The organism is Variovorax sp. FG153 (assembly GCF_057809595.1).
This window is the reverse complement of sequence record NZ_JBMDKG010000029.1, coordinates 1-54,898: the sequence shown is the minus strand read 5'-3', so window position 1 is coordinate 54,898 and position 54,898 is coordinate 1. Positions and strand designations below refer to the sequence as shown.

Here is a 54,898-nt window from a genome sequence, read left to right as displayed (position 1 = left end):
AACTCACGCTGCAGGTGGCGCGCGACACCAACGGCTTCGTGTGGGACGAGGAGACGCGCGAGCTCTTCACGCCCGACGAATGGCAGAAGCAGCGCGTCGACTCCTGGGCCGGTGGCATTCCCGACATCGCCTCGCAGATCGTGATCCATGCCTACCAGGCCGACAACAAGCTCGCGCGCGCCATCACGCTGGGCATGGGCAAGTTCGGCCTGCCCGACGTGGTGGTGAGTCAGTTCTCGTGGTCGATGAACCGCCCGATGGGAACGCTGGTCAACGGCTTCGCACAGGCGATGGTGGAGGGCGCGCAGATTGCGCGGCCCGGCCAGTTCGACCTGGACCTGCGCACGCTCAAGCAGGGCGGCCTGCGCGACCCGAAGGACAAGGAGGCCAAGGGCACCACGCCCGCCAGGCTCTCGCTGGTGGCGGGCACTTGGGAGAGCGGCGATCCGCGCAACCGCCTCTACGAGATCGGCTTCGACCGCTACCCGGGCCCGGATCGCTCGGCGCAGCAGGTGGCGCTGCTCAAGAGCACTTTCGGCGCCGCCGACGATTCGGTGTCGCGCATCAAGCACAACGAGGAGATCCTCGCGGCCAGCAAGCTCGCCCGGGCGCAACTGTCCGCGCTGCGCGACGCGTTCGCCAAGGGCCTCGCGCCCGGTGAATACATCCTCGTGAAGGCGCCCTTCATCACCCGCAGCGGCGGCAACGAGTGGATGTGGGTCGAGGTCACGGGCTGGAAGGGCGACGCGATCGACGGCATGCTGAAGAACGAGCCGGTGGAAGTGGCGGGCCTGCACGCGGGGCAGATGGTGAAGGTGTCGCAGGCGAAGGTGTTCGACTACGTGCGGCGGTATGCGGATGGACGGGAGGAGGGGAACGAGACGGGGAAGGTGATCGAGCGTGGGGGAGCGGGGAAGCGATGAGTGCTGGCTCGCCCTACACCCGCCCCGCTTTGAACGCCTGCAACCGCTCCCTCCGCTCCGCATCGAACGACCCGCTGAGCCGCGCCGACAGCTCCTCCCGACGCATCTCCTTCCCGCACGACTGACAGGCTGGCCCCAGCCTGGGGTCCTGCCCGCAGGGGATGTAACTGCTTTGATGCGGCGCGGTCCCGTGCGAACCATCGCGCGGGACTGCCGGTGCGAGCGCGCTACTTGCCGTCCGCCGCGCCGAGATGGGGGCGCAACTCCTTGACCCTGGCATCGAGGTTGGCTGGCGTGACCTGCCAGCGCCGGGGATCCTCGTACTCGAAATCGGCGCGAACCCGGCGCGTCTGCCGGTTGAACTGAAAGAGCATCTTGATGATGCCCTTGTCGCCTTTGCGGCCCTTGTGCAGCAGCCAGTCGCGATAGGCCTTCACCTCGCGCTCGATCGGGTCCTCGAGGAAGGCGGCCGCATGGGCCTGGCCCCGGGCGTCGTAGACATAGCCGTAGCTGCCATTGACGTCGCCATCCGCATCGATCGAGAAGATCGCGGAGACCTCGACCCAGTCGACCCCTTGCGGCTCGCCGCTGTTCACGATCTCGCGGGCGATGGCGCCCATCAGTTCCATGTTCTGCGAGACGGGCAGGGCGGGCGCCGGCGCGACCATGCCGGCTGCGGTGATCGCCGCCGTGAGGAATCTGGAGAAGAGGAATTTCATTGCGTCGGTGTTCGTTGGGTGGCGCGGTCAGGCGCTGTGGGGAGGCCTTGTTTCGTGCTGGGGCAACGCATCGGTGATCTCGAACCACGGCGCCTTCGACCCCACGTACACATGACACAGCGGCCGCACGCCCGGGTCGCCATCGAGCACGCCGAGCGCGACACCGTACACGGCGGGCTTCGCGTCGAGCTTGCTGATCAGGCTCGAGCCGCACACCGAGCAGAACCCGCGGTGGTCACCCGGCGACGATTCGTAGAATCGCACCAACTCCTCACCCCTGGTCCAGCGAAAGTCCTTCGCCAGGATCTTGCCGCGCGCGCGAAAGGCGGTGCCGTGCGCCTTCTGGCACATCGAGCAGTGGCAGTACAGCGGGTCCTTGATCGTGCCGTCGATCTCGAACGCTACGCCTTGGCAGAGGCAGCTTCCTTTGAGCACGGGTCATCTCCTTCGGTGTCCCCCGGGAGCATGGGGCAGCCTGGGACAAGCGAGTATTTCATGCATCCGATCGGGGCGGTGGTGGCAATGGACGTGTCCGGTAAAGCCGTTTCGAAATCGAAGGCATGGGCAGTCCGCTCGCGGAGGTGTCCCCGCATGGAGCGCGGCAGAATGGCGCAATGTTGTCGACATTCATCCGGATTGCCGTCCCGTTTTTGATCAATCTCGTCGGCACCTACCTGTCGGGGGTCTATCTGTACGCCTTGGCAAGTCACATCAAGTGGTTCGTGGCCATTCCTTTCTGGCTGTCGGGCGCGGGCATCGGCTTTGGCTGCGGAGTGCTTTTGACGCAAGGTTGCGTTCGGGCCTTGCGGTGGGGAGGCTTGATCGGCGCCGCCGGGCTGGTGCTGCCACTCGCCGCAGCTAGCGCAGGCTTCGCGATGGTCGTTCTCGCACCGTTCGTCGTGGTCTACGTTTTCATTCAGGGTGTCGCGGCACGTTTCGGCGCGAAGTACGGACTGCGGCTCAGGCACCGGTGAGGCCCTGGACTTCAGTCCGGGGCAGACACGGTTTTCCGAGATCTCGCTGTCGGTCCGAAGGGCGCGTCCAGGCCGCTATCAAGAAGGCGGCCTGAGATTACTTGCCGCTCACTTGCACGGCAGGGTGCCTCGGCCAGCATGCGCGCAGCGCGCAGGAACGCCACCGGCCCGACCCAGCTCGGATTCCAGTCGTCTCCCACCGGCACCTGCCGCTTGTGCGCGATGACCATCTCGCGTTTCGGAACGACCAGGATGTACTGCCCGTGCACCCCCCACGCCATGTAGGCGCCATGCAGTGGCGAGTCGGGCGGCTCCTCGAGCAGCCACCACAGGTAGCCATAGCCGAAGCCGCGTCGCGCCGTGTGCGGTGGATGCATCTGGGTGGAGGGCGTCGCTTCGCGCGTGATCTGCCCGATCCAGTCGGCCGGCACCAGTTGCTGCCCGCGCCAGTTGCCCTGGCGCAGCATCAGGTAGCCCAGACGCGCCATGTCGCGCGTGGACAGGTAGAAGGGATAGGCGAGGTGTCGGGACCGCTTCGCATTGCCGGTGCGCGCGTGGCGAGCCATATCGAAGTCCTCGAGTTGCAGCGGCGCCGCCAGGTCTTGCGCGAAGGCCTGATAGATGCCCTGGCCGGTCAGGCGTTCGAATGCCGTGCCGGCGGCGTTGAAGTCCCAGTTGTTGTAGAGGAAGTAGCTGCCGGGCGCCTGCGAGCCGCGAGGCGGCGCGGCGGCCGTATCGTCTCCGCCATTGGCGGCTGCGTGGTAGACCCCCGAACGGGCGGCGAGCAGGTCGCGCAGCCTGGCCTGCCGTTCGATGGGCAGCAGGCCCCCGATGTCATCGATGCCCAGTTCGGCCAGCGTGCGATCGAGGTCGATGGCGCCGTTGGCGACGTACTTGCCGTACATCATCGACAGCACGCTCTTGCGCACCGAGAACACGATGCTCACAGCCTGGACCGGCCCTTCGCTGAACAGCACGCGACCGTCCTGCACGGCCATGAGCGCGGTCGTGTCGAGCGTGCGCACGTAGGTGCGGGTCGCGTCGAGGCTGCGGCGGCAGGCGCTGGCCGATGCGGGTTCGGGGGCGGTGGCCCAGGAGGCTTCGGGGAAGGTTGGCGATGCCGCGGGCGGGGCGGTCGTGCAGGCGCTGGCGAGCAGCAGGGCAAGGCCGCATGCGCACCAAGAGGTCAATCGGCGTTTGGTGTCGCTATCGGACTGCATGCGATTCGAGTCTACCGAGGTGCGATGATCGTCCTCATCCGGATGGAACACGACTGTCCGGGCGCTTGGTCTCTTGGAGACACGCATTGCCTCTTGTCCTGGCTATCTGCTTGCCACCCCACTCGATGAACATGACGGGCCTTCCCTCACTGCCGCTCGAACTTCTGGAGCGCGTGCTTCCCGGCGCGAAGCTCCTGCCGGACTCGATCCTGCAAGCTGCAGATCGCCGCGAGATCGCCTACGAATTCGTCTTGGTCACGGATTGGCCTGACCTCGATGCACCGGATGCCAAGCTCCAACTCTTCGATCTGGTGTTTGCGGGGAAGTCTTTCCCCGAGGGAGATGTTGTCGTCGTGACCGATGAGAGCTTTCGCAGTGGGCAACCGATTCAATGCCAGGGAGGCGAACTGCGTAGAACGTTGGATCGCTCACCGCAGTTCGTTTTCGACGGAGACGTCATTTTTCTCTGGCGAGAGATCGCTGCTCTGAGCGTCTTCCATCATGAGGGTGGATTCGCGCACATCGGGTGGTGAGGTGGCTTGCCTCCTTCTGTGAGGATAGGTTGGCCGGGTGAATTCCGTCCCGGCATGCGGCAGTCTCCGCCGCCTGGTCGAGGTGGATTCCTAGAAAGCGGATGGTGCCCGCCTACAAGCCCGCATGGTGCGCATAACTAGAAAGGCTGAAGACAAGAAAGGTCTCCAGCCATGACCCTCGAACAAACCATCGACAAGTTCAAGCAGGTCGACGCCGCGCGCGCCGACTACCCCGGCGAGCACCTGATCGTGCTCGGCGCCGGCGTGTTGCTGCTGCTGGCCGCCGGCCGCAGCCGTTCCTTCCTCACGCGCATCGTCGCCGGGGCGGCGGGCGGTGCGTTGATCGGCCGGGCCGCGAGCGGCACCGGCGGCATCGCGAAGCTGGCGGGTGCATTGCAGTCCGGAGGCCTGGCATGGCCGCGCCGTTGATGGAATCGCTGCGCGCCGTCCGCGCGCCCAGGTACTGGGCCCTGGGGCTGGGCGTCGCCGTGCTCGCGGTGTTCCTGTTCTACCTCGCGCTCAGCAGCCTGGTGCATGAGAGCGCCGGGCGCGCGCCGCGCTTGCCGCCATCGATCATGCCGGAGCACGTGAAGGCGCCCAGGTCCACCATCGACAGCACCCAGCCGGCCGAATCGGCCCGCGCACCGGTCGCGCCATCGATCGCCAAGCTGGACACCACGATGGCCAGCGCCGCAGCGACCACGAACAAGACGGTCCCGGCCTTCATCGAGGTCCAGAAGTGCGTGATGCCCGAGGGCGATGCGATCTACTCCGATGCGCCATGCCCGCAAGATGCCGAGGCCAGCACGCTGCGCCTGCCGAGCCATCCGAACGCCGCCGCACGCCTCTGAGTCGCAGCACCGATGGGGCTCAGGTCGCGGCGGGCACGCTTTCGCGCTCGATCGGCAACCACAGCGTGAACCGCGTCCCCGCGCTCCCCGACTGCCACCCGACCGATCCGCCGATGGCCTTCGCGCGCTGCTGCTGATTGCGCAATCCGCGCCCGCCGTGCTGCAGCGCCTCGGCCACGTCGAAGCCCGCGCCGTTGTCCTCGATGGTCACGCACACCAGATCGTCGGTGGCCGCGGTGCTCACGCGCAGCGTGGTGGCGCGCGTGTGGCGCATCACGTTGGCGATGCACTCCTGCATGATGCGCAGGATGTGCAGCGCGCTGCCCGGGTCGAGCCAGGGCAGGGACGGCACGGGCTGCACCTCCCAGCGCAGCGAGATGCCGGCGCTCTCGATGCGTGGCGCCAGCCTGAAGCGCAGGGTCGCGAGCAGCAGCAGCAGGTCGGGGTCGACGATCTCCATGGAGTCGATGGCGAGCTTGAGGTCGTCCATGCAGGCCTTGAGCATGTCGGCGATCTCGGTCTCGCTCATGCTGCCTTGCTCCACCGAGCGTATGGCGCCGATCAGCGAGGAGCCGAGGCCGTCGTGCATGTCCTGCATGAGGCGGCGGCGCTCGGCGTTGAGCATCTGCTCGTTCTCCACCACGCGCAGCCGTTCGTAGCTCTGCTTGAGCTCGTCCTCGCGCTCGCGCAGCCGGTGCGCCAGGCCCTTGTTGAGCCGCGCGACCTCGGCGAAGGCGCCGGTGTAGCGCAGGAACATGATGTACGAGAAGACGAAGAACAGGCCGATGATGGCGTAGGGCGAGGTGTAGACGCTCTCGGGGCCCAGGAGGTTGTTCTGCAGCAGGGCGTCGTAGCAGGTGAACGGGACGGCGATCATGGTCCAGGCCGCGACCAGCCGGCCTTCGGGCAGTTGCACGCGGTAGGCCTTGCGCAGGTTCACCGAGAAGATCAGCACGGCCACGGGCAGCACGACGAGGTTGAGCAGCGGGGTGAACAGGTACAGGCTGACGATCGAGCGCGAGACGTGCGGCACGGTGGCGAGGTTGCAGGCCAGCACGAGGCCGACCGTCAGCCGCGTGAGCCAGGGCGAGGGCTGGCCGTGCAGGCGCTCGAGGAACAGGTGGATGAGCAGGATCAGCCACAACAGGCTGGCCACGGTCATCCACTCGAACCACTCGTCCGACATCGGGATGTAGCTGCCGCCCACGTAGTAATGGAGCATGCGCAGGAAGGCCGCCGCCGAGATGGCGAAGAACAGCAGGTAGAGCGGCTCGCGGCGCTTGCCCAGCCACACGGCGAAGGCGAAGGCGCCGACCGCGAGGAAGGCGGCGCTGCCCATGAACGGCAGCTGCACCTGCAGCATCTGGCGCGCCTGGTAGCGCCAGGACAGGTCGTCCTCGTGGCCCACCCACACGGTCGAGAGGCCGCTGCCGCTGTTGCGCAGCCGGTCGACGCGGATCAGCACCGAGGCCGGCGTGGGTGCCTGCGCCGCGAGGTTGAGCGGCAGCAGCAGCGGATGGTTGTAGCCGTTGTGGATCGGGCTGCCGTGCGATTGGTAGATGAGCACGCCGTCGCCATACACGGCGATGTGGCCCAGCGTCTTCCAGCGCGGCAGGTAGAGCAGCCGCGGCTGGGTCGAGGGCGGCAGCGCGCCGAGGTCGAGGCGGTACCAGTCGGTGACGGTGCGCACGCCACTGGAAGCGGTGGGCACGAGTTCGCGCTCGGCGGTGTAGGGCAGGCCGACCGGCTTCCAGCCGCCGCGCGGCAGTTCGGCGTCGACCGACAGCAGCGGCGGGGCCGTGAAGCCGGTGCCGTTGACCGACTGCAGCTCGGCCTCGGTGATGTGGATCGGGTGGTCGCCCGGCAGCACGGGCGCCGCGGCGGGGGCACGCGCGCAGCACAGCAGCAACAGCACGATCAGCGGCAGCGCGCGCCAGAAGGCCGCGATCCCCCGACCGGCTTGCTCGCCGTCGTTGTTGCCCTGTCTCATCGAACGCTTGCGCCCTGGAGCTCGCTGTCGGCTCGCGGCGTGCGCCGGACGGACGCCGGCCTTTGCAGCGAGCGGCGCGCCCGCGGGCCGCCGGTTTCTCCCCGATCGAACGGCCGCGCGCACTGGCAGCCCGTTCGTTGTCCCGTCTTCGCGGGTCGACGGCAATTATCGGCGCGCCATCGCCCCCGCGGCCCTTGCCCTCACATAGAACGCGGGCCAAAGGTGTGCGCGCGCCACATTGGAATCCGGGTGCAGCCTGCCGAGACTAGCGGATGGCCATCGGTCCTCGGGCCGGCGGCCATCACCACTGGAAAAAACAGGAGACTTCATGACGATTCGCCATCTGCGCGCCGGTGCCGCCTGCGCCGTTCTCGCCCTGCTGCAACTCACGGCCTGCGGCGGCGGTGGAGGCGGCAGTGCCGGCTTCGTGGCCTTGCCCCCGCCCACGACGAGCAACCCGCCGCCCGACACGCCACCACCCGCGCAGTCCCCGGTGCTGCGCACCACGGCCTACGGACCCGTGCAGGGCAACGACGACTCCGCGACCAACGGCACCTACAGCTGGAAGGGCGTGCCCTTCGCCAAGCCGCCGGTCGGCGCGCTGCGCTGGAAGGCGCCGGTCGACCCCGAGCCGTGGACCGCGACGAAGACCACGCAGAAGCTCGGCAACGCCTGCGCGCAGACCGGCCGGCTCTACGGCCCGGGCCAGAACAACCGCTACGACGAGACCATCGGCAGCTCGATCGGCAAGACCACGGGTTCCGAGGACTGCCTCTACCTCAACATCTGGACGCCCTCGACCGCGGCCGCGACCGACAAACTGCCCGTCATCGTGTTCGTCTACGGCGGCAGCAACATCACGGGCTACACCGGCGACCCGGTCTACGACGGCGCGGCGCTCGCGAAGGCGGCCAACGCGGTGGTGGTGTCGATCAACTACCGGCTCGGCATCCTCGGCTTCCTGGCCTCGCCGCAGCTCAAGGCCGGCGTGGACGCGAACGACGACTCGGGCAACTACGCGATCCTCGACCTGATCAAGGGCATGAAGTTCGTCAACGCGAACATCGCGCGCTTCGGCGGCGACCCGGGCAACGTCACGCTGATGGGCCAGTCGGCCGGCGCGGTCAACGTCTATGCGCTGATGGTCTCGCCGCTGGTGGTCAACACCAAGCCCGCGCTGTTCCAGCGCCTGGTGCCGCTGAGCGGCGGTGTCGCCACCGCGACCACGGTGCCGAACCAGAACAACGCGCTGCTGGCGGCGCTGCTGGTGGCCGACGGCACGGTGAAGGACACGGCGGCGGCCACCGCCTACATCGCGTCGCAGAGCAATGCCGACCTCGCGGCCTACCTGCGCTCGAAGAGCGCCGACACGCTGCTGCAGACGGTGCTCAACAAGCTGGCGCCGCAGGGGCTGTCGGCCTCGAATCCGCTCAACGACGGCGTGGTGGTGCCGACCAACCCGATCGCGGCGATCAACGCGGGCGAGTTCCTCAAGGTGCCGGTGCTGGCCGGCTACACGCGCGACGAGACCAAGCTGTTCCCGCAGAACCTCGCGACCTCGCCCGCCTTCGGCGGCATCAGCGGCCGGCTGCTCGACGACCCGACGGTGTTCTCGATGGCCTACAACTACGACCCGAACGCGGCCCCGACGACCTCGCTCGAGCAGTGGATCCCGGGCCAGTACCTGCCGGTGACGACGCCGGTGACCGGCTTCAACGCGCGCACCGACCTCTACAACCAGTACTTCTTCATCGCGCTGCGCAAGCAGATCTTTCCGGTGCTCGCGGCGCAGAAGGTGCCGCTGTGGTGGTACCAGTTCAACTGGGACAAGTCGCCGGCGCCGTTCAACGACATCTTCGGCGCGGCCCACACCTTCGATCTTCCGTTCGTGTTCGGCAACTTCGGGCCCTCGCTCTATTCGAAGTTCGCCAATTCGAAGGCCAACGAGCCGGGGCGGCTGCAGCTGTCGGACGCGATGATGAAGAGCCTGGCGGCGTTCGCGCGCGGCGGCGATCCGAACAACGCGGCGCTGGGCGTGAACTGGCCGCAGTACCCGGCGATGCTGAACTTCGATGCCTCGCTGACGGCGAAGGCGATCACGGTGCAGCAGTAAGGCGCGTAGCGCGCGAGCGCCCGAGCCGCCCGGGGCCGGATATGCCGGCCCCGGGCGGCTTTTTTTCCTTTCAGAGGATCGGCATGCTCGCTTCCTTCAGCACCCGCAGCACGAAGTGCGACTTGCTGTGCCGGATGCCGGGGATCTTGTAGAGCTTCTCGCGCAGCAGCCGTTCGTAGTCGCGCGTGTCGCGCACCGCGATGCGGATGTAGTAGTCGTAGTCGCCCGAGACCAGGTAGGCCTCCTGGATCTCGGGGATGGTCGCGAGGGTGCGGCCGAAGTCGTAGAGCGTCTCGTCGGTGTGGCTCTCGAGCGTGACCTGCACGATCACCGAGTCCTGGTAGCCGAGCTTGGCCGGATCGATGTCGACCGTGTAGCGCTTGATCACGCCCTGCGCCTCGAGCTTCTTGATGCGCGTCCAGCAGCTGGTGGGCGAGAGGCCGACCTCGGCGCTGATGTCCTGCAGGGTCTTGCGCGAATCGAGCAGCAGCACCCGGAGGATCGCCATGTCGATCTTGTCGAAAAGTCCTTCGTCATCTTGCGAAGATTTGCGATTGATTTTCATGTTCGAGGCCTGAATATCCAAAAATCAGAAGCAAATTCTGCCTCAAACACGGAAGAATTGACGGCATGAGACTGCTCGACCTCCCCACCGACCTCGCTTCGACGCTGAATTCCGAAAATTCTTCGGACATCGGCGCGGCCACCGACCTGCCCCTCGATGCCGCGCTCGCCATCGACACCGCGCCGCGCGTGCGCAACGGCGCCGAGGCGCTGCTCGACACGCTGGTGGCCTGCGGTGTCGACACCATCTTCGGCTACCCCGGCGGCGCCGCGCTGCCGCTGTACGACGCGCTGCACGGCGAGCCGCGGCTGCGCCACGTGCTGGTGCGCCACGAGCAGGCGGCCGTGCACGCGGCCGAGGGCTATGCGCGCACCACCGGCCGCGTGGGCGTGGTGCTGGTCACCTCGGGGCCGGGCGTGGGCAACACCATCTCGGGCCTGCTCGACGCGATCAGCGATTCGGTGCCGCTCTTGTGCATCAGCGGCCAGGTGTCGACCGCGGTGATCGGCACGCAGGCCTTCCAGGAAAGCGATGCGCTGGGCATGTCGCGCCCGGTGACCAAGTGGAACCACCAGGTGCGCAGGCCCGACGAGGTGCCGACGATGGTGCGGCGCGCGCTCGAGGTCGCTACCTCGGGCCGCCCCGGCCCGGTGCTGCTCGACGTGCCGAAGGACGTGCAGCTCGCGCTGCCGGGGCAGGGCGCGCCGGTGCCCGAGCCGCGGCCGTTGCGCACGCATCGCTCGCCGGTGCCGCCGCGCGCCTGCATGCAGCGCGCGGCCGACCTGATCTCGACCGCGCGCCGGCCGGTGCTCTATGGCGGTGGCGGCCTCATCAACGCCGGCCCCGCGGCCTGCGAGGCCTTCACGCAGCTGGTGCGGCGGCTGCATGCGCCGTGCACGCTCACGTTGATGGGGCTGGGCGCGTTCCCGGCCTCCGACCCGGCCTTCCTCGGCATGCTCGGCATGCACGGCACGCTCGAGGCCAACCTCGCGATGCACGAGGCCGACCTCGTGGTCTGCGTGGGCGCGCGCTTCGACGACCGCGTGACCGGCAAGCTCGACCGCTTCTGCCCGCATGCGCGCAAGATCCACATCGACATCGACCCGAGCAGCATCAACAAGGTGGTGCAGGTCGACGTGCCGATGGTGGGCGACTGCACCGCCGTGCTCGAGGCGCTGCTCGCGCTGCTGCCCGAGCGTTTCGAGGCCGCGCGGCTCGCGCCCTGGTGGCAGCGCATCGAGCGCTGGCGCGCCGAGGACTGCCTGGGCTTCGCGCCGCGCACCGACGCGATCCTGCCGCAACGGCTCATGGCCTCGCTGCAGCAGGCGATCGCCGACACGGGGCGCGACACCATCGTCTCGACCGACGTGGGCCAGCACCAGATGTGGGCCGCGCAGTACCTGCGCTTCGACCGGCCGCGCCGCTGGCTCACCTCGGGCGGCGCCGGCACCATGGGCTACGGCCTGCCGGCCGCGATCGGCGCGCAGGTGGCGCATCCCGAGGCGCTGGCCGTGTGCGTGAGCGGCGACGCCTCGGTGCTGATGAACATCCAGGAGCTCTCGACCGCGGTGCAGCACCGCGCGGCGGTCAAGCTGGTGCTGTGCAACAACGGCTACATGGGCATGGTGCGCCAGTGGCAGGAGCTCAACCACGGCAACCGCCTGAGCCACAGCTGGAACGAGGCGCTGCCCGATTTCGTGGCGCTGGCCAAGGCCTTCGGCTGGGGCGCGCGGCGCGTGAGCGACCCAGCCGAGCTGCCGGCGGCGCTGGCCGAATGCCTGGCGAGCGATGGGCCGTTCTTCCTCGACGTGCAGGTGGCGGCGCAGGAGAACTGCTTTCCGATGATGCCGGCCGGCGCGGCGCACAACGAGCTGATGCTGGCCAAGGACCGCTGGTACCAGCCGAAGGAGGCCTGAACCCACGATCCTCCGCGCTGCGCTATCTTCCCCAGCGCGCGCCGCTTACCCGCGGCGCGTGTTCCGCCCGCAGGCCGCTTACCGGTGGCCGAACGGGCATCTCTCGCGACTCTTACCGGAGCCTTCTCTCATGTCCCACGATCTCGCCAGCGTCTCGCTGGACGACAAGTACACATCCACGTCCGGCCGCGTCTACCTGAGCGGCATCCAGGCGCTGGTGCGCCTCATGCTCGTGCAGCGATGGCGCGACCAGGCCAACGGCCTCGATACCGCCGGCTTCGTCTCCGGCTACCGCGGCTCGCCGCTCGGCGGGCTCGACGAGGCGCTGTGGAAGGCGCAGCCGCACCTCGATGCCAACCACGTCAAGTTCCTGCCCGGCGTGAACGAGGAACTGGCGGCCACCGCCGTCTGGGGCACGCAGCAGGTGCACCTGACCGGCGAGAGCGCGGTCGATGGCGTGTTCGCCATGTGGTACGGCAAGGCGCCGGGCGTGGACCGCTGCGGCGACGTCTTCAAGCACATGAGCCATGCGGGCACCTCGCCCCATGGCGGCGTGCTGCTGGTGGCGGGCGACGACCACGGCGCCTATTCGTCGACCCTGCCGAACCAGAGCGACCACCTGTTCGCGGCCTCGATGATCCCGATGCTCTATCCGCAGAGCGTGGAGGAGTACATCGAGCTGGGCCTGCACGGCTTCGCGATGTCGCGCTTCGCCGGGCTGCCCGTGGGCTTCAAGGCGCTGGCCGACACGGTGGAATCGTCGGGCTCGATCCCGGCCGACGCGCAGAACGTGCGCACCCTGCTGCCCGAAGACTTCGTTCCGCCCGCGGGCGGCATGCATGCGCGGCTGTCGACCGACACGCTGGGCGTGCAGGCGCGCAAGCAGGAGGCGCTGATGCAGGACGCGAAGATCTACGCGGCCATCGCCTATGCGCGCGCCAACCGGCTCAACCGCGTGACCATCGACGCGCCCTCGGCGCGCCTGGGCATCGTGGCCTCGGGCAAGTCGTACCGCGATGCGCTGGAGGCGCTCGAGGAGCTGGGCATCGACGCGGCCGAGGCGGCGCGCATCGGCATCCGCGTGTTCAAGGTGGCGATGCCCTGGCCGCTGGAACCCGACTCGATCCGCGAGTTCGCAGACGGGCTCGACGAGATCCTGGTGATCGAGGAGAAGCGCCAGATCGTCGAGTACCAGCTCAAGGAGCATCTCTACAACTGGCGCGAGGACGTGCGCCCGCGCGTGATCGGCAAGTTCGACGAGCGCGGCGAATGGGGCGCGCATCCGCGCGGACAGTGGCTGCTGCCGGCCACGGCCGACTTCTCGGTGGCGCAGATCGCGCGCGTGATCGCCGCGCGGGTGGCGCGCTTCCACACCAGCGACATGATCCGCACGCGGCTGGCGATCCTCGACGCCAAGGACGTGGTGCTCGGCAAGGCCGTGGCCACCCCGGCGCGGCCGGCCTGGTATTGCTCGGGCTGCCCGCACAACACCTCGACCAAGGTGCCCGAGGGCAGCCTGGCGCTGGCCGGCATCGGCTGCCACGTGATGGCGACCGCGATCTATCCCGAGCACAACCGCACGACCACCCACATGGGCGGCGAGGGCGCGCCCTGGCTCGGCCAGGCCTGGTTCTCGAAGCGCCACCACGTGTTCGCCAACCTCGGCGACGGTACCTACTACCACTCGGGCTCGATGGCGATCCGCGCCGCCGTGGCCGCGGGCGTGAACATCACCTACAAGATCCTCTACAACGACGCGGTGGCGATGACCGGCGGCCAGCCGGTCGACGGCCCCGTGAGCGTGCCGCGCATCGCACACCAGGTGGCGGCCGAGGGCGTGCGCCGCATCGCGCTGGTGGCCGAGGACCCGACGCGCTGGCGCGACCGCTCGCCGCTGCCGGCCGATGGCGGCGGCTTCGTCCTCACCATCCACCACCGCGACGAGATGGACGCGGTGCAGCGCACGCTGCGCGACTACGAAGGCGTGTCGGTGCTGATCTACGACCAGGTCTGCGCGGCCGAGAAGCGGCGGCGCCGCAAGAAGGGCGAGTTCCCGCAGGCTTCGCACCGCGTGTTCATCAACGAGGCCGTGTGCGAGGGCTGCGGCGACTGCGGCGAACAGTCGAACTGCACCTCGCTGCTGCCGCAGCCCACGCCCCATGGCCTCAAGCGCCGCGTCGACCAGAGCGCGTGCAATGCCGACTACTCGTGCGTCAAGGGCTTCTGCCCGAGCTTCGTGAGCGTGGAAGGCGTGAAGCCGCGGCGCATCAAGCCCGTGGCCGCGCGCGGCGCCGAGGCCGACGCGGCGCTGTCCGAGCCGCCCGTGCATGCGATCGAGGGCATGCACAACATCCTTATCACCGGCATCGGCGGCACCGGCGTCATCACCATCGGCGCGCTGATCGGCATGGCCGCGCATCTCGAGGGCCAGGCCGCGAGCGTGCTCGACATGACGGGCATGTCGCAGAAGAACGGCTCGGTGACCTCGCACGTGCGGCTGGCGCGCGACGCGGCGCAGCTCAAGGCGCAGCGCATTCCCACCGGCGAGGCCGACCTGGTGCTGGGCTGCGACATGCTGACCGCGGGCGCGCCCGACGCCATCGCCAAGATGCGCCCGGGCCGCAGCTATGCGCTGGTGAACACCTTCGAGCAGCCCACCGGCCATTTCGCGCAGGACCCCGACTGGACCTTCCCGGCCGGCCAGGTGCGTGCGCTGATCGAGGAATCGGTGGCCGGCAAGGCCGACTTCATCGACGCCACCGGCCTCGCGACCCGGCTCATGGGCGATGCCATCGCGGCCAACCTGTTCCTCTTGGGCTTCGCGTTCCAGAAGGGCTATGTGCCGCTGAGTTCGGCCGCGCTGCTGCGCGCGATCGAGATCAACGGCGTGGCCGTGAAGGCCAACCAGCAGGCCTTCCACTGGGGCCGGCGCGCCGCGCTCGACCTCGCGGCCGTGGCGCGCGAGGCCTCGCCCGCGCGGCCGGTGGCGCTGCAGCTGCCGCAGGGGCTCGACGCCTCGCTCGCGGACCGCACCGCCTTCCTCACGGCCTACCAGGACGCGGCCTATGCGCGGCGCTTCTCGGACTTCGTGGCGCGGGTGCGCGGCGTGGAGCAGGCGCGCGGCCGCGGCGACCGCTTCACGCGCGCGGTGGCGGCCAACCTGTTCAAGCTGATGGCCTACAAGGACGAGTACGAGGTCGCGCGCCTGTACACCGACGGCGACTTCATGAAGAAACTGCAACAGGAATTCGAGGGCACGCCCAAGCTGCGCTTCCACCTCGCGCCGCCGATCCTCGGGCAGCGCGATGCGCAGGGCCGGCCGGTCAAGCGCGCCTTCGGGCCGTGGATGCTGCAGGGCTTCCGCGTGCTGGCCGCGCTGCGGCGGCTGCGCGGCACGGCCTTCGATCCCTTCGGCCGCACCGAGGAACGCCGGACGGAGCGCCGCCTGATCGAGGAGTACCGCGCGGACATCGAGGACATCCTCGCGCGCTGGGACGAGGTCGACGCCGAGACGGCGCTGGCGCTCGCGAAGCTGCCCGAGCAGATCCGCGGCTACGGCCATGTGAAGGAGGCGAGCATCGCCGCCGCGCAGGTGCGTCGCGATGCGCTGCGCGCGCGGCTCGTGGCGCCGCGCGCCGAGGCGGGCGCGGTGGCGCGCGAGGCGGTGCCGGCCTGAGGGGGGAGGGCGAGGGCGATTCCGGAATCACCTGTTTTGGACAAGGTGATCCGGAATCGATAGACTCGCCCGCCATGGCCCGACCCAAAGCCTTCGACCGCAACGCCGCCCTGCAGGGCGCGATCGCCGTGTTCTGCGACCACGGCTACGACGGCACCTCGACCGAGATGCTGCTCGCCGCCATGGGCATCAGCCGCCAGAGCATGTACGACACCTTCGGCGACAAGCGCAGGCTCTACCTCGAGGCGCTGCAGCAGTACGCCGTGGGCCATGTGTCGCAGCACATCCGCGCGCTGCATGGCGCCGCCTCGCCGCGCGCGGGGCTCGAGGCCATGCTCGACGGCATGGCGACCCATTTCGGCGCGCACGGACAGCCGGGCTGCATGGGCATCGGCGCCGTCTGCGAGTTCGGCCGCGGGGATGCCGAGGTCAGCCTGCTGACCGACACCGCGGGCCGCATGCTGCAGTCGGCCATCGAGGGCCGCATCGGCGAGGCCCAGGCCGCGGGCGAGATCGATGCCGCGCTCGCGCCGCGCGCGGCCGCGCAGTTCCTGATGGCCACGCTGTCGGGGCTCAAGATCTCGGGACGCGGCGGCGCCTCGGCCGAGGACCTGCGCGACGTCGCGCGGATGGCCATGCGAAGTCTGCGTTGAGTTCGTGCGCGCACCCGGACTCGGGTGCGCTTTTTTTTGCTCTATTTTGGATCGATCGATCCGTTAAAAAGGAAGTCGACATGACGAAATCCCTCTCCGGCAAGGCCGCCCTCGTGACCGGCGGCTCGCGCGGCATCGGCGCGGCCATCGTGCGGCGGCTCGCGAACGACGGCGCGGCCGTGGCCTTCACCTATGCGTCGTCGGACGCGGCGGCGCGAGCGCTCGTGGCCGAGATCGAAGGGCAGGGCGGCCGCGCGCTCGCGCTGCGCGCCGACAGTGCCGATGCACAGGCCGTGCGGCAGGCGGTCGACGCCGCGGCCGAGGCCTTCGGCGGGCTGCATCTGCTGGTGAACAACGCCGGCATCCTCGTCGGCGGCCTGGTCGAGGACTACGCGCTCGCCGACTTCGACCGCATGTTCGCGGTCAACGTGCGCTCGGCCTTCGTGGCGGTGCAGGCGGCGCTCAAGCACATGGAGCGTGGCGCGCGCATCGTCATCACGGGCAGCGTGGTGGCCGATCGCGTGGGCTTCGCGGGTTCGTCGGTCTATGCGATGACCAAGGGCGCGGTGGCCTCGATGGCGCGCGGCCTCGCGCGCGACCTCGGGCCGCGTGGCATCACGGTGAACGTGGTGCAGCCCGGGCCGACCGATACCGACATGGCGCCGAAGTCGGCCTACGGCGAGCGGCTGGAGCCGCTGATGGCGCTGGGCCGCATGGGGCACGACAGCGAGATCGCGGGCATGGTGGCCTACCTCGCGGGGCCCGACGCCAGCTTCGTCACCGGCGCGGCGCTGACGGTGGACGGCGGCTACCTGGCCTGATCAGGCCGGCGGGCGGGTCGCGCGGTAGCCGCCCGGCGTGGTGCCGAAGCGGTCGCGGAAGGCGCGGCTGAAATGGCTGGGGTCGTTGAAGCCGTTGCGGAACGCGATCTCGGTCACGCTGAGCTGCGCCAGCCGCTCGTTGGCCAGTTCCTCGGCCGCGCGCTCGAGGCGGCGCTCGCGCAGGTAGGCGCCGTACTGCGTCTGCTGCGTGGCGAACAGGCGGTGCACCAGCCGCTTGGAGATGCACAGCTCGCGCGCGATCGCCTCGACCGAGAGCTCGGGGTCGCAGAGGTTGGCCTCGACATAGGCCGCGAGCCGCTGCCAGCGGTCGCGTTCGTGGCGTTTGGCCGCGCCCGCATCGCCGGCCTGCGGCGCGCCGGCCACCGCTTCGCAGTAGATGGCCGCGAGCAGCGAGACGAAGGATTGCTCCGAGAAATAGGCCAGCGCCGGATGCGGCTGCGCCTGCACCGCGAACAGGCGGTCGAGCTGCTGGCGCGCCGATTCGGCCAGCGTGGAGTCGGCCTGGGCCAGCGAAGGTTCGAAGTTGTCGCGCAGGTCGGCATAGATGCCGAAGAAGCGCCCGGCCGGCAGCCGCAGCTGCACCAGCCGGCCCGATTCGTCGAGCGCGCAGGTCGAGGGCAGACGCGTGGTGCGGAACACGATGTCGCCCTTGCGGAAGGGCAGCCGGCGGCCGGCCTGCTCGATCGTGCCCTGGCCGTCGACCGCGATCATCGCGAGCACCTCGCCCGCGCCGTCGTGGCCGGACTGGCCCGCCGCATGGCGCACCTGCATCGGCGTGGAATCGAAGCTGACCGCGATGCCGCCGCCCACGAGCCGGCAGGCCTCGAGGTTCATGCGCGGATGGCTGTGCTGCACGCTGAGTTCGCCAGGGTAGACCAGCGCGTCGAGCGTGGTCGAGTAGCCGCGCAGGTCGCCCGGGTAGAAGGGGCGCAGGTGCGGCGCGAAGCTCAGGTGCGGGGTCGGGTCGTGGTGCATGGTGGGGTGGGAGCCGGGCCGCGTGCATGGTTCGTGCCAAGGGCGGTCCGCGCCCGCAGTCTGGAGGGGGCGCCGCGGCCGCACATCGAGACTTTCCACTAGCGGGCGGGATCGGGGTCCCATCGCGTTGGCGCGCTGGATCAATGCGCGTGCGCGCAGGCGCAAGGCCCGGCGCGGCATCGCTTCCTACATTGGCGGCCATCGACCACCGATGAAGGAAAACCGCGTGAACCCCACCGTCACAGACGCCCCCTCCGCCGACGCGCCCCTGAAGCTCGACGGCCTCACCGTCGGCCACTGGAGCGATGCCGAGAAGCTCGCGCTGAGCTGCCGCATCCTCGCGAAGGAGGGCCATTCCGAAACCCTGGCCGGTCAGATCACGGTGCGCCAGCCCGACGGCAGCTTCCTCACCACGCCGCTGGCGCATGCGTTCGGCGAGATCCGCGCGGGCTCGGTGATGCGCATCGACGATTCGCTGCGCGTGCTCGAGGGCCGCGGCGTGCCCAACCCGGCCGTGCGCTTCCACCTCTGGGTGTACCGGCGCCGGCCCGACGTCCACTGCGTGATCCACACCCATCCGCCCTATGTGTCGGCGCTGTCGATGACCGGCGAGCCGCTGCAGGTCGCGCACATGGATGCAACGCCCTTCTTCGACGACTGCGCCTTCCTCGCCGAATGGCCGGGTCTGCCGATCGCCGACGTGGAGGGCGAGATCATCTCGGCCGCGCTCGGCGCCAAGCGCTGCGTGCTGCTGGCCAACCATGGCTTCCTGGCCGCCACGTCGAGCGTGGAGGAGTCGCTCTACCTCTCGGTGCTGATCGAGCGCGCCGCGCGCAACCAGCTGATCGCGCAGAGCGCCTACGGCCGGCTCAAGCTGGTCGATCCGGCGCTGGCACGCGAATCGCACGACTTCCTGCTGCAGCCCAGCATCGTGAAAGCCAGCTTCGCGATGTTCGCGCGGCAGGTCGAGGAGCACAAGGCATGAACACCATCGCCACCCAGGTGGGCGCCGCCGCGCCCGCGGCCGCCAAGCCGCAGAGCGTCTGGAAGGTCGGCGCCGCCACCATGGCCGGCACCGCGATCGAGGGCTTCGACTTCCTGGCCTACGGCACGGCGGCCGCGCTGGTCTTCAACAAGCTGTTCTTTCCGAACTTCGATCCGGTGACCGGCACGCTCGCGGCCTTCGGCACCTTCGCGAGCGGCATGCTCGCGCGGCCGATCGGCGGCATCGTGTTCGGCCACTACGGCGACCGGCTGGGCCGCAAGGCCATGCTCACGCTGAGCCTCTTGATGATGGGCATCTGCACGGTGCTGATCGGCGTGCTGCCGACCTACGAGTCGATCGGCCTCTGGGCCGCGGTGCTGCTCGTGCTGCTGCGCATCGGCCAGGGCTTGTCCTTCGGCGGCGAGCTCGGCGGGGCGATGCTGATGGCGGTGGAGCATGCGCCGCCGCGCTGGCGCTCGCTCGTGGGCAGCATGCCGCAGATGGGCGCGCCGATCGGCGTGCTGCTGTCGTCGGGTGCCTTCGCGCTGGTTACGCAGCTGCCCGAGGACGCCTTCCTGCACTGGGGCTGGCGGCTGCCGTTCCTGGCCAGCGCGCTGCTGATCGCGGTGGGCATCTTCATCCGCACGCGCATCGACGAGTCGCCCGAGTTCGAGGCCGTGAAGGCGCACCGCAAGACCGCCGCGCTGCCCGCGCGCGAAGTGGTGCTGGCGCACTGGCGGCCGCTGCTCCTGACCATCGGCGGCAAGCTGGCCGAGGTCACGCTGATCTACACCATCCTGGTGTTCTCGATCTCCTATGCGGTCACGCGGCTGGGCTTCTCGCGCGGCGATGCGCTGCATGCGCTGGTGCTCGGTTCGTCGCTGATGGTGCTGACCATCCCGCTGTTCGGCTGGCTGGCCGACCGTGTCGGCGCGCGCCGGCTCTACGTGTTCGGCGGCGTGCTGCTGGCCTTGATGGCGCTGCCGCTGTTCCAGGCCATCGGCAGCGGTTCGCTCATGGCCTACACGGTGGCGATGGTGGTGGCGCTCGCGCTCAACTACCCGCTGATGTTCGCGCCGCAGTCGAATCTCTACGCGGCGCAGTTCCCGGCCGAGCTGCGCTACTCGGGCATCTCCATCGGCATCCAGATGGCGGCCGCGCTCGGCGGCGGGCTGGCGCCGATCATCGCGGCGACGCTGGTGGCGAAGTACGGCAGCATCGTGCCGGTGGGGGCGTATGTGGCGGTGCTGGGGGCGGTGGCGGCGCTGTCGGCTTGGAAGATGCGGCCGGCGGCGAACGAGGGGTGACTCCTTCCCCAACTCCTTCCCCCCTCTGGGGGAAGGTCGGGATGGGGGCGCCGGGCGGCCGATGTTCGCGGGGCGATGGATGCGCCCGGTGCCCCCACCCCGGCCCTCCCCCAGCGGGGGAGGGTGAAAGTCAGGAGTGGCCGTCCACGCGCATCTGGAACAGGAAGTAGGGCGGGATGCAGGCGCCGCGGCCCTCGGGCTGCCCTTCGGCCTGCGCGCAGATGTAGTCGTCGCGGCAGGGCGCGGTGGCCGAGCAGCTGCGCAGGTTGCCGGGCCGCGTGTGCTTCGCGAGGCATTCGCTGAACGGGCGCTTCGCCGCCAGGCACTGGTTGAAGTCGCTGAGGATCGCGATGTCGCCGCACGTGCCGTTCGGGTCCTTGGGATCGCAGGGGCCCGAGCACATGCCGCCGGGGAAGCCGACCGAGGTCTTCTCGCAGACCGAGGCGGCGCCCTCGCAGGCGGTGCGCGGCAGCTTCTCGGCACGATCGAGCCAGGGGTTGGCCGAGGCCGTGATGCGCGTGGGCTCGCAGCGCGCGCCGACGATCGCCGGCTCGGGTCGAGTGTTCGCATCGAGCGGCTCCGCGAGCGGCCGGAAGGGATCGGGCTTCTGCGTGGTCAGCGCGGCCTGCAGGTAGCGCGCGCGCCGCGCGAGCTCGTCCTGCAGATGCGGCGAGTGCGGCACCGCGAGCGCATTGCCGGGCGTGAAGCTGCGCGAGGCGTCGCGGCGATCGAGGCCCAGCAGGTGGAAGCCCGCGACCGCGCGGCTCTGGTGGCAGCCCATGCAACTGAGGTCGTCGAGCCGGCGCAGCAGGGCCCGCGGCGACTGCAGCGTGCGGCTGCCGGGCACGGCCTGCCATTCGCTCTCGGCGAAGAGCTGCGCGAACGGGCGGTTGGCAAGGCGCTCGAGACCGCGCGGCGCGACCGAGATGGCCTCGGTGGCGAGGAAGCGCTCGGGGATCCTGAGCGTGGCTTCGTCGAGCGCGCGCAGGTTCCCGGGTTGGCGAAGCCATTGCTTGAGTTCCTGGCGCAGCGGCGCGCTGGCCTTGAGCTTCGCGACGTCGGGCGTGTTCTCGAGCGGGCCCACGTCGTAGCGCTTCGTGCCGGCATTCCAGCGAAAGGCGCGCAGCATGTATTCGGCATGGCCGCCGAGGTCGGGCCGCACGGCCGAGGGCCAGCGCACGCTCTGCAGGTTCACCGTGAGTTGCGAGATGCGCGCGGGCGCGAGCCGTTGCGGCGCGAGCGGGCCGTCGGTCGACACCAGCCAGCGGCCCAGCGCCTCGTCGGCCATCGCGGCCTGCGGCGGCTGCCAGCGCTTCGCGGCCGAGGCGCAGCCGCCGTCGGCATCGGGCGCGTCGCCGCGCAGCTCGACGTTGACGGTCATCGGCAGCCGCGACTGCATGGCAGGGGTGCGGTAAGCGAGGCGGTACACGAGCCGGGTCTCGCCGCAGGCACCGTCCTGGAACGGGCGGCGGTCCATGCGGTTGGCCACGCCGACCAGTTCGAAGAAGGCATCGGGGCTCGCGAGCCAGCGCGCGTCGAACAGGCGGTGCGGGTACTTCGCGATGCCGACGCCGGCCTGTTTGTCGCGGCGCTGGATGGCCGCGAGGCTGGCGCCGAGGGGCTCGGCGATGGAGCGCCAGGCCTTCGAGCGCATCAGCACCTCGTTGCTCGCGATGCCGTCGGCGGCCGGCGTTTCGGCCAGCCAGTGGGCGAAGTCGGCACCGGACTTCTCGGCCGCCTGCAGCGCGGCGGGCGCGGTGACGAGCAGCAGCGGCTCGGCCGCGTGGGCGGTGGCGAAGAGGGAGGCCAGCGCGAGGCCGGCGAACAGGCGGTGGGGAAGCGGCACGCGGACCATTGTGCCGCGACGGTTCACGCGCTCGTGGCGGTCTCCAGCCGCTCGCGCATCATCCGCGCCACGGCCACGCCCTGCGGCTCGCCGAGCCGTTCGAGCGCGGCGATCACGCCGCGCCGGTCTTCCTCCGAGCGGTCCTGGTTGAGCTTGAACTTGCCCTCGAGCGATTGCACGGGAATCTCCACCGCCGCGATCATGTCGAGCCGCGGCGCGACGAAGTCGAAGGGCATGGCGTCGAAGTCCCAGCTGCCCGCGCATTCGGCGCGCAGCGGCGTGTCGTAGACCGCGACGGTGCGGCGCAGCACGGCGTGGATCGCCATGCGTTCCTCGATCACGCGCGGCGTGCCGCGCGCATGGATCGCCGTGTAGTTCCAGGTCGGGAAGGTGCTCTGTTTGACGTACCAGCTCGGCGTGATGAAGGCATGCGGGCCCTGGAAGATCACCAGCGCCTCGCGGCCCGCGCGCAGGTCCTCGAGCTGCGGGTTCTTCCGCGCGAGATGGGTGGTGAGCAGGCCCGGCTCGCCGTCTCGCGCATCGAGCAGGAAGGGCAGGTGGGTGGCACTGGCGCCGGCCGGGCCGACCGTGACCAGCGTGGCGAAGCTCCAGGCGCGCATGCCTTCGTGCAGCGTCGCGAGCTCGGCCTCCGCATAGGGCTTGGGCGTGTACATGCGGCGGCTCAGCGCGTGGCGAGGTCGCGCAGCCAGCGCACCGAATCGTCGAAGGCGCGGCCGGCCACGTCGGCGACCGAGACCGCCTCGAGGAAGCCGTGGATGGTGCCGGGGTAGAGCGTCTCGCTGACAGCCACGCCGGCCTCGCGCAGCCGCGCGGCCATCAGCCGGTTGTCGTCGTACAGCGGATCGCATTCGGTGACCACCATGCAGGCCGGCGGCAGGCCCTCGAGCCGGGCCGAGAGGCTGTGCAGGCGCGGGTCGGCGAAGTCGGCCGGCCCGCGCGCATAGAGGCCATAGAACCACAGCATCATGTGCAGCGACAGGCCGTACTCGCCCGCGCCGTAGCGCACCACCGAGTCGCGGTAGAGCTCGGTGCTGTAGGCACCGTAGTTCAGCAGCATGCCCAGCGGCAGCGCATCGCCCTCGTCGCGCAGCACCAGGCAGGCGCCGACCGAGAGGTTGGCGCCGGCCGAGTCGCCGCCGATGAAGAGCTGCGCGGGATCGATGTCGAGCGTGCCCGCATGGGCGGCCAGCCAGCGCATCACGTCCACGCATTCGTCGTGCGGCTGCGGAAAGCGCGCTTCGGGCGCGCGCGTGTAGTCGATGCCGATCACAGCGATGCCGGCGCGGCCCGCGTACTCGCGCATCACGCGGTCGTGGGTGTCGAGGCTGAACAGCACGAAGCCGCCACCGTGGATGTAGACCAGTGCACCCTGCAGCGCGCGCTGCGCGGGGTAGTGCACGCGGATGCGCACCTCGCCGTGGCGCGTGGGCACGCGGTGGTCGACGCTGCGCGCCATCTCGGGCCCGCCCCGCGTCCACGGCGCGCGCACCTTCTCGGCATTGGCGCGGCCCTCGGCGATGGGAATGGTGTGGCGCTTCGGATAGCGCGCGCCCTCGGCGCCCATCAGGCGCATGAACTCGACGATCTGCGGATCGAGCGGCGGCGGGGCGCTGGGATGCTGCCAGCTGTAGGGCAAGGGGGAGGTCACGCGAAGGCTTTCTCGGGAACGGGTTGGATGTCGATGGCGGGCTCGGCCAGCTCGTGCAGCGGCCGCGGCGTGGCCGCCAGCAGTGCCTGGGTGTAGGCATGGCGCGGCCGGTCGAACACCGCGTCGCGCGCGCCTTGCTCCACGATGCGGCCGCGCTCCATCACGATCACGCGGTCGGCGATCTGCTCGACGGCCGCGAGATCGTGGCTGATGAACAGGCAGGCGAAGCCATGGTGCTGCTGCAGGCTCTGGAACAGCCGCAGCACCTGGGCCTGGATCGTCATGTCGAGCGCGGACACGGGCTCGTCGGCCACCACGAAGGCGGGCCGGCGCACCAGCGCGCGCGCGATCGCCACGCGCTGGCGCTGGCCGCCCGAGAGCTCGTGTGGGTAGCGCGCGCCCAGGCCGTCGAGGCCGACCTCGTCGAGCGTCTCGGCCACGCGCCGCAGGCGCGCCGCGGCATCGAGCTCGGGCAGGTGGCGCAGCGGCTCGGCCACGATCTCCTGCACGCGCATGCGCGGGTCGAGCGAGGAGAAGGGGTCCTGGAACACGAGCTGGCAGGCCAGCCGGAAGCGGTGCAGCGCTGCGCGGCCGGCGGTGCGCACGTCCTCGCCGCGGAACAGGATCTGCCCGGCGTTCGAGGGCGCGAGCCGCAGGATGGCGCGGCCCAGCGTGGTCTTGCCCGAGCCGCTGCCGCCCACCAGCGCGACCATCTCGCCCGGGTGGATGTCGAGGTCGAGCGCATCGATGACGGGCACCGGCGGCTGGCGCTTGAAGAAACCGAGGCGCGCGCCGGGATAGCTCACGCCGAGGCCGCGCACCTGCAGCAGCGGCTGGCGCGTCTCGGCGGTTGCGGGCTTGGCGGCCTGGCGGCGCGGCAGCGCGTCGACCAGCTTGCGCGTGTAGGCTTGCTTCGGCGCGACCAGGATCGACGGCACCTCGCCGGTCTCGACCAGCCGGCCCTTCTCGAGCACGATCGCGCGCTGCGCATAGCGGCCCACCAGGCCGAGGTTGTGCGTGATCAGCAGCACGGCCGTGCCGTTGTCGCGCGCGAGCTCGACCATCAGGTCGAGCACCTCGCGCTGGCTCAGGGTGTCGAGCGCGGTGGTGGGCTCGTCGGCGATCAAGAGGCGCGGCTTCAGCAGCATCACGCTCGCGAGCATGATGCGCTGGCGCATGCCGCCCGAGAACTCGTGCGGATAGGCCTGCATGCAGCGCTCGGGGTCGGCGATCTGCACGCGGCGCAGCATCTCGAGGCTGCGCGCGCGGATCTCGGCGGCCGACAGCCGGTGGTGCATGCGCAGGCCCTCGGCCATCTGCTCGCCGATGCGGTGCACCGGGTTGAGCGAGACCATCGGCTCCTGGAACACCATGCCGATGCCCGGGCCGCGGATCGGCCGCATGGCCTGCGCGTCGTGCCGGCTCAGGTCCTGGCCGTCGAACACGATGCGCCCGCCGGTCTGCGCGATGCCGGGCGGCAGCAACTGCAGGATGGCGCGCGCGGCCATGGTCTTGCCGCTGCCCGATTCGCCGACCACGGCGAGGAATTCGCCGGGCCGGACCTCGAACGAGAGGTCGTGCACCAGCGGCTGGGTGCCGTGGCGCAGCGCGATCCTCAGGTGCTCGACCGAAAGAACAGGAGAGGGGTTGGAAGGCGCGCTCATGACTTCTCCGTCCGCGGATCGAGCCGGTCGCGCAGCGATTCGCCCAGCAGGTTGATGCCCAGCAGCGTGAGCGCGATGCACAGGCCCGGCACCACGCACAGCCAGACGGCCGAGACCATGTAGGGCCGCGCGCTCGAGAGCATGTTGCCCCAGGTGGGTGCCGGCGGCGGCACGCCCAGGCCCAGGAAGCTCAGCGCACTCTCCGACAGCAGCACCCAGCCGAACATGCTGGTGGCCAGCACGGCGACCGGCGCCACGCAGTTCGGCAGGATGTGGCGCCACATGGTGTAGATCTCGCCGTTGCCGATCATGCGCGAGGCCTCGACGTATTCGCGCTCGCGCAGCGACAGCACGGTGCCGCGCACCACGCGCACCACCGAGGGCGCGTAGGCCAGGCTCAGCGCGAGCACGATGCCCCACTGGTTGGCGCCCACGATCACCATCACGGCCAGCGCCAGCAAGAGGCCCGGGAAGGCCAGCAGCGTGTCGTTGAAGGCCATCAGCACGCGGTCGGTCCAGCCGCGCACGAAGCCCGCGACCACGCCCACCACCAGCCCGATGGCGGTGGCCAGCGCGACCGTGAGCAGCGCCACCAGGCAGCTGGTGGAGGCGGCGCGCATCGCGCGGCTGGCCACGTCGCGGCCGAACTCGTCGGTGCCGAGCCAGTGCGCCATCGAGGGCGCCTGCAGCTTGGACTTGAGGTCGATGCCGACCGGGTTGTAGGGCGTCCAGACGGCTGCCACCACGGCCAGCACCAGCAGCGTGGCGATCAGCACGCCGCCCACCAGGGTATGGGTCTTGATCTTCATCACTGCACCGACACCCGCGGATCGAACAGGGGATAGCACATGTCCACGACCAGGTTGATGACCACGTAGATGCAGGCGGTGAACAGCAGGCAGCCCTGCAGCACCGGATAGTCGCGCGCGAAGATCGAATCGATCATCAGGCGGCCGAGGCCGGGCAGGGTGAACACCGTCTCGAGCACCGCGATGCCGCTGAGCAGGTGGCCGAGGATCAGCCCGATCATGGTCAGCGTGGGATTGAAGGCGTTGGGCAGCACGTGGCGGCGCAGCACCTGCGACTCGGGCACGCCCTTGGCGCGCGCATGCGTCACGTATTCGAGCCGCAGGATCTCGATGGTGCTGGCGCGCGACATGCGCGTGAGCACGCCGGTCTCGACCAGCACCAGCGTGACGATCGGCAGGATCACGTAGAGCACGCCCTGCGAGAAGCTCTCCGACAGCGGCACGTAGCCCACCACCGGCAGCCAGTGCAGGTACTGGCCGAAGAACATCAGCAGCAGCAGGCCGAGCCAGAAGCTCGGCACCGAGAGCATCAGCGTGGCCGCGCCGATGATGGCGAGGTCGGCGGGGCGGTCCTTGCGCCAGGCGGCGACCAGGCCGGCGGGCACGGCGATCAGCGAGGCCAGCGCCACCGCGACCAGCACGATGACGGCGCTGACCTGAAAGCGTTCCCAGATCAGCGGCAGCACCGGCAGGCCGTTGGTGGTCGAGACGCCAAGGTCGCCGCCCAGCGCCTGGCGCAGCCAGACCAGGTACTGCAGCGGCAGCGGCTGGTCCAGGCCCATCTGGTGGCGCATCGATTCGAGCTGGGCCGGGTCGGCCCCTTCGCCGAGCATCAGCAGCACCGGGTCGCCCGGGATCAGCCGCATCAGCGCGAAGACCGCGATGGAGACCAGCAGCAGCGTCGGTATCGTCATCGCGATCCGGCGCAGGAGGTAGGCGGGCATGAAGGCGCGGCCCCCGTCAGCCGCCGGCGGCGGCCAGCCGCACGTTCCAGAAGCGCGGCTTGGCCGGCGCCCAGCCCTTGAAGCCGACCACGTTCTTGCGCATGGCGGTGGCGTCGCTGGCGTTGAACAGCACGATCATCGGCACGTCCTGCAGCATCTGCTTGTGCATCTCGTCGAACAGCGCCTGGCGGCGCGCCTTGTCGCGCGAGACCATGGCCTCGGCCAGACGGGTCTGCGCATAGGCGCTGTCCCAGACCTTGCGCGGCTGCGCGGCCTTGTCGCCCGACACCATCTCGTAGTTGAGCGCGGGATCGATGCGCGCCGAGTAGACGAAGGCCATGCTCTGGTACTGGCCCTTGGTGTAGCGGTCGAGCTGGGTGGCCCAGTCGAGCACCTCGAGCTCGATGTTGATGCCGGCCTCGGTGGCCATGGCCTGCACCAGCACGGCGGCCGAGTAGAGCGCCTCGTAGCGCTTGTTGGCGATCATGCGGATCGGCTGGCCGCGGTAGCCGGCCTCGGCCAGCAGCTTCTTCGCGGCGGCGATGTCGCGCTTGAAGCCGCCGGCCTGCGCCGCGTCGTAGTAGGGGCTGGTCGAGGGCACGACCGAGTTGTTGACGGCCGACAGGCCCTCGGTGACCGAGCGCGCGATCTCGGGCGTGTCGAGCGCCAGCGCCAGCGCGCGGCGGATGCGCACGTCCTTGAGCACGGGGTCGTTGGTCTGCAGCAGCAGCGCGACCATGGTCATCACGGGCGTGGTGTCCACGCGCACGTCGGCGCGGCCGCGCATCTCGATCACGTCCGACGGGCTGGGGCTGATGAAGGCGTCGATGCCGCCGCTGTAGAGCGCGGCCTTGGCCGCGGCCGAGTCGGGGATGACGACGAAGCGCAGGTTCTCGACCTCGGCCTTCTTGCCGCCCGTGAGGCCGTCGCGCGGCTCGGCGCGCGAGGTGTAGCCGTCGAAGCGGGTGAGCTCCACGTACTGGCCGCGCTTCCATTCCTTGAGCTTGTAGGGGCCCGTGCCCACCGGCTCCTTCCACTGGCCGTCGGCGCCGACCGAGCTGCGGTGCAGGATGGCCGCGCCGCCGCAGTCGGGCCGCGCCATCATGGTGAGGAACAGCGCGCTCGCGCGGTCGAGCTTGAACACCACCGTCTTCGGGTTCGGCGCCTCCACCGAGAGCACCTTGGTCATGCCCTTGCCGTCGAACTCGCTGAGGCAGCGCCAGCCGCTTCCGGGCTTGAGGTAGCGCTGCCAGCTCCAGACCACGTCGTCGGCGGTGAGCGTGGCGCCGTTCTGGAACTTCACGCCGTCGCGCAGCGTGAAGGTGTAGCTCAGGCCGTCGGCCGAAGTGTCGACCTTGCTCGCGAGCATGGGGCCGACCGAGGTGTCCTCGCGCAGCGCGACCAGGCCCTCGCCGATGTGCAGCAGCACGTTGTCGGTGTTGTCGTCGCGGTTGCCGCCGGGGTCGGTGCTGCGGATGTCCGAGTTGATCTGGATGCGCAGCGTCTGGCCGGCGCCGGGCGCGCCCTGGGCGAAGGCGGTGCCGGCGGCGAGGCCGAGCGCCAGCAGGGCGGCGGCGCGCGAGACGGAAGGCGGGCGGGCGGGGGGCACGGGTGGGTTCATGGCAAACACTCCTGGCGGGGGCTGGGCCGGTCGGGATCGGATCGGGAGGAACTCAGAGGGAATATTCGGTGAAGCGGTGGGCCTTGAAGGGCGCCGGCGCGATGCGCATCTTCCGTGCCGCCGGGTCCATCACGATGGTCGCCACGGTGGCCGAGGAGGCGCCGCCCGGGCCCGCGCTCGGGCTGCGGCAGACCGCGCGCGGCGCGCCGAAGCGGTCCTGCAGCGCGTCGAGCACGTCCTGCTCGGTGAGGTCGCCGGCGCGCTTGCGCAGGGCCTCGGTCACGCGGCGGTCGCGGTAGAGCGAGTCGGGCGTGGTCTCGAGGCTGCGATCGACCACGCGCGCCAGCGCGGCCGGCGTCTTGAAGTGGTTGGCATGCACCAGCACGCCGTCCTCGGGCTGCTGCCAGAACACCTGCTCGGGGCAGGTCTCCAGGCTCACGGCCTCGCCCTCGGCATGGGTCAGGATCATGTTGTTGGAGATCGAGCGCGCGCTGCGGCAGACCACGCCGAGCGCATTGGCGTAGAGCTCGGACTGCAGGATGCCGCGGCGGATCAGCGCCAGCGGCACGCCCTGCTGGCGGCCGTCGCTGTCGGCCTTGATGAAGTTGCCGGTGACCGCGATGCCCGCGCTGTTGAGCCCGGCGCGCGCCAGCGTGCCCGCCTCGGCGAAGGTCAGGATGGCCGGGCCCTTGGCCGGCTGGATGCGCAGCACCACGCCGAGCTCGAGGCTCTCGACGCGCCAGTCCCAGTTCTGCGCGTGGATCAGCTTGCCGTCGCGCGCGGCCGAGGGCATGACCACCACGCCGGTGCAGCCGTCGGGCGGCTCGGTGGCCTCGAGCTGCTGGAAGGCGTAGAGCATCTCGCTGCGCGCGTTGAGCGCCACGATGTCCTCGGCCGGCACGCCCGCGCCCTCGGCCACGCCCTCGATCTCGCGCAGCATGCCGGCGTCGAAGGCCTCGACCAGCGGCATGAAGCGGCGCGCCAGCGCGCGCGTGCGTTCCCAGTTCAGGCCCACGCGCTCGAAGGCGGCGCGGTAGGTGCGCAGGCTCAGGTCGATGCGGTCGCCGGCCGCGCGGCCGTACTGGCGGCCGCACTGGGCGGCGTCGCCCTCGATGTCGTAGAGGGGGAAGGATTCGATGTCCATGGGGTGCGGTCCTCGGGAATTCAGGCGGGCGTGTCGGTGGGCTGGGCGGTCTGGGCGATGGCCTGGCGCAGGCTGTCGACGATCTGGTCGACGTGCCGGCGCTCGAGCGTGAACGGCGGCGACAGCGCGATCGTGTCGCCGACCGAGCGCACCAGCACGCCGGCGTCGAGGCAGTGCTGCGCCACGGCCTGGGCGTGCGTGCCCGGGCCGGCGGCCCAGGGCTGCAGCTCGATGCCGGCCAGCAGGCCGACGTTGCGCACGTCGATCACGCCGGGCAGGCCGCGCAGCGCGTGCAGGCCTTCCTCGAAATAGGGCGACAGCGCCGCGGCCTGGGCGATCAGGCCGTCGTGCACATAGGCGTCGAGCGTGGCCATGGCGGCCGCGCAGGCCAGCGGATGGCCCGAGTAGGTGTAGCCGTGCGAGAGCTCGACCGCGCTCACGCTGCCCTGCATGAAGGCGTCGTGCACCGCGTCGCGCATCAGCACCGCGCCCATCGGCACCGCGCCGTTGGTCAGGCCCTTGGCGGTGGTGATGAGGTCGGGCTTCACGCCGAACAGGTCGGCCGCGAAGTTGGTGCCCAGACGGCCGAAGCCGGTGATGACCTCGTCGAAGATCAGCAGCACGCCGTGCCGGTCGCAGATCTCGCGCAGGCGCTTCAGGTAGCCGCGCGGCGGTGGCAGCACGCCGGTGGAGCCGGCCACCGGCTCGACGATGACGGCGGCCACGGTCGAGGCGTCGTGCAGCGAGATCAGCGCCTCGAGCGCGTCGGCCTTGTCGAGGCCGTGCGGCGGCTCGCCGCGCGAGAAGGCGTTGCGCGCCAGGTCGTGCGTGTGCGGCAGGTGGTCCACGCCGTTGAGCAGCGGCCCGAAGGTGCTGCGCTGGCGGCCGATGCCGCCGACCGAGATGCCGCCGAAGCCCACGCCGTGGTAGGCGCGCTCGCGGCCGATCAGCCGGTAGCGGCCGGCCTCGCCGCGCGCGCGGTGGTAGGCCACCGCGATCTTCAACGCGGTGTCGACCGACTCGGAGCCCGAGTTGGTGAAGAACACGTGGTTCATGCCCCCGGGCGCCATCTGCGCGAGCCGCTCGGCCAGCGTGAAGGCGGCCGGGTGGCCGATCTGGAAGTTCGAGGCGTAATCGAGCACGTCGATCTGCGCCTTCAGCGCGGCGCTGATGCGCGGGTTGCGGTGGCCGGCGTTCACGCACCACAGGCCGGCGATGGCGTCGAGCACGCGGCGGCCGTCGGCGAGGTCGTAGTAGAGGCCTTCGCTGCCGACGATCAGGCGCGGCGATTGCTTGAACTTGCGGTTGGGGGTGAAGGGCATCCAGAACGCGTCGAGGGACGCGGGCAGGGCGGGCGACGCCGCGGCGGCGTCGGGGGTCGAAAGGGTGTCGGCTGCGGCCACGAGGGTTTTCTCCGTTGGGACGCGACCCGGCGCTCGGGTCGTCGTGGGCCGATCTTGGAGCGTGGATTGTATTTTTGTCGCAAGATGTACATGGTTTTTTGCGGTCAAAAATACAAAGTCGGCGCGATGATCGGCGCCACTCGCGATTCCTCCCCGGAGAACCTTGGATGGCCGAAGCACAGATGGACACGCCCCCGGCGCCGCCGGCGTCGCAGATCGCGCCGCTCGCGCAGCGCGTGAGCCGCTACATCCTCGACCAGGCCCTGGCCGGCGGCTACGAGAACGGCCGGCACATGACCGAGGCCGACCTCGCGAGCCGGCTCGGCATCTCGCGCACGCCGGTGCGCGCCGCGCTGCGCTTCCTGCACGAGCGCGCCTTGCTGGCCCACGTGCCCAACCGCGGCTACACGCTGGTGGCCGACCGCGAGGCGCTGGGCCGCGCGCGGCGCGAGATGCCCGAGGACGAGGAGAAGACCCTCTATTACCGATTGCTGCGCGACCGCCTCGCGGGCAAGCTGCCGACGCGCGTCAACGAGCTCGAGCTGGCGCAGGCCTACGACGCGCCGCGCCCCTTGCTGCGCACCGTGCTGACCACGCTGCTGCAGGACGGCGTGCTGCGCGGGCGCCATTACCAGCGCTGGGAGTTCACCGAGACCCTCGACTCGGTCGAGAGCGAGCGCGAGAGCTACCGCTTCCGCCTGATCGTCGAATGCGCCGCGCTGCGCGAGCCGGGCTTCCGCATCGACCATGAGCGGCTGCTGGCCTGCCGCGAGCGGCAGCAGAGCCTGCTGGCCCAGGCCGCGCGCTACAACTGGATGGACTTCTTCGAGGCCAACGCGCAGTTCCACGAGCTGCTGGCCAGCTTCTCGGGCAACCGCTTCGTGCTCGACACCGTGCAGCAGCAGAACCGGCTGCGCCGCATGTCGGACCTCTCGGACTATCCGCTCGTGAACGTCGACCTGCTGCACAAGTCCTGCCGCGAGCATCTCGAGATCCTCGACGCGGTCGAGGACGGCGACCTGGCCCGCGCCGCCGAAGGCATGCGGCTGCACCTGAGCCGCGCCAGCGAGCTGCTGGAGCGGCGGGTGATGGGCGTGCTCGGCGACTGACTGAATCCGCAACCCAACCTTCTCTTCTTTCTTCTCTTCATGACGCAAGACAACACAGCGCTGGCCGCCGGCTGGCGCGACGGATTCCCCACGGCCGGCGCGCCCGTCACGAGGCCGCGCGAATGCCCGGTGTTCCAGCCGCCGGACAACCGCTGGGCCTTCTCGCACCTGCGCGAACTGCAGCCCACGCGCAGGGTGGGGCGCGGCAACGCGCCGGTGGCCGAGCTGCCGCGCGCGATGCGGCCCGAGATCGATGCGTTGCCCTTCGCGCGCTTCGGCGATGGCGCGCCCACGACCTGGCTCGCGGCGCTCGAGGCCATCCATGCCGACGGCGCCGTGGTGCTGCATCGCGGGCGCATCGTCTACGAGCGCTACTTCGGCGCGCTCGATGCGCAGGGCGAGCACATGGCGATGTCGGTCACGAAGTCGGTGGTGGGCACGCTCGGCGCCATGCTCGCGGCCGACGGCACGCTCGACGAGAACGCCTTCGTCACGCACTACATCCCCGAGCTGGGCGACAGCGCCTTCGGCAGTGCGACCGTGCGCCAGGTGATGGACATGACCACGGCCATCGACTATTCGGAGGAGTACGCCGACCCCGATGCGGGCGTGTGGAAGCACGCGCGCGCCGGCGAGCTGCTGCCGCGCCCGGCGGGCTACGCGGGCGCCGAGGGCTACCGGCAGTTCTTGCAGAGCGTGGGCGCGGCGCGCGACGGCACCGTGCACGGCCAGGCCTTCGCGTATCGCACCGTCAACACCGACGTGCTGGGCTGGCTGATCGCGCGCGCGGCCGGGCAATCGGTGGCCGGCCTGCTGGGCGAACTGATCTGGTCGCGCCTGGGCGCCGAGCAGGACGCCAGCTTCGCGCTCGACGGCCAGGGCGCCGAGTTCGCGGGCGGCGGCTTGTGCACCGGCCTGCGCGACCTCGCGCGCTTCGGCGAGGCGATGCGGCTGGGCGGCTTCTACAACGGCGCGCAGATCGTGCCCGAGGCCGTGGTCGCCGACATCCGCCGCGGCGCCGACCCGGCGCGCTTCGCGCTCGCGGGCTACACCCGGCTGGCCGGCTGGAGCTACCGCAACATGTGGTGGGTGGCGCACGACGCGCACGGCAGCTTCACCGCGCAGGGCATCCATGGCCAGGCGCTGCACATCGATCCGGTGGCCGAGATGGTGGTGGCGCGCTTCGCCTCGCATCCGCTGGCGGCCAACGCCCACCTGCCGACCTCGATGCCGGCCTTTCGCGCGCTGGCCGCGCACCTCATGGGCGAGGGCTGATCAGCCGGCGATCAGCGCGGCATCGACCACCCGCACGCGGTGGTCGATGTAGTAGCCGCCGAACTCGGTGTAGCGCAGCACCAGGCGCGCGCAGGCGCTGCAGCGGTAGACGTCGCAGCGGTTGTACGGGAAGTGCGCGACCGAGATCGGCGCCTCGGGCGAGTCGTAGCGCGTGCCGGCCGGGTGGAATTCCTCGAACGTGGGTTCGTAGGCCTCGGGGTCGCGCAGCGTGCCGACCTGTTCCATCAGCGCCTTGGGCCAGCGTTCCTCGGTGATGCTTTCCCAGGCCCTGGCGTCCTGCAGGCGGCAGGCGCAGGTGGGGCGCGTGGGCGTGGCGGCTTCGGCGAGCCGGCGGAGGGCGGGGGTGTCGAGCAGGGGTGGGGCGGTCATGCGTTGGGGAGGGGCCGATGTTCTGAGCGCCCTTCCGGACCGGTGAGTCTAGTGCGCTGTATGTCGGGACCGCAGCCCCAGGGCGCATGGCCGTACAGAGGGTTGGGCAGCCCTCTGCACGCAGGTCATTTCAGCTTCACGTCCTCATGCGCCAGCCGAGCCTCGCTTCGGTCCGAACCGTCGATGTCGGCCGGGCGCTGGTGCCCGCAGCAGATGCTGCCTTCGGTCGGCCGGATTCTGCCGTTCGGAGGTCGGGCATTCATTTTTTACGCCATAAATTGAAACGTTTATTAACATTTCGAAATGAATGATAAACGCTATGGCGAAATTCAGGTCCTGCAGGAGATTGGCGGAGTCTTTCTGAACAACGTGCTGGAGCCGCTGGCGTTCCAGGACGGGGGACTGGCTGCCGCTGCCAGATTTCATGGCGCCCGATTGGCTGTGCGTCGCACCGAAGGTGCATTTGCATGACGTCGCAATCAAGATTCGAAGGCATCCAGGTGCTCAGAGGGGGGGCGGCCTTGTTGGTGTTGCTGGTTCACGCCGGCATCGTGCTGACCTTTCCGATGGATAGCCCGTACTACGGCTTTTTCAAGGAGGGGGCTGCGGTGGGCGTTGACCTCTTCTTCGTCATTTCCGGTTTTGTCGTTGCCATGGCTGCGCAGCGTTCTGAGGCGAAGAGCTTCCTGCTGAATCGCTTGACGCGCGTGCTTCCCTTGTACGTCGTGCTCTCGCTGCCTCTGGTCGCCATTGGGCCGATGACCGCAATCAGGTGGTGGAACACGCTGGCCTTTGTTCCGGCCTTCGACGTGGGTCGCTACACCAACCCGGCGCACCAGTTCGGCTGGACCATCGGGCTCGAGTTGTGGTTCTATGTCGTGATGGCGGCTGCTCTTCTCGTCAGCGGTCGCCATGTCTTGAGAGTCTTTTGCATTGCGATGCTGGTCATGGTGTTCTCTCGGGTTTTCTACACCGGAGACTGGCTGTTGCCCATCTATCTGGGGCATCCGATGGCGCTCGAATTCCTGGCTGGGGTCTGGATCTATTCGTCGCGCCGTTACTTGAGGCAATGGATCGGTCTTCCGCTGCTCCTTGCCGGTTGCTGGCTTGGTTGGGACCAGACGAATGACCGAGCCTTTCTCGGCGCGCACATGGTCATCCTCGCGCACTATGACGCGGCAATGATGCGGGCTCTGGCCTGGGGCGTCCCGTGCGCACTGATCGTGGCCGGATTCGTGGCATGCAACGGTTTGGTTCGGTGGCCGCGGCCGCTGCGATGGTTTGGCGACATCAGCTATAGCTTCTACATGGTGCAGCCGTTCAGCTTGCTCGCGTTGAAAGGGCTGGACTTTCCAAGCTGGCCAGTTGCATGGGCCGTGTTTTTCGCCGTGAACCTCGGTTTTGCAACTGCCTCGCACAGATACCTCGAGGTGCCGCTCACGAGGTGGCTCCGCGGAGGGGCTTGGCGTCCAGACGCTGCCATCGCGACGAGCAACTAGTCGTTGCGATCGTCAAGTTGCGCTTGATCGCAACGCCGGAGTCGCGCATATCCGTTTCATTGGTTGGCGGCGTCGGTTTCCTTGCTTCGGATCCTTGGCGTGCAGGCTCAAGGCGGATCGTCGAGCAGCACCGCCCCCGGCCCCGCGGCGCCCAGCCTGTCGCCGGGATTGCGCAGCGGGCAGTCGGTCATCGACAGGCAGCCGCAGCCGATGCATTCGCCGAGGTCGTCGCGCAGCCGGGTCAGCACGCGGATGCGTGCGTCGAGCTCGTCGCGCCAGTGGGCGGACAGCGCCTTCCACTGCGCGGCATTGAGGATGCGCCCCTCGGGCAGCCGCGACAGCGAGTCGCGGATGGTCTCGAGCGGAATGCCCGTGCGCTGCGCCACGCGGATCACCGCGATGTGGCGCAGCACCTCGCGCGGATAGCGGCGCTGGTTGCCCTCGCTGCGCCAGCCCTTGATCAGCCCCTTCGATTCGTAGAAGTGCACCGTCGAGACGGCGACGCCGCTGCGTCGGGCGACCTCGCCGACGGTCAGGACCTTGGCGGGCTCGGCGGGATGGTTCTCTGGCATGGGGAGGAAAGGCTCGGAGTCGGATCGGCGTCTTATAGGCGATATGGGCGATGTGGTGCTCAGCCGCCGAGCTGCCGCCGCAGGTGGCTCGCGATCGCCGCCGCGAGCAGCCCGCCGATGATGGAGACGTGCTCGAGCGCGAAGTACAGCGACAGCGTGGCGCGCGGCTCGGGCAGCGACCAGAAGCGATGCACGATCGCGATCGTGAGCAGCAGGAACACCGAGAGCGCGCCGGCGCCCAGCCACACGGCGCGGTCGACCAGCAGCAGCAGCGAGCCGGCCAGCAGCACGAAGATGGTGGCGACGTTGAAGGCCCAGGCCGGCTCGAGGCCCGCCGCGCGCATCTCGCCCACCCCGCCCGCGAAGTTCAGCGCCTTGGCGAGACCCGACGCGGCAAAGACCACGGCAAGAAGTATCCGGGCTGCCAGCCACAGAAGTTGGCTTTCCAACGCGGCATCGATCCACGACCTCATCAACACAGCTCCTGATTTCGGCGGGATATTCGTTGCCGCCATGGGTTCATCGGTGAAGCTCACGCGGGTATTCGGGTGAGCGCGGCGGACTGTAAAACCTCAACCAAACTTGAGGTCAAGCGCTGTCGCCATGCAGCGGAATGGCCGGGTGCGCTACGCTCGCGCCCTGCGCGCTTGCAACCGAGAGAAGCGGCGGCGCCCAAAGAAATCGAATGACACCGAACGAGAACCCAGAAAACGCCGGGCCCGGGCCCGATCCAGTGCGAGGCCCTGAAGCGGCCCAGGCGCTCGAGGCGATGCGCCTATCGGTCGCGCCAATGATGGACTGGACCGACCGCCATTGCAGGTATCTGCACCGCCTGCTGAGCCGCCACGCGCTGCTCTACACCGAGATGGTGACGACCGGCGCGCTGGTGCATGGCGACGTGCCGCGGCACCTGCGCTTCAACGCCGAGGAGCATCCGCTGGCGCTGCAGCTCGGCGGCAGCGAGCCGGCCGATCTGGCGCATTGCGCGAAGCTCGGCGAGCAATGGGGCTATGACGAGATCAACCTCAACTGCGGCTGCCCGAGCGAGCGCGTGCAGCGCGGCGCCTTCGGTGCCTGCCTGATGAACGAGCCGCAACTGGTGGCCGACTGCGTGAAGGCGATGGTCGACGCGAGCAGCGTGCCGGTGACGGTGAAGCACCGCATCGGCATCGACAAGATCGAGAACTACGAGTTCGTGCGCGACTTCGTGGGCCAGGTCAGCGAGGCCGGTTGCAAGACCTTCATCGTGCATGCGCGCAATGCCTGGCTCAAGGGCCTGAGCCCGAAGCAGAACCGCGAGATCCCGCCGCTGCGCTACGCGCTGGTGCACCGGCTCAAGCACGACTTTCCGGCGCTGAAGTTCTCGATCAACGGCGGCATCACGCTCAATGCGCAGGTGCACGAGCACCTGCGGCTGCTCGACGGTGTGATGGTGGGGCGCGAGGCGTACCACAACCCCTGGTGGCTGGCCGAGTGGGACGCCGAGTTCTTCGGCGCGGCGCCCTCGGAACGCACGCGCGAGGAGGTCGAGACCCTGATGTGCGACTACATGGTGCGCGAGGCGGCCGAGCACGGCACGCCGTGGTCGAACATCGCGCGCCACATGCTGGGCCTGCGCAACGGGTTGCCGGGCGCGCGCCGCTGGCGCCAGGTGTGGAGCGACCACCGCATGAAGAGCAAGTCGCCGCACGAGGTGATGGCGATCGCGCACGAGCCGGTGGCGCAGGCGGCCTGAGCCGCGCTCCTGCTTCTTCTCAGGCCGCCATCAACGTGGCCTCGGGCACGTCCTCGATGGTGGTGCGGCGCAGCTCGCGGCGCTCGGCGATGTCGTAGCGCCGGCCGCGGTGCAGGGTGCTGCGGTTGTCCCACATCACGAGGTCGTGCACCTGCCATTCGTGGCGATAGACGAACTCGCGCTGGGTCGCGTGCTCGAGCAGGTCAGACAGCCGCATGCGGGCCTCGGCCACGGGCCAGCCGACGATCTCGCGCGCATGCACGCCCACGAACAGCAGCTTGCGCCCCGAGCCCGGATGCGTCTGCACCAGCGGCCAGGTGGCCGGCGGGATGGTCTTCTTCTGTTCGTCGGTGTAGGCCTCGTCGCCCAGCAGGATGCGCGTGTGCAGCGCGTAGTGCTCGGCGCTCAGGCCCTCGAGCTCGGCCTTGTCGCGCTCGGGCAGGGCGTCGTAGGCGGCGCGCAGGTCGGTGAACTCGGTGTTGCCGCCCCAGCTCGGCAGCACCAGCGCATGCAGCATCGAATAGGCGGCGCGCGGGTTCTGGAACGAGCTGTCGCTGTGCCAGAGCTGGTTGGCGAAGTTCGAGAGGTTCTTCGGCGAATCGCGGCGCGAGACGTTGCCTTGCGCGTCGACGTTCGAGATGTCGATCAGGCGCTCGTCCTCGAGCCGTTCGGGGCGCTTGAACACCTTCTTGAGGCCGAGGTCGAGCGGCCCGAAGGCCTTGGCGAAATCGATCTGCTGCTGGCCCGTGAGCGGCTGGCCGCGCCACACCAGCACGGCATAGCGGTTCATCGCGGCGTTGATCTGCCTGACCTCGTCGCTCGAGAGCGGCCGGGCGATGTCGATGCCGCGCGCTTCGGCGGCGAAATGCGGATGCAGGGGGGTGAGTGCTAGGGGCATGGGAAGGGTGTCCGGATGGAAGAGGGGCTCACTCGGGCTGGATGCCCGCGTCGGCGATGACGCGCGCCCAGCGCTTCATCTCCGACTGCACGAAGGCGTCGAACTGCGCGGGCGTGGAGGCGACCACCTCCATGCCCTGTTCCTCGACGCGCTTGCGCATCTCGGGGTCGAGCAGCACGCGGCGCGTGTCCGACTGGATCTTCTCGATGACCGCCGGCGGCGTGCCGTGCGGCGCGATGAAGCCCAGCAGTGCATTGACGTGGAAGCCGGGCAGGGTCTGCGCGACGGTCGGATAGCTGAAGCCGGGCACCGGCTTGTCGCCGAGGGTGGCGATCAGCTTCATGCGGCCGGCCTTCACGAAGGGCAGCACCGAGAGGAAGGGGTCGACCACGAGGTCGATGCGACCGCCCATGAGTTCGGTGTGCGCGGGCGAGCTGCCCTTGAAGGGCGCGTGCAGCATGTCGAAGCCCGCCTCGCGCTTGAGCAGCTCGGCCCCCAGGTGGGTGGTGCTGCCGGCGCCGGGCGTGCCGTAGGTCAGCTTGCCCGGATTCTTCTTCGCATAGGCGATCAGCTCGGCCAGCGTGTTGAAGGGCGCGTCGGGCCGGGCCACGATGGCCAGCTGCAGGTTGGCGATCTGCGTGATGCCCGCGATGTCCTTGAGCGTGTCGTAGGGCAGCGTCTTGCGCAGCGAGGGATTCACCGCGAACGAGGAATTCACCATGCCGATGGTCAGCCCGTCGGGCGGGGCCTTGGCGACGAAGTCGGCACCGATGGCGGTGCCGGCGCCGGGCTTGTAGTCGACGATGACCGGCTGGCCCCAGCCCTCCTGCAGCTTCATGGCGATGAGGCGGCCGACGGTGTCGGTCGGCCCGCCGGGGGCGAACGGCACGATGAGCTTCACCGGTCCCTTGGGGAATGCGGCCGGCGCGGCGGCCCGCGCGAAACCCGGAAGGCCGGCGCCGGCCAGCAGGCCGAGGCCGGTGCCAAGGAGCTCGCGGCGGCGCGGCGACGGCGGGGAGAAGTGGGGGTTTTGTCTCGTCATCTCATTATTTTGAAACTGTGTTCCGAAATAATGATCTCCCAAAGTTCTCGCGTCAACCCGTTTTTGCTGAAAAATGGCAACAAAGATCAATCAGGGAAGCAAAGGTTTCTAAAAATGAATGACGCGATTGGCGGCAGGGAAGAGGTGAGCGCGCTCGCCCGGGGACTGGCCCTGCTGAAGGTGATCGGGATGGCGGCGGCGCCGATGGGCAATCGCGAACTGGCGGATGCGACGGGCATTCCCAAGGCGACGGTGTCGCGGCTCACGGCCACCCTGGTCGGGGCGGGCTACCTGCGGCAGTCGCAGGACAGCGAGCGTTTCAGCCTGGGGCCGGCGCTGCTCGACATGAGCAGCCGCTACCTGCGGCACTTCGACCTGCGCACGGTGGCGCGCCCGCATCTCGCGGCGCTGTCGGACTTCGCGGGCGCGAGCGTGCACATGGGCGTGCGCGACGAGCTCGACATGCTGATCATCGATTCGTTGCGCCCGCGCTCGGTGATGATCAGCTCGCGCATCGAGGTTGGTTCGCGCATGACGATCGCCACCTCGGCCGCCGGACGGGCCTACCTGGCCTCGCTCGCGGCGCCCGAGCAGGAGGCGCTGCTGGCGCAGATCCGGCAGGAAAGCGGCGAGAACTGGCCGCGCATCGAGCCGGGGCTGATCGCCAGCATCGAGGAGTACGCGCGCGTGGGCTACTGCGGCTCGTTCGGCGAATGGCATCCGCACATCCATGCGCTGGGTTTCGCGCTGCGCGGCCCGCGCGGCGAGCGCTACGCGGTGAGCTGCGGCGGCCCGGCCTACCTGCTGCCCAAGGACACCATGCTCGCTCGCGTGGCGCCGCGGCTGCTCGAGACGGCGCAGCGCATCGCGGCCGAGGCGGGCACGGTCGATCTCGATTGAGTGAAGAGAAGCGGGCCGCCGCGCGGCCCCGTGGCGAACGCTAGGCCGCCGCTTCCAGCCCGTTGCTGAAGTGCTCGCGCATGCGCGCCATGGCGGCCTCGCCGTCGCGCGCCTCGATCGCGGCCATCACCGAGCGGTGCTCGGCCAGCGATTCCCCGATCCGCCCGGCCTTGAGCAGCGAGTTGTGGCGGTTGAGCTTCATCACCTTGCGCAGGTCGGCCACCATCTGGTCGCGCCACTTGTTGTTGGCGATCGCCAGCAGGCGCATGTGGAAGCGCTCGTTGACCGCGAAGAAATGCTCGCGGTCTTCGGGTGCTGCCGCAGCCTCGAGCTCGGCATGCAGCGCGCGCAGCTCGGCGAGCTGGGCCTCGGTGGCGCGCTCGGCCACCACGCCGGCGGCATCGCTCTCGAGCAATGAGAGCAGGTGGTAGACGTCGGCCAGGTCCTGCTCCGACACCTCGGTCACATAGGCGCCACGGCGCACCTTCATCGTCACCAGGCCTTCGGCGGCCAGCACCTTCAGCGCCTCGCGCAGCGGCGTGCGGCTGATGCCGTACTCCTCGGCGAGCTTGAGTTCGTCGATCCAGCTTCCCGGTTCGAGCTCGCGGCGGAAGATCCGCTGGCGCAGCAGCTCGGCCACCTCTTCATAGAGGGCGCGCGGGGTGAGGGTGACGGCGGACATGGGCGGGACTGTACTTCAAAAATCGCGTTTGAATTAATAATTATGGATCGGTTAGACTCGCGGCCGGCCTGCAAATCCCTGCGCGCCACCAGCGATTCCAGCGAATCCTTTCCTCCAGCAGCACACCCCTGCACGACACACTGCGAAGCGGCGCCTCCATGAGCAGCAAACCCGAACCCTCCTTCAAGCCCGCCACTCTCGAGGCCTGGGCCAAGGCCGCCGCCAAGTCGGCCCCCGGCGGCGACGTCGCCGCGCTGAACTGGATCACGCCCGACGGCATCAGCGTCAAGCCGCTGTACACCGCGGCCGACCTGCAGGGCCTGAAGTACACCGACACGCTGCCGGGCTTCGAGCCCTACCTGCGCGGCCCGCAGGCCACGATGTACGCGGTGCGCCCGTGGACCATCCGCCAGTACGCCGGCTTCTCGACCGCCGAGGAATCGAACGCCTTCTACCGCAAGGCGCTGGCCGCCGGCGGACAGGGCGTGAGCGTGGCCTTCGACCTCGCCACCCACCGTGGCTACGACAGCGACCATCCGCGCGTGACCGGCGACGTGGGCAAGGCCGGCGTGGCGATCGATTCGGTCGAGGACATGAAGATCCTGTTCGACCAGATCCCGCTCGACAAGGTCAGCGTGTCGATGACCATGAACGGCGCGGTGCTGCCGGTGCTCGCGGGCTACGTGGTGGCGGCGGAAGAACAGGGCGTGGCGCAGGACAGCTTAAGCGGAACCATCCAGAACGACATCCTCAAGGAGTTCATGGTCCGCAACACCTACATCTTCCCGCCCGCGCCGAGCATGCGGATCATCGGCGACATCATCGAGTACACGGCGCAGAACATGCCGAAGTTCAACTCGATCTCGATCAGCGGCTACCACATGCAGGAAGCCGGCGCCAACCAGGCGCTGGAGCTGGCCTTCACGCTGGCCGATGGCAAGGAGTACGTGAAGACCGCGCTGGCCAAGGGCCTCGACGTCGACGGCTTCGCCGGGCGCCTGAGCTTCTTCTGGGCCATCGGCATGAACTTCTATCTCGAGGTGGCCAAGATGCGCGCGGCGCGCCTGCTGTGGTGCCGGATCATGAAGGAGTTCGAACCGAAGAACCCCAAGAGCCTGATGCTGCGCACCCACTGCCAGACCTCGGGCTGGAGCCTGACCGAGCAGGACCCCTACAACAACGTGGTGCGCACCACCATCGAGGCGATGGCCGCGGTGTTCGGCGGCACGCAGAGCCTGCACACCAACGCGCTCGACGAAGCCATCGCGCTGCCGACCGAGTTCAGCGCCCGCATCGCGCGCAACACGCAGCTCATCATCCAGGAAGAGACGCACATCACGAACGTGATCGACCCCTGGGCCGGCAGCTACATGATGGAGAAGCTCACGCAGGACATGGCCGACGCGGCCTGGACCATCATCGAGGAGGTCGAGGCTATGGGCGGCATGACCAAGGCCGTGGACAGCGGCTGGGCCAAGCTCAAGATCGAGGCCGCCGCCGCCGAGAAGCAGGCGCGCATCGACTCGGGCAAGGACGTGATCGTCGGCGTCAACAAGTACAAGCTCAAGAACGAGGACGCGATCGAGAGCCTCTCGATCGACAACGTGAAGGTGCGCGACCAGCAGGTGGCGCGGCTGCAGAAGATCCGCGCCGCGCGCGACGGCGCCAAGGTGCAGGCCGCGCTCGACGCGCTCACCGAGGCGGCGGAGAACGGCACCGGCAACCTGCTCGCGCTGAGCATCGACGCGGTGCGCCTGCGCGCCACCGTGGGCGAGATCTCCGACGCGCTCGAGAAGTCCTTCGGCCGCCACCGCGCCGACACCCAGAAGGTGACCGGCGTCTACGCCGCCGCCTACGACTCCGCCGAGGGCTGGGAGAACCTCAAGACCGAGATCAACGCCTTCGCCGAGGAGCAGGGCCGCCGTCCGCGCGTGATGATCTCCAAGCTGGGCCAGGACGGCCACGACCGCGGCGCCAAGGTGGTGGCCACGGCCTTCGCCGACCTGGGCTTCGACGTCGACATGGGTCCGCTGTTCCAGACGCCCGAGGAGTGCGCGCGCCAGGCGATCGAGAACGACGTGCATGCGGTGGGCGTGAGCACGCTCGCGGCCGGCCACAAGACGCTGGTGCCCGCGATCATCGCGGAGCTGCGCAAGCAGGGCGCGGACGACATCATCGTGTTCGTCGGCGGCGTGATCCCGCGCCAGGACTACGACTTCCTCTACGAGGCCGGCGTGAAGGGCATCTACGGACCGGGCACGCCGATCCCGGCGAGCGCGAAGGACGTGCTGGAGCAGATCCGCGCGGCGGTGGCGGCCTGAGCAGCGTCGTGGGCGATCTCCTGTCGCGGCTGTCGCTGCAGCCCGTGGAATCCAGCGATTTCGAGGACATGCTGGCGCTGCGCATCGATGCGATGCGCCCGAGCCTCGAGCGTGTCGGCCGCTTCGACCTCGCGCGCTCGCGCGAGCGGCTCAGCGCCGGCTTCGTGATCCCGTTCATGCACCACATCGTGCTCGACGGCGACGGGCGCATCGGCTTCGTCACGCTCAAGCCCGAGGGTGCCGATGCGCTGCGGCTCGACCACCTGTACCTGCGCACCGGCTTCCAGGGCCTGGGCATCGGCGAATGGGTGATGCGCTGGGCCAAGGCGCAGGCGCGCGCGCAGCAGCGCGACATCAAGCTCACCGCGCTGGTGGAGAGCGATGCCAACCGCTTCTACCTGCGGCACGGCTTCGTGCTCGAGGGCGAGGAGGGCGTCGACCTGCACTACCGCTGGCGCCTGGCCGTGGAGGCCGCGTGCTGAACACGGCGCAGGCGCTTGAGCGCGCGATCGCCGAGACGGACGGCATGGCGCAGCGCCGCGCCATCGCCAAGGCCATCACGCTGCTCGAATCCACCCGCGCCGACCACCGCGCGCAGGCCGACGAGCTGCTCACCGCGCTGCTGCCGCGCACCGGCCATTCGTTCCGGCTCGGCATCTCGGGCGTGCCGGGAGTCGGCAAGTCGACCTTCATCGAGACCCTGGGCCTGCTGCTGATCGACAAGGGCCACCGCGTCGCGGTGCTCACCATCGACCCCTCGTCCACCGTCTCGGGCGGCTCCATCCTCGGCGACAAGACGCGCATGGAACGGCTCTCGGTGCACGAGCGCGCCTACATCCGCCCGAGCCCCTCGAGCGGCACGCTCGGCGGCGTGGCCGAGAAGACGCGCGAGGCGATGCTGGTGTGCGAGGCCGCGGGCTACGACGTGGTGATCGTCGAGACCGTGGGCGTGGGCCAGAGCGAGACCGCGGTATCGGGCATGACCGACATGTTCGTGCTGATGCAGCTGCCCAACGCCGGCGACGACCTGCAGGCGATCAAGAAGGGCGTGATGGAGATCGCCGACCTGGTCGTCATCAACAAGGCCGACATCGACAAGGACGCCGCCACGCGCGCACAGGCGCAGATCACCTCGGCGCTGCGGCTGTTCGGCCACCAGGGCAACCCCGACCACGCGGCCGCGGCGCACGACGCGCACAGCGGCGCGCAGGTGCGCTTCTGGCGGCCGGCGGTGCTGCAGCTCAGTGCGCTCGCGGGCACCGGCGTCGATGCCTTCTGGGCTGCCGTGCTCGAGTTCCGCGCGCTGCAGACCGCCAACGGCCGGCTCGCCACGCGCCGGGAGAAACAGGCCACCGCGTGGATGTGGGAGCGCATCGACGCGGGGCTCAAGCAGGCCTTCAGGCAGCACCCGCAGGTGCGCGAGCTGCTGCCGCGGCTCACGCGGCAGGTGGCGCAGGGCAGCCTGCCGGCGTCCACCGCGGCGCGCCAGCTGCTCGCCGCGGCGGCCGTCGCGGCGCCGGCACCATGACTTTCAACGATATCCAGGACCACCGCTTCGAAAGCACACCATGCAAGAACTGATCGACGAACTCGAAAAGCGCCGCGCGCAGGCCCGCCTCGGTGGCGGCCAGAAGCGCATCGACGCGCAGCATGCCAAGGGCAAGCTCACGGCGCGCGAACGCCTCGAACTGCTGCTGGACGACGGCACCTTCGAGGAATGGGACATGTTCGTCGAGCACCGCTCGACCGACTTCGGCATGGCCGACAACAAGATCCCGGGCGACGGCGTGGTCACGGGCTACGGCATGATCAACGGCCGCCTGGTGTTCGTCTTCAGCCAGGACTTCACCGTCTTCGGCGGCGCGCTCAGCGAAGCGCATGCCGAGAAGATCTGCAAGGTGATGGACCAGGCGATGAAGGTCGGCGCCCCGGTGATCGGCCTCAACGACTCGGGCGGCGCGCGCATCCAGGAGGGCGTGGCCTCGCTCGGCGGCTATGCCGACGTGTTCCAGCGCAACGTGATGGCCTCGGGCGTGGTGCCGCAGATCAGCATGATCATGGGCCCTTGCGCGGGCGGCGCGGTGTACTCGCCCGCCATGACCGACTTCATCTTCATGGTGAAGGACTCGAGCTACATGTTCGTCACCGGCCCCGAGGTGGTGAAGACGGTGACGCACGAGAGCGTGACAGCCGAGGAACTGGGCGGTGCCGTGACCCACACCACGCGCAGCGGCGTGGCCGACATGGCGTTCGAGAACGACGTCGAGGCGCTGATGATGCTGCGCCGCCTCTACAACTACCTGCCGCTGAACAACCGCGAGAAGCCGCCGGTGCGCCTGGGCAACAACGGCCAGGGCGACCCGGCCGACCGGCCCGACTATTCGCTCGACACGCTGGTGCCCGAAAACGCGAACAAGCCCTACGACATGAAGGAGCTGATCTTCAAGGTGGTGGACGACGGCGACTTCTTCGAGCTGCAGCCCGACTACGCGAAGAACATCGTGATCGGCTTCGCGCGCATGGAAGGCCAGACCGTGGGCATCGTCGCCAACCAGCCGCTGGTGCTGGCGGGCTGCCTCGACATCAAGAGCAGCATCAAGGCCGCGCGCTTCGTGCGCTTCTGCGATGCCTTCAACATCCCGGTCGTGACCTTCGTCGACGTGCCCGGCTTCATGCCCGGCACCGGCCAGGAGTACGGCGGCATCATCAAGCACGGCGCCAAGCTGCTCTACGCCTATGCCGAGTGCACGGTGCCGAAGATCACCGTCATCACGCGCAAGGCCTACGGCGGCGCCTACGACGTGATGGCCTCGAAGCACCTGCGCGGCGACGTCAACCTGGCCTGGCCGCGCGCCGAGATCGCTGTGATGGGCGCCAAGGGCGCGGTCGAGATCATCTTCCGCGAGGACAAGAACGACCCGGCCAAGCTCGCGGCGCGCGAGGCCGAGTACAAGGCCCGCTTCGCCAATCCCTACGTGGCGGGCGCGCGCGGCTACATCGACGACGTGATCCTGCCGCACGAGACGCGCAAGCGCATCTGCCGCTCGCTGGTGATGCTGCGCGAGAAGAAGCTCGAGAACCCGTGGCGCAAGCACGGCAACATTCCGCTTTGAGCCGCACGGAGAAGAACATGTTCAAGAAGATCCTGATTGCCAATCGCGGCGAGATTGCCTGCCGTGTGATCCAGACCGCCAAGAAGATGGGCATCCTCACGGTCGCTGTCTATTCCGACGCCGACAAGGAAGCCCGCCACGTCGAGCTGGCCGACGAGGCCGTGCACATCGGTGCCGCGCCCAGCCGCGAGAGCTACCTGCTGGCCGACCGCATCATCGAGGCCTGCAAGAAGACCGGCGCCGAGGCCGTGCACCCGGGCTACGGCTTTCTGTCGGAGAACGAAAGCTTCGCGAAGAGGGTCGAGGAAGAGGGCATCGCCTTCATCGGCCCCAAGCACTACTCGATCGCGGCCATGGGCGACAAGATCGCCTCGAAGAAGCTCGCCAACGAGGCCAAGGTCAACACCATCCCGGGCTGGAACGACGCCATCGAGACGGCAGAGCGCGCGGTCGAGATCGCGAAGGACATCGGCTACCCGGTGATGATCAAGGCCTCGGCCGGCGGCGGCGGCAAGGGCCTGCGCGTGGCCTTCAACGACAAGGAGGCCTTCGAGGGCTTCACCTCCTGCCGCAACGAGGCGCGCAACAGCTTCGGCGACGACCGTGTGTTCATCGAGAAGTTCGTCGAGGAGCCGCGGCACATCGAGATCCAGGTGCTCGGCGATTCGCACGGCCACGTGATCTACCTCAACGAGCGCGAATGCTCGATCCAGCGCCGGCACCAGAAGGTGATCGAGGAGGCGCCGTCGCCCTTCATCAGCGACGCCACGCGCAAGGCGATGGGCGAGCAGGCGGTGGCGCTGGCCAAGGCCGTGAACTACCAGAGCGCGGGCACGGTGGAGTTCGTGGTCGGCAAGGACCAGAGCTTCTACTTCCTCGAGATGAACACCCGGCTGCAGGTGGAGCACCCGGTGACCGAGTGCATCACCGGCCTCGACCTGGTGGAGCTGATGATCCGCGTGGCGGCCGGCGAGGCACTGCCGCTGACGCAGGAGCAGGTCAAGCGCGACGGCTGGGCCATCGAGTGCCGCATCAACGCCGAGGACCCGTTCCGCAACTTCCTGCCCTCGACCGGCCGGCTGGTGAAGTTCCAGCCGCCGGCCGAGACCATGTTCGCGAGCGACACCGAGCACCTGCAGGGCGTGCGCGTGGACACCGGCGTGTACGAGGGCGGCGAGATCCCGATGTACTACGACTCGATGATCGCCAAGCTCATCGTGCACGGCAAGGACCGCAACCACGCGATCGCGCGCATGCGCGAGGCACTCAACGGCTTCGTGATCCGCGGCATCAGCAGCAACATCCCGTTCCAGGCGGCGCTGCTCGCGCATCCGAAGTTCGTGGCCGGCGACTTCAACACCGGCTTCATCGCCGAGAACTACGGCAAGGGCTTCCATGCCGAGGACGTGCCGCACAGCGAGCCCGATTTCCTGGTCGCGCTGGCCGCCTACGTGCACCGCCGCTACCGCGCGCGTGCCTCGGGCATCAGCGGCCAGCTCGAAGGCCACGGCGTGAAGGTGGGCGAGCAGTTCGTGGTGGTCGAGCTCGGCGCGCAGGGCGAGCACGTGCACCACCCGGTGACCGTGAGCGACTTCCACGGCAAGACCGGCGCGAGCGCGGTCACGGTCAACGGCAAGACCTACAAGATCGACAGCAGCCTCGCGCTGGGCGCGGTGCGCGTGCAGGGCATCGTCAACGACAAGCCCTTCGTCGCGCAGGTGGAGCGCGGCGCCGGCAAGAATCCGCTGGCGCTGCGGGTGTCGAACGACGGCCGCCAGATCGAGGCCATGGTGCTGTCGCCGCTGGGCGCGCGCTTGCTTGCGCTGATGCCGCACAAGGCACCGCCGGACCTCAGCAAGTTCCTGATGTCGCCGATGCCGGGGCTGCTGGTCGAGGTGGCGGTGCAGCCGGGCCAGCAGGTGCAGGCCGGCGAGAAGCTCGCGGTGATCGAGGCGATGAAGATGGAGAACGTGCTGTTCGCCGCGCAGGACGGCGTGGTCGGCAAGATCTCCGCGGCCAAGGGCGAGTCGCTCGCGGTCGACCAGATCATCCTGGAGTTCAACTGATGGGGGCCAGCGACCTGCAGGCGGTGGTGCTGCACCGGCCCGCGAAGCCGGCGCCGGCGCCCGAGGGCCGCTGGTCGGTCGAGGCGATCCAGGCGCTGCTCGACAAGCCGCTGATGGAACTGCTGTTCGAGGCCCAGACGGTGCACCGCCAGCACTTTCCCGCGGGCGACATCGAGCTGGCCACGCTGCTGTCGGTGAAGACCGGCGGCTGCCCCGAGAACTGCGGCTACTGCCCGCAGTCGGCCGAGTTCGACACCGGCGTGAAGGCGCAGAAGCTGATGGAGGTCGACGAGGTGCTGCGCGCCGCGCAGGCGGCCAAGGACGCGGGCGCCACGCGCTTCTGCATGGGCGCGGCCTGGCGCGCGCCCAAGGACCGCGACGTCGAGAAGGTGGCGGTGCTGGTCGAGGCCGTGAAGGGCCTGGGCCTGCAGACCTGCGCCACGCTCGGCATGCTCGAGCCGCACCATGCGCAGCAGCTCAAGGCCGCCGGCCTCGACTACTACAACCACAACCTCGACACCGCGCCCGAGTACTACACCGACATCGTCGACACCCGCAGCTACCAGGACCGGCTCGACACGCTGGCCCATGTGCGCGGCGCCGGCATCAGCGTGTGCTGCGGCGGCATCGTGGGCATGGGCGAGGCGCCGGTGCACCGCGCGGGGCTGATCGCGCAGCTGGCCAACCTCGATCCGTACCCCGAGTCGGTGCCGATCAACAGCCTGGTGCGCGTGCCCGGCACGCCGCTGGCCGACTCGGAACCGATCGATCCCTTCGACTTCGTGCGCATGATCGCGGTCGCGCGCATCACCATGCCGACCGCGCGCGTGCGCCTGTCGGCCGGCCGCCAGCAGATGGGCGAGGCGGTGCAGGCGCTGTGCTTCATGGCCGGCGCGAATTCGATCTTCTACGGCGACAAGCTGCTGGTCACGGGCAATCCCGACGTGGAGGCCGACGTGCAGCTGCTGCGCAAGCTGGGGCTGCGCTCGCACCGCGCCTCGACCGAAACGAACCCGGAGTCCTGCCAATGACGAGCGCCATCCAACGTCCCTTCCGCGTGCTGGGCATCCAGCAGATCGCGATCGGCGGTCCCGACAAGACCCGGCTGCAGAAGCTCTGGGTCGACATGCTGGGGCTCGAGGTCACGGGCACCTTCCGAAGCGAGCGCGAGAACGTCGACGAGGACATCTGCGCGATCGGCACCGGCCCGTTCAAGGTCGAGGTCGACCTGATGCAGCCGCTCGATCCCGAGAAGAAGCCCGCGGTGCATGCCACGCCGCTCAACCACGTGGGCCTGTGGATCGACGACCTGCCGACGGCCGTGGAATGGCTGACCTCGCAGGGCGTGCGCTTCGCGCCCGGCGGCATCCGCAAGGGCGCGGCGGGCTTCGACATCTGCTTCCTGCATCCGAAGGCGAACGACGAGTTCCCGATCGCGGGTGAGGGCGTGCTCATCGAGATGGTGCAGGCGCCGCCCGAGGTGGTGAAGGCCTTCGACGCGCTCGCCGGGCGCTGAGGCCGGGCGCCTTCAGGCGTTCACGACCTTCCTTATCGGCGGCTTCACGTCCGAGCGGTGCGGCGGCCGCATCGGCTGGTGCTCGCGCGCCGGGTTCAGGATGATCGAGGTCGCGGTCTCGGTGAGGATGCAGAACTTGGTGACCACCGCGTCGAGGTGGCTCACGTCGATCACCGCGATCTCGAGGATCCAGCTGTCCTCGCCGGTCACGTTGTAGGCATTCACGCATTCGGGCGTGTCCTGCACCAGCTTCACGACGCGGTCGTAGTCGGCGCGGCCGACGCGGATCATCGCGCGGATGCCGTAGCCCAGCTTGGCCAGGTTGACGGTGGCGCGGTAGCCGCTGATCACGCCCGCGGCCTCGAGCTTCTTCACGCGCTCGGTCACCGCCGGCTGGCTCAGGTGCACGCGGCGACCGAGCTCGGCCATGGTGAGGCGCGCATCCTTCTGCAGCTCGGCCAGGATGCGGGTGTCGTGGGCATCGAGCGTGGGGTTCAAGGTGGATTCCATCGAAGTCCTTCAAATCGACGGCCGCGAGCCGCCAGAACCGTGATTTGCGCATGGAAGCGCGGCGGCGGCCTTCATACCATGGAGCGGCTCAGGCCCACAACAACAGACACCCTCGACATGCTCTCGCTCGCCACTTCCACGCCGTCCGCGCGCGGCGGACTGCCGCCGATCATCTGGCTCTGCCTCGCCGCCACCTGGCTGGTCTGGGGCTCGACCTACCTCGCGATCAAGTACGCGCTGATCAGCTTCCCGCCCTTCCTGCAGATGGGTTCGCGCTTCCTGTTCGCGGGCCTCCTGCTCGCGGCCTGGATGCGCTGGCGCGGCGCGCCCTGGCCGAACCGGCTGCAGTGGCGCAACGCGCTGGTGGTCGGCACGCTGATGCTTGGCGGCGGCATGGGCGGCACCGCGCATGCCGAGGTCTCGGTGGGCTCGGGCCTGGTGGTGGCCTTCATCGCGGTGGTGCCGCTGATCATCGCGCTGCTCAACCTGATCTGGGGCATCGTGCCGACGAAGCTCGAGGCGATCGGCATCGCGCTGGGCCTGGTCGGCGTGCTGATGCTGACCCAGGGCAGCGGCTTCCAGGCCTCGCCGGCCGGGCTGGCCGCGATCAGCATCGCCTGCGTCTGCTGGTCGGCCGGCAGCGTGCTGAGCCAGCGCGCGCTGCCGCTCGCACCGGGCGCGATGGGCTTCGCGAGCGAGATGATCTGCGGCGGCGTGGTGCTGCTGGTGCTGGCCGCTGTCTCGGGCGAGAGCCTCGCGTGGCCGCCCGCGCCGCAGGCCACGGCCGCCTGGTTCTACCTGGTGGTGTTCGGCTCGCTGATCGCCTTCAACGCCTACATGCTGCTGCTGGCGCGCGCACCGGCCGCGCTGGCGGCCAGCTACACCTTCGTCAATCCGGTGATCGCGATGCTGCTGGGCGTGTGGATCGCCGGCGAGACGGTCACGCGCTTCGAGTGGTACGCGGTGACGGTGACCCTGGCGGGCGTGCTGATGCTGCTGCTCAAGCGCTCGGCCAGAGGCTGAGCCCGTGGCTCAGGCGCCGGGTCGGCGCCATACCGCGAGCGTGGCCGCCAGCAGCCACATGCCCACGGCGCAGCCGCGGTTCAGCGCCTTGAGGCCGCGCTTCGAGAGCCAGCGCACGGCCTGCGTGCCGGCGCCGGCATAGGCCAGCATCACGCAGGTGTCGAGCAACACGAAGATGCCGCCGAGCAGCAGGTACTGCGGGCCCTGCGGCCGAGCGATGTCGACGAACTGCGGCAGGAAGGCCGCGAAGAACAGCAGCGACTTGGGATTCGACAGCGCCACCGCGAGGCTGCGCAGCAGCGCGATGCGGCCATGCAGCCGGCTTTCGGGCGAGGACTTCGCGAGCGCGGCGCCGAGGTCGGTGGCGTCGCTGCGCCAGAGCTTGACGCCGAGCCACACGAGGTAGGCCACGCCGGCCACGCGGATCGCGTTGAACAGCCATTCCGAGGCCGCCAGCAGCGAGCCCAGGCCGAGCGCGACGACGGCGATCACGATGCTGCTGCCGAGCGAGGCGCCGACGATGCCCCAGCTCGCGCGGCGCATGCCGCCGTCGATGCCGTTCGACAGCGCGAGCAGCATGGTCGGGCCCGGGATCACGGCGAGCGCGAGGGAGGCGAGCACGAAGACGAGCAGGGTGTCGAGGTTCATGGCTTGGGCGTGGAAGGACGTTGGGCGGCGGCGCGGGCGCGCGCGAGCGCGGCCTCGACCACCGAGCGCTTGCGGGCCTCGGCGCTGGGCGCCGCGACCTCGGCTTCGGGGCGCTTCTTGCCCTGGCGCGCATCGGTGGGCCGGTGCTGGCCGTGCAGGGCGTAGCGCGCGCGAGCATGGGCCGCCTGCGCGGGCGACCAGGCCTGCCAGCCGGTGCGGCCCGGCGTGGCGTCCTCGAGCGAGATGCAGTCGACCGGGCAGACCGGGATGCAGAGTTCGCAGCCCGTGCAGTGCGCGTCGATCACGGTGTGCATGCGCTTGTTGATGCCGAGGATGGCGTCGGTCGGGCAGGCGTCGAGGCACAGCGTGCAGCCGATGCACCAGGCCTCGTCGATCACCGCCAGCCTGCGCGGGCCCTCGGTGCCGAAGGCCGGATCGAGCGCCTGCACGGGGCGGCCGGTGAGCCGCGCGAGCCGCTCGACGCCCTCGGCGCCGCCCGGCGGGCACTGGTTGATCTCGGCCTCGGCGCTGGCCACGGCCTGCGCATAGCCCTCGCAGTCCGGGTAGCCGCAACGGGTGCACTGCGTCTGGGGCAGTGCGTCGTGGATGCGTGCGGCCAGTCCGTTCACGGGAGGGAAAGGAGGGCGCTCAGCGCGCCGCGGCGGCTTTGCGCGCCACGGTCTTCTTCGGGGCGGCCGCGCGCTTCGCGGCCGGTGCCGCCTTCTTGGCTGCAGCCGCCTTCTTGACGGGCGCGGTGGCGGTGGTGGCCGCCAGCCTGCGGCCGGGCTTGACCTGGTCTTCCGCCGCCAGGCTCTCGCGCGCGCCGGCGCGGCTTTGCGGCTGGTCGTTCGCGGCGATGAACTTCTGCATCTTCGGGTAGACCAGTTCGCGCCAGCGGCGGCCGCTGAAGATGCCGTAGTGGCCCGCGCCCTTGACCTCGTAGTGCTCGCGCTTCGCATCGTCGATGCCGGTGCACAGCTCGTGCGCGGCCTCGGTCTGGCCCGAGCCCGAGATGTCGTCGAGCTCGCCCTCGACCGTGAGCAGCGCGGTGGCGCGGATGTCCTGCGGCCGCACGCGCTCGACCTCGCCGGTCGGGCTCTTCACGTCCCAGGTGCCGTTGACCAGGTCGAATTCCTGGAACACGGTGCGGATCGTCTCGAGGTAGTAATCGGCGTCCATGTCGAGCACGGCGTTGTACTCGTCGTAGAACTTGCGGTGCGCCTCGGCGCTCGCGTCGTCGCCCTTGATCAGGTCCTTGAAGTAGTCGTAGTGGCTGCTCGCGTGGCGGTCGGGGTTCATCGCGACGAAGCCCGTGTGCTGCAGGAAGCCCGGGTAGACGCGCCGGCCCGCGCCCGGGAAGCCCTGGGGCACGCGGTAGATCACGTTGTTCTCGAACCACTCGAAGCTCTTGTTCATCGCGAGGTTGTTGACCGCCGTGGGCGACTTGCGCGCGTCGATCGGGCCGCCCATCATCGTCATGGTGAGCGGCAGCGCCTCGCCGCGGCTGGCCATCAGCGACACGGCGGCCAGCACCGGCACCGTGGGCTGGCACACGCTGACCACGTGGCAGTTGCCGTACTCGGCCTGCAGGCGGCGGATGAACTCCTGCACGTAGTTGATGTAGTCGTCGAGGTGGAACTCGCCGTCCGACAGCGGCACCAGGCGCGCGTTCTTCCAGTCGGTGATGTAGACCTTGTGGTCCTGCAAAAGGGTGCGCACGGTGTCGCGCAGCAGGGTGGCGTAGTGGCCCGACAGCGGCGCCACCACCAGCACCACGGGCTGGCTCTTGAGCGTCTTGAGGATGTGCGGCTCGTCGGTGAAGCGCTTGAAGCGCCGCAGCTGGCAGAACGGCTTTTCCAGCTCGATCACTTCCTGGATCACGACGTCGTCGCCGTCGACCTTGACCGACTTGATGTTGAACTCGGGCTTCTCGTAGTCCTTGCCGAGGCGGTAGAGCAGGTCGTAGCTCGCCGCCATGCGCTGCGCTCCGGGCAGCTGGCTCCAGACGGCACCGGGGCTGTAGAGCTTGGAGGCGGCCTGGGCGAAGTCCGCGAACGGTTCCATGAGGGAACGCTGGGCTTCGTAGAGTTGGTAGAGCATCGCTGTGTCGAGTTGGAATGTTGCGGTGCAATATATCAGCGCATTTCGACACGCGCAGGGGGCCTAACCCTAGGCCCGGGAAGGCCCTCGGAGATGGCCGCGGGCTTGCGTGAACAAGTTGTGGGGGGGGGGGGGGGGGGGGGGGGGGGGGGGGGGG

At 69.4% G+C, this 54,898-nt stretch carries 51 protein-coding genes (1 of these 51 cut by a window edge); 26 read left to right on the top strand and 25 right to left on the bottom strand.

Annotated features, from left to right (window positions below):
* Positions 1-923: the 3' portion of a DUF2314 domain-containing protein gene (locus ACODT0_RS26770; RefSeq protein WP_296734797.1), read on the top strand. It extends 283 nt beyond the left edge of the window; 923 of the gene's 1,206 nt are visible here — the last part of the coding sequence; the start codon falls outside the window, past its left edge; it ends in the stop codon at positions 921-923.
* A 227-nt stretch (positions 924-1,150) separates the two neighbouring features.
* On the opposite strand, the gene ACODT0_RS26765 is transcribed toward ACODT0_RS26770, so the two are convergent.
* Positions 1,151-1,642, bottom strand: a complete 492-nt coding sequence (locus ACODT0_RS26765; RefSeq protein ID WP_296734796.1) for a hypothetical protein — start codon at positions 1,640-1,642, stop codon at positions 1,151-1,153.
* A gap of 27 nt (positions 1,643-1,669) precedes the next feature.
* Positions 1,670-2,077 (bottom strand): GFA family protein, encoded by a 408-nt coding sequence (locus ACODT0_RS26760; protein WP_296734794.1) that lies wholly within the window; start codon positions 2,075-2,077, stop codon positions 1,670-1,672.
* A gap of 125 nt (positions 2,078-2,202) precedes the next feature.
* Here ACODT0_RS26760 and ACODT0_RS26755 point away from each other — a divergent pair, with 125 nt between their 5' ends.
* Complete coding sequence (locus tag ACODT0_RS26755; RefSeq protein WP_489042726.1) at positions 2,203-2,616, top strand: hypothetical protein; 414 nt, start codon at positions 2,203-2,205, stop codon at positions 2,614-2,616.
* A gap of 11 nt (positions 2,617-2,627) precedes the next feature.
* Here the strand turns inward: ACODT0_RS26755 and ACODT0_RS26750 are convergent, their stop codons facing one another.
* Complete coding sequence (locus ACODT0_RS26750) at positions 2,628-3,923, bottom strand: serine hydrolase domain-containing protein (protein ID WP_296734791.1); 1,296 nt, start codon at positions 3,921-3,923, stop codon at positions 2,628-2,630.
* A 44-nt stretch (positions 3,924-3,967) separates the two neighbouring features.
* Between ACODT0_RS26750 and ACODT0_RS26745 the strand changes: the two genes are divergently transcribed.
* The 3 genes from ACODT0_RS26745 (at position 3,968) to ACODT0_RS26735 (ending at position 5,220) form a co-directional block, all read left to right on the top strand.
* Positions 3,968-4,369 carry a hypothetical protein gene (locus ACODT0_RS26745; RefSeq protein WP_261210972.1) on the top strand — a complete coding sequence of 134 codons (402 nt, stop codon included), beginning with the start codon at positions 3,968-3,970 and terminating at the stop codon, positions 4,367-4,369.
* A 171-nt stretch (positions 4,370-4,540) separates the two neighbouring features.
* Positions 4,541-4,798 (top strand): hypothetical protein, encoded by a 258-nt coding sequence (locus ACODT0_RS26740; RefSeq protein WP_057595408.1) that lies wholly within the window; start codon positions 4,541-4,543, stop codon positions 4,796-4,798.
* Positions 4,783-5,220: a hypothetical protein gene (locus ACODT0_RS26735; RefSeq protein WP_057598634.1), complete on the top strand. Its 438-nt coding sequence runs from the start codon at positions 4,783-4,785 to the stop codon at positions 5,218-5,220. The genes ACODT0_RS26740 and ACODT0_RS26735 overlap by 16 nt, the downstream gene beginning before the upstream one ends.
* Positions 5,221-5,239: 19 nt before the next feature.
* Here the strand turns inward: ACODT0_RS26735 and ACODT0_RS26730 are convergent, their stop codons facing one another.
* On the bottom strand, positions 5,240-7,210 hold the full coding sequence (locus ACODT0_RS26730; RefSeq protein WP_489042725.1) for a sensor histidine kinase: 1,971 nt from the start codon (positions 7,208-7,210) through the stop codon (positions 5,240-5,242).
* A 328-nt stretch (positions 7,211-7,538) separates the two neighbouring features.
* Here ACODT0_RS26730 and ACODT0_RS26725 point away from each other — a divergent pair, with 328 nt between their 5' ends.
* The gene (locus ACODT0_RS26725; protein ID WP_489042724.1) at positions 7,539-9,323 is read left to right on the top strand and encodes a carboxylesterase/lipase family protein; all 1,785 of its coding nucleotides are present in this window, start codon (positions 7,539-7,541) and stop codon (positions 9,321-9,323) included.
* Positions 9,324-9,393: 70 nt separating this feature from the next.
* Here ACODT0_RS26725 and ACODT0_RS26720 read toward each other — a convergent pair whose 3' ends face one another.
* Positions 9,394-9,831 carry an Lrp/AsnC family transcriptional regulator gene (locus ACODT0_RS26720; RefSeq protein ID WP_057595424.1) on the bottom strand — a complete coding sequence of 146 codons (438 nt, stop codon included), beginning with the start codon at positions 9,829-9,831 and terminating at the stop codon, positions 9,394-9,396.
* Positions 9,832-9,953: 122 nt separating this feature from the next.
* On the opposite strand from ACODT0_RS26720, the gene ilvB reads away from it, so the two are divergent.
* From ilvB to ACODT0_RS26700, 4 genes are all read left to right on the top strand, one after another.
* Positions 9,954-11,804 carry a biosynthetic-type acetolactate synthase large subunit gene (gene ilvB, locus ACODT0_RS26715; RefSeq protein WP_489042723.1) on the top strand — a complete coding sequence of 617 codons (1,851 nt, stop codon included), beginning with the start codon at positions 9,954-9,956 and terminating at the stop codon, positions 11,802-11,804.
* 130 nt (positions 11,805-11,934) lie between these two features.
* Complete coding sequence (locus ACODT0_RS26710) at positions 11,935-15,480, top strand: indolepyruvate ferredoxin oxidoreductase family protein (protein WP_489042722.1); 3,546 nt, start codon at positions 11,935-11,937, stop codon at positions 15,478-15,480.
* A gap of 74 nt (positions 15,481-15,554) precedes the next feature.
* Positions 15,555-16,133, top strand: coding sequence for a TetR/AcrR family transcriptional regulator (locus ACODT0_RS26705; protein ID WP_057595414.1), 579 nt, complete (start codon positions 15,555-15,557; stop codon positions 16,131-16,133).
* Between the two features lie 80 nt (positions 16,134-16,213).
* Entirely contained in the window at positions 16,214-16,954 is a 741-nt protein-coding gene (locus tag ACODT0_RS26700) for a 3-oxoacyl-ACP reductase family protein (protein ID WP_261210965.1), read from the top strand.
* Here ACODT0_RS26700 and ACODT0_RS26695 read toward each other — a convergent pair whose 3' ends face one another.
* Entirely contained in the window at positions 16,955-17,950 is a 996-nt protein-coding gene (locus ACODT0_RS26695; RefSeq protein WP_489042721.1) for an AraC family transcriptional regulator, read from the bottom strand.
* Between the two features lie 226 nt (positions 17,951-18,176).
* On the opposite strand from ACODT0_RS26695, the gene ACODT0_RS26690 reads away from it, so the two are divergent.
* Together ACODT0_RS26690 and ACODT0_RS26685 are read left to right on the top strand one after the other, a co-directional pair.
* A complete protein-coding gene (locus tag ACODT0_RS26690; RefSeq protein ID WP_409976526.1) occupies positions 18,177-18,935 on the top strand; it encodes an aldolase in 759 nt (252 codons plus the stop codon).
* Positions 18,932-20,242 (top strand): MFS transporter, encoded by a 1,311-nt coding sequence (locus ACODT0_RS26685; RefSeq protein ID WP_489042720.1) that lies wholly within the window; start codon positions 18,932-18,934, stop codon positions 20,240-20,242. The genes ACODT0_RS26690 and ACODT0_RS26685 overlap by 4 nt, the downstream gene beginning before the upstream one ends.
* Before the next feature lie 130 nt (positions 20,243-20,372).
* On the opposite strand, the gene ACODT0_RS26680 is transcribed toward ACODT0_RS26685, so the two are convergent.
* From ACODT0_RS26680 to aptA, 9 genes are read right to left on the bottom strand one after another with little or no spacing between them, the layout of a single operon-like run.
* Entirely contained in the window at positions 20,373-22,097 is a 1,725-nt protein-coding gene (locus tag ACODT0_RS26680) for a hypothetical protein (protein ID WP_489042719.1), read from the bottom strand.
* Between the two features lie 14 nt (positions 22,098-22,111).
* Positions 22,112-22,762 (bottom strand): FMN-binding negative transcriptional regulator, encoded by a 651-nt coding sequence (locus ACODT0_RS26675; RefSeq protein ID WP_489042718.1) that lies wholly within the window; start codon positions 22,760-22,762, stop codon positions 22,112-22,114.
* Between the two features lie 8 nt (positions 22,763-22,770).
* Positions 22,771-23,757, bottom strand: a complete 987-nt coding sequence (locus tag ACODT0_RS26670; protein ID WP_412179696.1) for an alpha/beta hydrolase fold domain-containing protein — start codon at positions 23,755-23,757, stop codon at positions 22,771-22,773.
* Positions 23,754-25,421 carry an ABC transporter ATP-binding protein gene (locus tag ACODT0_RS26665; protein WP_489042717.1) on the bottom strand — a complete coding sequence of 556 codons (1,668 nt, stop codon included), beginning with the start codon at positions 25,419-25,421 and terminating at the stop codon, positions 23,754-23,756. The genes ACODT0_RS26670 and ACODT0_RS26665 overlap by 4 nt, the downstream gene beginning before the upstream one ends.
* Entirely contained in the window at positions 25,418-26,230 is an 813-nt protein-coding gene (locus tag ACODT0_RS26660; protein ID WP_057595421.1) for an ABC transporter permease, read from the bottom strand. Before ACODT0_RS26660 ends, ACODT0_RS26665 begins: the two co-directional genes overlap by 4 nt.
* Positions 26,230-27,174, bottom strand: a complete 945-nt coding sequence (locus tag ACODT0_RS26655; RefSeq protein ID WP_057595422.1) for an ABC transporter permease — start codon at positions 27,172-27,174, stop codon at positions 26,230-26,232. Before ACODT0_RS26655 ends, ACODT0_RS26660 begins: the two co-directional genes overlap by 1 nt.
* 16 nt (positions 27,175-27,190) lie before the next feature.
* Entirely contained in the window at positions 27,191-28,795 is a 1,605-nt protein-coding gene (locus tag ACODT0_RS26650; RefSeq protein WP_479672205.1) for an ABC transporter substrate-binding protein, read from the bottom strand.
* Positions 28,796-28,847: 52 nt separating this feature from the next.
* A complete protein-coding gene (locus tag ACODT0_RS26645) occupies positions 28,848-29,939 on the bottom strand; it encodes a C45 family autoproteolytic acyltransferase/hydrolase (RefSeq protein ID WP_422097317.1) in 1,092 nt (363 codons plus the stop codon).
* A 20-nt stretch (positions 29,940-29,959) separates the two neighbouring features.
* A complete protein-coding gene (aptA, locus tag ACODT0_RS26640) occupies positions 29,960-31,342 on the bottom strand; it encodes an omega-aminotransferase AptA (RefSeq protein ID WP_489042716.1) in 1,383 nt (460 codons plus the stop codon).
* A gap of 167 nt (positions 31,343-31,509) precedes the next feature.
* On the opposite strand from aptA, the gene ACODT0_RS26635 reads away from it, so the two are divergent.
* Both ACODT0_RS26635 and ACODT0_RS26630 read left to right on the top strand, forming a co-directional pair.
* Positions 31,510-32,451, top strand: a complete 942-nt coding sequence (locus tag ACODT0_RS26635; RefSeq protein ID WP_413763827.1) for a GntR family transcriptional regulator — start codon at positions 31,510-31,512, stop codon at positions 32,449-32,451.
* A 39-nt stretch (positions 32,452-32,490) separates the two neighbouring features.
* A complete protein-coding gene (locus ACODT0_RS26630) occupies positions 32,491-33,726 on the top strand; it encodes a serine hydrolase domain-containing protein (protein ID WP_489042715.1) in 1,236 nt (411 codons plus the stop codon).
* Here the strand turns inward: ACODT0_RS26630 and ACODT0_RS26625 are convergent, their stop codons facing one another.
* Positions 33,727-34,116: a hypothetical protein gene (locus ACODT0_RS26625; RefSeq protein WP_489042714.1), complete on the bottom strand. Its 390-nt coding sequence runs from the start codon at positions 34,114-34,116 to the stop codon at positions 33,727-33,729.
* 303 nt (positions 34,117-34,419) lie between these two features.
* Between ACODT0_RS26625 and ACODT0_RS26620 the strand changes: the two genes are divergently transcribed.
* Both ACODT0_RS26620 and ACODT0_RS26615 read left to right on the top strand, forming a co-directional pair.
* Positions 34,420-34,587 (top strand): hypothetical protein, encoded by a 168-nt coding sequence (locus tag ACODT0_RS26620; protein WP_479672209.1) that lies wholly within the window; start codon positions 34,420-34,422, stop codon positions 34,585-34,587.
* Positions 34,584-35,615, top strand: a complete 1,032-nt coding sequence (locus ACODT0_RS26615) for an acyltransferase family protein (RefSeq protein WP_479672210.1) — start codon at positions 34,584-34,586, stop codon at positions 35,613-35,615. Before ACODT0_RS26620 ends, ACODT0_RS26615 begins: the two co-directional genes overlap by 4 nt.
* A 107-nt stretch (positions 35,616-35,722) precedes the next feature.
* On the opposite strand, the gene soxR is transcribed toward ACODT0_RS26615, so the two are convergent.
* Together soxR and ACODT0_RS26605 are read right to left on the bottom strand one after the other, a co-directional pair.
* Positions 35,723-36,187: a redox-sensitive transcriptional activator SoxR gene (gene soxR, locus ACODT0_RS26610; RefSeq protein ID WP_057593633.1), complete on the bottom strand. Its 465-nt coding sequence runs from the start codon at positions 36,185-36,187 to the stop codon at positions 35,723-35,725.
* A gap of 59 nt (positions 36,188-36,246) precedes the next feature.
* A complete protein-coding gene (locus ACODT0_RS26605; protein WP_489042713.1) occupies positions 36,247-36,636 on the bottom strand; it encodes a DoxX family protein in 390 nt (129 codons plus the stop codon).
* A 236-nt stretch (positions 36,637-36,872) separates the two neighbouring features.
* On the opposite strand from ACODT0_RS26605, the gene dusA reads away from it, so the two are divergent.
* Complete coding sequence (gene dusA, locus ACODT0_RS26600) at positions 36,873-37,922, top strand: tRNA dihydrouridine(20/20a) synthase DusA (RefSeq protein WP_489042712.1); 1,050 nt, start codon at positions 36,873-36,875, stop codon at positions 37,920-37,922.
* 19 nt (positions 37,923-37,941) lie between these two features.
* Here dusA and ACODT0_RS26595 read toward each other — a convergent pair whose 3' ends face one another.
* Both ACODT0_RS26595 and ACODT0_RS26590 read right to left on the bottom strand, forming a co-directional pair.
* Positions 37,942-38,820: a TauD/TfdA dioxygenase family protein gene (locus ACODT0_RS26595; RefSeq protein WP_489042711.1), complete on the bottom strand. Its 879-nt coding sequence runs from the start codon at positions 38,818-38,820 to the stop codon at positions 37,942-37,944.
* 28 nt (positions 38,821-38,848) lie between these two features.
* Positions 38,849-39,862: a tripartite tricarboxylate transporter substrate binding protein gene (locus tag ACODT0_RS26590; RefSeq protein ID WP_413763823.1), complete on the bottom strand. Its 1,014-nt coding sequence runs from the start codon at positions 39,860-39,862 to the stop codon at positions 38,849-38,851.
* A 114-nt stretch (positions 39,863-39,976) separates the two neighbouring features.
* Here ACODT0_RS26590 and ACODT0_RS26585 point away from each other — a divergent pair, with 114 nt between their 5' ends.
* Positions 39,977-40,762 carry an IclR family transcriptional regulator gene (locus tag ACODT0_RS26585; protein WP_057593637.1) on the top strand — a complete coding sequence of 262 codons (786 nt, stop codon included), beginning with the start codon at positions 39,977-39,979 and terminating at the stop codon, positions 40,760-40,762.
* Between the two features lie 40 nt (positions 40,763-40,802).
* On the opposite strand, the gene ACODT0_RS26580 is transcribed toward ACODT0_RS26585, so the two are convergent.
* Positions 40,803-41,444, bottom strand: coding sequence for a GntR family transcriptional regulator (locus ACODT0_RS26580; RefSeq protein WP_057593638.1), 642 nt, complete (start codon positions 41,442-41,444; stop codon positions 40,803-40,805).
* A 158-nt stretch (positions 41,445-41,602) separates the two neighbouring features.
* Here ACODT0_RS26580 and scpA point away from each other — a divergent pair, with 158 nt between their 5' ends.
* Genes scpA through ACODT0_RS26545 form a run of 7 tightly spaced genes read left to right on the top strand, consistent with a single transcriptional unit; the run spans position 41,603 to position 50,460 of the window.
* The gene (gene scpA, locus ACODT0_RS26575; protein WP_479672214.1) at positions 41,603-43,765 is read left to right on the top strand and encodes a methylmalonyl-CoA mutase; all 2,163 of its coding nucleotides are present in this window, start codon (positions 41,603-41,605) and stop codon (positions 43,763-43,765) included.
* A gap of 8 nt (positions 43,766-43,773) precedes the next feature.
* Positions 43,774-44,247: a GNAT family N-acetyltransferase gene (locus tag ACODT0_RS26570; protein ID WP_057593640.1), complete on the top strand. Its 474-nt coding sequence runs from the start codon at positions 43,774-43,776 to the stop codon at positions 44,245-44,247.
* Positions 44,241-45,293 carry a methylmalonyl Co-A mutase-associated GTPase MeaB gene (gene meaB, locus ACODT0_RS26565; RefSeq protein ID WP_489042710.1) on the top strand — a complete coding sequence of 351 codons (1,053 nt, stop codon included), beginning with the start codon at positions 44,241-44,243 and terminating at the stop codon, positions 45,291-45,293. The genes ACODT0_RS26570 and meaB overlap by 7 nt, the downstream gene beginning before the upstream one ends.
* Positions 45,294-45,333: 40 nt before the next feature.
* The gene (locus ACODT0_RS26560; RefSeq protein WP_057593642.1) at positions 45,334-46,878 is read left to right on the top strand and encodes an acyl-CoA carboxylase subunit beta; all 1,545 of its coding nucleotides are present in this window, start codon (positions 45,334-45,336) and stop codon (positions 46,876-46,878) included.
* A 17-nt stretch (positions 46,879-46,895) separates the two neighbouring features.
* Positions 46,896-48,944: an acetyl-CoA carboxylase biotin carboxylase subunit gene (locus ACODT0_RS26555; RefSeq protein ID WP_057593643.1), complete on the top strand. Its 2,049-nt coding sequence runs from the start codon at positions 46,896-46,898 to the stop codon at positions 48,942-48,944.
* Positions 48,944-49,975 (top strand): biotin synthase BioB, encoded by a 1,032-nt coding sequence (bioB, locus tag ACODT0_RS26550; protein ID WP_296789002.1) that lies wholly within the window; start codon positions 48,944-48,946, stop codon positions 49,973-49,975. Before ACODT0_RS26555 ends, bioB begins: the two co-directional genes overlap by 1 nt.
* On the top strand, positions 49,972-50,460 hold the full coding sequence (locus tag ACODT0_RS26545; protein WP_057593644.1) for a VOC family protein: 489 nt from the start codon (positions 49,972-49,974) through the stop codon (positions 50,458-50,460). Before bioB ends, ACODT0_RS26545 begins: the two co-directional genes overlap by 4 nt.
* Before the next feature lie 12 nt (positions 50,461-50,472).
* On the opposite strand, the gene ACODT0_RS26540 is transcribed toward ACODT0_RS26545, so the two are convergent.
* Positions 50,473-50,970: an Lrp/AsnC family transcriptional regulator gene (locus tag ACODT0_RS26540; RefSeq protein ID WP_489042709.1), complete on the bottom strand. Its 498-nt coding sequence runs from the start codon at positions 50,968-50,970 to the stop codon at positions 50,473-50,475.
* Between the two features lie 117 nt (positions 50,971-51,087).
* Here ACODT0_RS26540 and yedA point away from each other — a divergent pair, with 117 nt between their 5' ends.
* Entirely contained in the window at positions 51,088-51,993 is a 906-nt protein-coding gene (gene yedA / locus ACODT0_RS26535; protein ID WP_489042708.1) for a drug/metabolite exporter YedA, read from the top strand.
* A 9-nt stretch (positions 51,994-52,002) separates the two neighbouring features.
* Here the strand turns inward: yedA and ACODT0_RS26530 are convergent, their stop codons facing one another.
* The 3 genes from ACODT0_RS26530 to ACODT0_RS26520 are packed head-to-tail and all read right to left on the bottom strand — an operon-like array spanning position 52,003 to position 54,741.
* Positions 52,003-52,641, bottom strand: a complete 639-nt coding sequence (locus tag ACODT0_RS26530; RefSeq protein WP_479672216.1) for a LysE family translocator — start codon at positions 52,639-52,641, stop codon at positions 52,003-52,005.
* Entirely contained in the window at positions 52,638-53,270 is a 633-nt protein-coding gene (locus tag ACODT0_RS26525; RefSeq protein WP_479672217.1) for an RnfABCDGE type electron transport complex subunit B, read from the bottom strand. Before ACODT0_RS26525 ends, ACODT0_RS26530 begins: the two co-directional genes overlap by 4 nt.
* A gap of 19 nt (positions 53,271-53,289) precedes the next feature.
* Positions 53,290-54,741 carry a polyhydroxyalkanoate depolymerase gene (locus ACODT0_RS26520; protein WP_261210945.1) on the bottom strand — a complete coding sequence of 484 codons (1,452 nt, stop codon included), beginning with the start codon at positions 54,739-54,741 and terminating at the stop codon, positions 53,290-53,292.
* Positions 54,742-54,898 lie beyond the last annotated feature (157 nt).

What these genes read in the sequence shown, in the direction of transcription:
- ACODT0_RS26630 (WP_489042715.1), top strand. Translation starts at nt 32,491, where the DNA reads ATGACGCAAGACAACACAGCGCTGGCCGCCGGCTGGCGCGACGGATTC.
- ACODT0_RS26615 (WP_479672210.1), top strand. Translation starts at nt 34,584, where the DNA reads ATGACGTCGCAATCAAGATTCGAAGGCATCCAGGTGCTCAGAGGGGGG.
- scpA (WP_479672214.1), top strand. Translation starts at nt 41,603, where the DNA reads ATGAGCAGCAAACCCGAACCCTCCTTCAAGCCCGCCACTCTCGAGGCC.
- soxR (WP_057593633.1), bottom strand. Translation starts at nt 36,187, where the DNA reads ATGCCAGAGAACCATCCCGCCGAGCCCGCCAAGGTCCTGACCGTCGGC.
- ACODT0_RS26755 (WP_489042726.1), top strand. Translation starts at nt 2,203, where the DNA reads ATGGGCAGTCCGCTCGCGGAGGTGTCCCCGCATGGAGCGCGGCAGAAT.
- ACODT0_RS26750 (WP_296734791.1), bottom strand. Translation starts at nt 3,923, where the DNA reads ATGCGTGTCTCCAAGAGACCAAGCGCCCGGACAGTCGTGTTCCATCCG.
- ACODT0_RS26635 (WP_413763827.1), top strand. Translation starts at nt 31,510, where the DNA reads ATGGCCGAAGCACAGATGGACACGCCCCCGGCGCCGCCGGCGTCGCAG.
- ACODT0_RS26545 (WP_057593644.1), top strand. Translation starts at nt 49,972, where the DNA reads ATGACGAGCGCCATCCAACGTCCCTTCCGCGTGCTGGGCATCCAGCAG.
- ACODT0_RS26740 (WP_057595408.1), top strand. Translation starts at nt 4,541, where the DNA reads ATGACCCTCGAACAAACCATCGACAAGTTCAAGCAGGTCGACGCCGCG.
- ACODT0_RS26710 (WP_489042722.1), top strand. Translation starts at nt 11,935, where the DNA reads ATGTCCCACGATCTCGCCAGCGTCTCGCTGGACGACAAGTACACATCC.
- ACODT0_RS26665 (WP_489042717.1), bottom strand. Translation starts at nt 25,421, where the DNA reads ATGAGCGCGCCTTCCAACCCCTCTCCTGTTCTTTCGGTCGAGCACCTG.
- ACODT0_RS26645 (WP_422097317.1), bottom strand. Translation starts at nt 29,939, where the DNA reads ATGGACATCGAATCCTTCCCCCTCTACGACATCGAGGGCGACGCCGCC.
- ACODT0_RS26625 (WP_489042714.1), bottom strand. Translation starts at nt 34,116, where the DNA reads ATGACCGCCCCACCCCTGCTCGACACCCCCGCCCTCCGCCGGCTCGCC.
- ACODT0_RS26530 (WP_479672216.1), bottom strand. Translation starts at nt 52,641, where the DNA reads ATGAACCTCGACACCCTGCTCGTCTTCGTGCTCGCCTCCCTCGCGCTC.
- yedA (WP_489042708.1), top strand. Translation starts at nt 51,088, where the DNA reads ATGCTCTCGCTCGCCACTTCCACGCCGTCCGCGCGCGGCGGACTGCCG.
- ACODT0_RS26585 (WP_057593637.1), top strand. Translation starts at nt 39,977, where the DNA reads ATGAATGACGCGATTGGCGGCAGGGAAGAGGTGAGCGCGCTCGCCCGG.
- ACODT0_RS26720 (WP_057595424.1), bottom strand. Translation starts at nt 9,831, where the DNA reads ATGGCGATCCTCCGGGTGCTGCTGCTCGATTCGCGCAAGACCCTGCAG.
- ACODT0_RS26675 (WP_489042718.1), bottom strand. Translation starts at nt 22,762, where the DNA reads ATGTACACGCCCAAGCCCTATGCGGAGGCCGAGCTCGCGACGCTGCAC.
- bioB (WP_296789002.1), top strand. Translation starts at nt 48,944, where the DNA reads ATGGGGGCCAGCGACCTGCAGGCGGTGGTGCTGCACCGGCCCGCGAAG.
- ACODT0_RS26745 (WP_261210972.1), top strand. Translation starts at nt 3,968, where the DNA reads ATGACGGGCCTTCCCTCACTGCCGCTCGAACTTCTGGAGCGCGTGCTT.
- ACODT0_RS26695 (WP_489042721.1), bottom strand. Translation starts at nt 17,950, where the DNA reads ATGCACCACGACCCGACCCCGCACCTGAGCTTCGCGCCGCACCTGCGC.
- ACODT0_RS26560 (WP_057593642.1), top strand. Translation starts at nt 45,334, where the DNA reads ATGCAAGAACTGATCGACGAACTCGAAAAGCGCCGCGCGCAGGCCCGC.
- ACODT0_RS26660 (WP_057595421.1), bottom strand. Translation starts at nt 26,230, where the DNA reads ATGAAGATCAAGACCCATACCCTGGTGGGCGGCGTGCTGATCGCCACG.
- ACODT0_RS26555 (WP_057593643.1), top strand. Translation starts at nt 46,896, where the DNA reads ATGTTCAAGAAGATCCTGATTGCCAATCGCGGCGAGATTGCCTGCCGT.
- ACODT0_RS26580 (WP_057593638.1), bottom strand. Translation starts at nt 41,444, where the DNA reads ATGTCCGCCGTCACCCTCACCCCGCGCGCCCTCTATGAAGAGGTGGCC.
- ACODT0_RS26725 (WP_489042724.1), top strand. Translation starts at nt 7,539, where the DNA reads ATGACGATTCGCCATCTGCGCGCCGGTGCCGCCTGCGCCGTTCTCGCC.
- dusA (WP_489042712.1), top strand. Translation starts at nt 36,873, where the DNA reads ATGACACCGAACGAGAACCCAGAAAACGCCGGGCCCGGGCCCGATCCA.
- ACODT0_RS26680 (WP_489042719.1), bottom strand. Translation starts at nt 22,097, where the DNA reads ATGGTCCGCGTGCCGCTTCCCCACCGCCTGTTCGCCGGCCTCGCGCTG.
- ilvB (WP_489042723.1), top strand. Translation starts at nt 9,954, where the DNA reads ATGAGACTGCTCGACCTCCCCACCGACCTCGCTTCGACGCTGAATTCC.
- ACODT0_RS26655 (WP_057595422.1), bottom strand. Translation starts at nt 27,174, where the DNA reads ATGCCCGCCTACCTCCTGCGCCGGATCGCGATGACGATACCGACGCTG.
- ACODT0_RS26700 (WP_261210965.1), top strand. Translation starts at nt 16,214, where the DNA reads ATGACGAAATCCCTCTCCGGCAAGGCCGCCCTCGTGACCGGCGGCTCG.
- ACODT0_RS26735 (WP_057598634.1), top strand. Translation starts at nt 4,783, where the DNA reads ATGGCCGCGCCGTTGATGGAATCGCTGCGCGCCGTCCGCGCGCCCAGG.
- ACODT0_RS26595 (WP_489042711.1), bottom strand. Translation starts at nt 38,820, where the DNA reads ATGCCCCTAGCACTCACCCCCCTGCATCCGCATTTCGCCGCCGAAGCG.
- ACODT0_RS26590 (WP_413763823.1), bottom strand. Translation starts at nt 39,862, where the DNA reads ATGACGAGACAAAACCCCCACTTCTCCCCGCCGTCGCCGCGCCGCCGC.
- ACODT0_RS26685 (WP_489042720.1), top strand. Translation starts at nt 18,932, where the DNA reads ATGAACACCATCGCCACCCAGGTGGGCGCCGCCGCGCCCGCGGCCGCC.
- ACODT0_RS26540 (WP_489042709.1), bottom strand. Translation starts at nt 50,970, where the DNA reads ATGGAATCCACCTTGAACCCCACGCTCGATGCCCACGACACCCGCATC.
- ACODT0_RS26520 (WP_261210945.1), bottom strand. Translation starts at nt 54,741, where the DNA reads ATGCTCTACCAACTCTACGAAGCCCAGCGTTCCCTCATGGAACCGTTC.
- ACODT0_RS26705 (WP_057595414.1), top strand. Translation starts at nt 15,555, where the DNA reads ATGGCCCGACCCAAAGCCTTCGACCGCAACGCCGCCCTGCAGGGCGCG.
- ACODT0_RS26620 (WP_479672209.1), top strand. Translation starts at nt 34,420, where the DNA reads ATGAATGATAAACGCTATGGCGAAATTCAGGTCCTGCAGGAGATTGGC.
- ACODT0_RS26730 (WP_489042725.1), bottom strand. Translation starts at nt 7,210, where the DNA reads ATGAGACAGGGCAACAACGACGGCGAGCAAGCCGGTCGGGGGATCGCG.
- ACODT0_RS26650 (WP_479672205.1), bottom strand. Translation starts at nt 28,795, where the DNA reads ATGAACCCACCCGTGCCCCCCGCCCGCCCGCCTTCCGTCTCGCGCGCC.
- ACODT0_RS26765 (WP_296734796.1), bottom strand. Translation starts at nt 1,642, where the DNA reads ATGAAATTCCTCTTCTCCAGATTCCTCACGGCGGCGATCACCGCAGCC.